This window comes from Corynebacterium sp. MSK073, from assembly GCF_030232085.1.
GTDB lineage: Bacteria > Actinomycetota > Actinomycetes > Mycobacteriales > Mycobacteriaceae > Corynebacterium.
Map to the genome: position 1 here is coordinate 56816 of NZ_JASPIY010000007.1, position 55551 is coordinate 112366.

The 55551-nt window shown below is 60.1% G+C and carries 54 protein-coding genes (1 of these 54 running past the window's edge); 31 read left to right on the plus strand and 23 right to left on the minus strand.

From position 1 onward, the window contains the following. From purH to QP970_RS06220, 3 genes are all read left to right on the plus strand, one after another. Nucleotides 1–706 carry the 3' portion of a bifunctional phosphoribosylaminoimidazolecarboxamide formyltransferase/IMP cyclohydrolase gene (gene purH, locus QP970_RS06210; RefSeq protein ID WP_239269197.1) on the plus strand. The gene continues 827 nt to the left of window position 1, outside the view, so the window shows 706 of its 1533 coding nt (coding positions 828–1533); the start codon falls outside the window, past its left edge; the stop codon is at nucleotides 704–706. Between the two features lie 31 nt (nucleotides 707–737). After that, the gene (locus QP970_RS06215; protein ID WP_239269196.1) at nucleotides 738–1736 is read left to right on the plus strand and encodes a hypothetical protein; all 999 of its coding nucleotides are present in this window, start codon (nucleotides 738–740) and stop codon (nucleotides 1734–1736) included. Between the two features lie 167 nt (nucleotides 1737–1903). Then, nucleotides 1904–2383: a hypothetical protein gene (locus tag QP970_RS06220; protein WP_284869785.1), complete on the plus strand. Its 480-nt coding sequence runs from the start codon at nucleotides 1904–1906 to the stop codon at nucleotides 2381–2383. A 37-nt stretch (nucleotides 2384–2420) separates the two neighbouring features. On the opposite strand, the gene QP970_RS06225 is transcribed toward QP970_RS06220, so the two are convergent. The 6 genes from QP970_RS06225 to rpmB all read right to left on the minus strand — a co-directional run bounded on the left by QP970_RS06225 (nucleotide 2421) and on the right by rpmB (nucleotide 5348). Continuing rightward, nucleotides 2421–3140 carry a TetR/AcrR family transcriptional regulator gene (locus QP970_RS06225; protein ID WP_239269194.1) on the minus strand — a complete coding sequence of 240 codons (720 nt, stop codon included), beginning with the start codon at nucleotides 3138–3140 and terminating at the stop codon, nucleotides 2421–2423. 111 nt (nucleotides 3141–3251) lie between these two features. Further along, nucleotides 3252–4034: a putative nucleotidyltransferase substrate binding domain-containing protein gene (locus QP970_RS06230; protein ID WP_239269193.1), complete on the minus strand. Its 783-nt coding sequence runs from the start codon at nucleotides 4032–4034 to the stop codon at nucleotides 3252–3254. Nucleotides 4035–4365: 331 nt separating this feature from the next. Next, entirely contained in the window at nucleotides 4366–4620 is a 255-nt protein-coding gene (rpsR, locus tag QP970_RS06235; RefSeq protein ID WP_005279904.1) for a 30S ribosomal protein S18, read from the minus strand. Nucleotides 4621–4635: 15 nt separating this feature from the next. Continuing rightward, on the minus strand, nucleotides 4636–4941 hold the full coding sequence (gene rpsN / locus QP970_RS06240) for a 30S ribosomal protein S14 (RefSeq protein WP_005279906.1): 306 nt from the start codon (nucleotides 4939–4941) through the stop codon (nucleotides 4636–4638). 3 nt (nucleotides 4942–4944) lie between these two features. Beyond that, nucleotides 4945–5109, minus strand: coding sequence for a 50S ribosomal protein L33 (gene rpmG / locus QP970_RS06245; protein WP_023025964.1), 165 nt, complete (start codon nucleotides 5107–5109; stop codon nucleotides 4945–4947). Between the two features lie 2 nt (nucleotides 5110–5111). Further along, nucleotides 5112–5348, minus strand: coding sequence for a 50S ribosomal protein L28 (gene rpmB, locus QP970_RS06250; protein WP_005279911.1), 237 nt, complete (start codon nucleotides 5346–5348; stop codon nucleotides 5112–5114). Between the two features lie 513 nt (nucleotides 5349–5861). Here rpmB and QP970_RS06255 point away from each other — a divergent pair. The 5 genes from QP970_RS06255 to QP970_RS06275 all read left to right on the plus strand — a co-directional run bounded on the left by QP970_RS06255 (nucleotide 5862) and on the right by QP970_RS06275 (nucleotide 9191). Next, the gene (locus QP970_RS06255; protein WP_005279912.1) at nucleotides 5862–6131 is read left to right on the plus strand and encodes a type B 50S ribosomal protein L31; all 270 of its coding nucleotides are present in this window, start codon (nucleotides 5862–5864) and stop codon (nucleotides 6129–6131) included. Nucleotides 6132–6146: 15 nt separating this feature from the next. After that, nucleotides 6147–6320, plus strand: coding sequence for a 50S ribosomal protein L32 (gene rpmF, locus QP970_RS06260; protein WP_005279913.1), 174 nt, complete (start codon nucleotides 6147–6149; stop codon nucleotides 6318–6320). Nucleotides 6321–6779: 459 nt separating this feature from the next. Further along, on the plus strand, nucleotides 6780–8261 hold the full coding sequence (locus QP970_RS06265) for a S1C family serine protease (RefSeq protein WP_239269192.1): 1482 nt from the start codon (nucleotides 6780–6782) through the stop codon (nucleotides 8259–8261). 60 nt (nucleotides 8262–8321) lie between these two features. After that, nucleotides 8322–8930, plus strand: coding sequence for a MogA/MoaB family molybdenum cofactor biosynthesis protein (locus QP970_RS06270; RefSeq protein ID WP_239269191.1), 609 nt, complete (start codon nucleotides 8322–8324; stop codon nucleotides 8928–8930). 27 nt (nucleotides 8931–8957) lie between these two features. Next, a complete protein-coding gene (locus QP970_RS06275; protein ID WP_239269190.1) occupies nucleotides 8958–9191 on the plus strand; it encodes a hypothetical protein in 234 nt (77 codons plus the stop codon). 110 nt (nucleotides 9192–9301) lie between these two features. Here the strand turns inward: QP970_RS06275 and mscL are convergent, their stop codons facing one another. After that, the gene (mscL, locus tag QP970_RS06280) at nucleotides 9302–9799 is read right to left on the minus strand and encodes a large-conductance mechanosensitive channel protein MscL (RefSeq protein WP_239269189.1); all 498 of its coding nucleotides are present in this window, start codon (nucleotides 9797–9799) and stop codon (nucleotides 9302–9304) included. A gap of 242 nt (nucleotides 9800–10041) precedes the next feature. On the opposite strand from mscL, the gene dcuC reads away from it, so the two are divergent. Both dcuC and QP970_RS06290 read left to right on the plus strand, forming a co-directional pair. Continuing rightward, nucleotides 10042–11409, plus strand: a complete 1368-nt coding sequence (gene dcuC, locus QP970_RS06285) for a C4-dicarboxylate transporter DcuC (RefSeq protein ID WP_239269188.1) — start codon at nucleotides 10042–10044, stop codon at nucleotides 11407–11409. A 48-nt stretch (nucleotides 11410–11457) separates the two neighbouring features. Continuing rightward, entirely contained in the window at nucleotides 11458–12789 is a 1332-nt protein-coding gene (locus tag QP970_RS06290; protein ID WP_239269187.1) for a lyase family protein, read from the plus strand. 33 nt (nucleotides 12790–12822) lie between these two features. Here QP970_RS06290 and QP970_RS06295 read toward each other — a convergent pair whose 3' ends face one another. Together QP970_RS06295 and QP970_RS06300 are read right to left on the minus strand one after the other, a co-directional pair. Further along, nucleotides 12823–13548: an SAF domain-containing protein gene (locus QP970_RS06295; protein ID WP_239269186.1), complete on the minus strand. Its 726-nt coding sequence runs from the start codon at nucleotides 13546–13548 to the stop codon at nucleotides 12823–12825. A gap of 39 nt (nucleotides 13549–13587) precedes the next feature. Continuing rightward, nucleotides 13588–14169, minus strand: a complete 582-nt coding sequence (locus QP970_RS06300) for a 5-formyltetrahydrofolate cyclo-ligase (protein ID WP_239275449.1) — start codon at nucleotides 14167–14169, stop codon at nucleotides 13588–13590. A gap of 68 nt (nucleotides 14170–14237) precedes the next feature. Here QP970_RS06300 and QP970_RS06305 point away from each other — a divergent pair, with 68 nt between their 5' ends. The 4 genes from QP970_RS06305 to sepX all read left to right on the plus strand — a co-directional run bounded on the left by QP970_RS06305 (nucleotide 14238) and on the right by sepX (nucleotide 18879). Next, nucleotides 14238–15164: a UTP--glucose-1-phosphate uridylyltransferase gene (locus QP970_RS06305; RefSeq protein ID WP_239269184.1), complete on the plus strand. Its 927-nt coding sequence runs from the start codon at nucleotides 14238–14240 to the stop codon at nucleotides 15162–15164. A 73-nt stretch (nucleotides 15165–15237) separates the two neighbouring features. Beyond that, nucleotides 15238–16572: a molybdotransferase-like divisome protein Glp gene (glp, locus tag QP970_RS06310; protein ID WP_239269183.1), complete on the plus strand. Its 1335-nt coding sequence runs from the start codon at nucleotides 15238–15240 to the stop codon at nucleotides 16570–16572. After that, the gene (locus tag QP970_RS06315) at nucleotides 16572–17282 is read left to right on the plus strand and encodes a GNAT family N-acetyltransferase (RefSeq protein WP_239269182.1); all 711 of its coding nucleotides are present in this window, start codon (nucleotides 16572–16574) and stop codon (nucleotides 17280–17282) included. Before glp ends, QP970_RS06315 begins: the two co-directional genes overlap by 1 nt. 157 nt (nucleotides 17283–17439) lie before the next feature. Then, nucleotides 17440–18879 (plus strand): divisome protein SepX/GlpR, encoded by a 1440-nt coding sequence (gene sepX, locus QP970_RS06320; protein ID WP_370657790.1) that lies wholly within the window; start codon nucleotides 17440–17442, stop codon nucleotides 18877–18879. Here sepX and QP970_RS06325 read toward each other — a convergent pair whose 3' ends face one another. Continuing rightward, on the minus strand, nucleotides 18880–19539 hold the full coding sequence (locus QP970_RS06325) for a DNA-3-methyladenine glycosylase I (protein WP_239269180.1): 660 nt from the start codon (nucleotides 19537–19539) through the stop codon (nucleotides 18880–18882). It lies immediately after the preceding gene. Between the two features lie 171 nt (nucleotides 19540–19710). Here QP970_RS06325 and QP970_RS06330 point away from each other — a divergent pair, with 171 nt between their 5' ends. Next, nucleotides 19711–20124 (plus strand): DoxX family protein, encoded by a 414-nt coding sequence (locus QP970_RS06330; protein ID WP_239269179.1) that lies wholly within the window; start codon nucleotides 19711–19713, stop codon nucleotides 20122–20124. After that, nucleotides 20111–20812 (plus strand): zf-HC2 domain-containing protein, encoded by a 702-nt coding sequence (locus QP970_RS06335; RefSeq protein ID WP_239269178.1) that lies wholly within the window; start codon nucleotides 20111–20113, stop codon nucleotides 20810–20812. Before QP970_RS06330 ends, QP970_RS06335 begins: the two co-directional genes overlap by 14 nt. Before the next feature lie 20 nt (nucleotides 20813–20832). Here QP970_RS06335 and pmt read toward each other — a convergent pair whose 3' ends face one another. Further along, nucleotides 20833–22458, minus strand: a complete 1626-nt coding sequence (gene pmt / locus QP970_RS06340) for a protein O-mannosyltransferase (RefSeq protein ID WP_239269177.1) — start codon at nucleotides 22456–22458, stop codon at nucleotides 20833–20835. A gap of 24 nt (nucleotides 22459–22482) precedes the next feature. On the opposite strand from pmt, the gene rsmI reads away from it, so the two are divergent. The 3 genes from rsmI (at nucleotide 22483) to metG (ending at nucleotide 27437) form a co-directional block, all read left to right on the plus strand. After that, a complete protein-coding gene (gene rsmI, locus QP970_RS06345) occupies nucleotides 22483–23331 on the plus strand; it encodes a 16S rRNA (cytidine(1402)-2'-O)-methyltransferase (RefSeq protein ID WP_239269176.1) in 849 nt (282 codons plus the stop codon). A gap of 282 nt (nucleotides 23332–23613) precedes the next feature. Next, nucleotides 23614–25470, plus strand: coding sequence for a BCCT family transporter (locus QP970_RS06350; protein ID WP_284849635.1), 1857 nt, complete (start codon nucleotides 23614–23616; stop codon nucleotides 25468–25470). A 134-nt stretch (nucleotides 25471–25604) separates the two neighbouring features. Continuing rightward, nucleotides 25605–27437, plus strand: a complete 1833-nt coding sequence (metG, locus tag QP970_RS06355; RefSeq protein WP_023028548.1) for a methionine--tRNA ligase — start codon at nucleotides 25605–25607, stop codon at nucleotides 27435–27437. Between the two features lie 93 nt (nucleotides 27438–27530). Here the strand turns inward: metG and QP970_RS06360 are convergent, their stop codons facing one another. After that, on the minus strand, nucleotides 27531–28031 hold the full coding sequence (locus QP970_RS06360) for a GNAT family N-acetyltransferase (protein ID WP_239269175.1): 501 nt from the start codon (nucleotides 28029–28031) through the stop codon (nucleotides 27531–27533). Nucleotides 28032–28041: 10 nt separating this feature from the next. Next, nucleotides 28042–28536, minus strand: coding sequence for a GNAT family N-acetyltransferase (locus QP970_RS06365; RefSeq protein ID WP_239269174.1), 495 nt, complete (start codon nucleotides 28534–28536; stop codon nucleotides 28042–28044). Nucleotides 28537–28561: 25 nt separating this feature from the next. Here QP970_RS06365 and QP970_RS06370 point away from each other — a divergent pair, with 25 nt between their 5' ends. The 4 genes from QP970_RS06370 to QP970_RS06385 all read left to right on the plus strand — a co-directional run bounded on the left by QP970_RS06370 (nucleotide 28562) and on the right by QP970_RS06385 (nucleotide 32774). Then, nucleotides 28562–29401, plus strand: a complete 840-nt coding sequence (locus QP970_RS06370) for a TatD family hydrolase (RefSeq protein WP_239269173.1) — start codon at nucleotides 28562–28564, stop codon at nucleotides 29399–29401. Nucleotides 29402–29670: 269 nt separating this feature from the next. Then, a complete protein-coding gene (locus tag QP970_RS06375) occupies nucleotides 29671–30846 on the plus strand; it encodes a resuscitation-promoting factor (RefSeq protein WP_284771804.1) in 1176 nt (391 codons plus the stop codon). An 87-nt stretch (nucleotides 30847–30933) separates the two neighbouring features. Continuing rightward, the gene (rsmA, locus tag QP970_RS06380; protein WP_284869786.1) at nucleotides 30934–31794 is read left to right on the plus strand and encodes a 16S rRNA (adenine(1518)-N(6)/adenine(1519)-N(6))-dimethyltransferase RsmA; all 861 of its coding nucleotides are present in this window, start codon (nucleotides 30934–30936) and stop codon (nucleotides 31792–31794) included. After that, entirely contained in the window at nucleotides 31794–32774 is a 981-nt protein-coding gene (locus QP970_RS06385; RefSeq protein WP_239269170.1) for a 4-(cytidine 5'-diphospho)-2-C-methyl-D-erythritol kinase, read from the plus strand. The genes rsmA and QP970_RS06385 overlap by 1 nt, the downstream gene beginning before the upstream one ends. Before the next feature lie 51 nt (nucleotides 32775–32825). Here QP970_RS06385 and QP970_RS06390 read toward each other — a convergent pair whose 3' ends face one another. Next, nucleotides 32826–34157, minus strand: a complete 1332-nt coding sequence (locus tag QP970_RS06390; protein ID WP_239269169.1) for a hypothetical protein — start codon at nucleotides 34155–34157, stop codon at nucleotides 32826–32828. Between the two features lie 91 nt (nucleotides 34158–34248). On the opposite strand from QP970_RS06390, the gene QP970_RS06395 reads away from it, so the two are divergent. From QP970_RS06395 to QP970_RS06410, 4 genes are all read left to right on the plus strand, one after another. Beyond that, nucleotides 34249–36057, plus strand: a complete 1809-nt coding sequence (locus QP970_RS06395; RefSeq protein ID WP_284869787.1) for an ABC-F family ATP-binding cassette domain-containing protein — start codon at nucleotides 34249–34251, stop codon at nucleotides 36055–36057. Then, nucleotides 36024–37757 (plus strand): alpha/beta-hydrolase family protein, encoded by a 1734-nt coding sequence (locus QP970_RS06400; RefSeq protein ID WP_239269167.1) that lies wholly within the window; start codon nucleotides 36024–36026, stop codon nucleotides 37755–37757. Before QP970_RS06395 ends, QP970_RS06400 begins: the two co-directional genes overlap by 34 nt. Before the next feature lie 138 nt (nucleotides 37758–37895). Next, nucleotides 37896–38474 (plus strand): hypothetical protein, encoded by a 579-nt coding sequence (locus QP970_RS06405; RefSeq protein ID WP_239269166.1) that lies wholly within the window; start codon nucleotides 37896–37898, stop codon nucleotides 38472–38474. Nucleotides 38475–38574: 100 nt separating this feature from the next. Then, the gene (locus tag QP970_RS06410) at nucleotides 38575–38898 is read left to right on the plus strand and encodes a putative quinol monooxygenase (protein WP_239269165.1); all 324 of its coding nucleotides are present in this window, start codon (nucleotides 38575–38577) and stop codon (nucleotides 38896–38898) included. A 225-nt stretch (nucleotides 38899–39123) separates the two neighbouring features. Here the strand turns inward: QP970_RS06410 and QP970_RS06415 are convergent, their stop codons facing one another. Then, nucleotides 39124–42303, minus strand: a complete 3180-nt coding sequence (locus tag QP970_RS06415) for an acyltransferase family protein (protein ID WP_284869788.1) — start codon at nucleotides 42301–42303, stop codon at nucleotides 39124–39126. Between the two features lie 138 nt (nucleotides 42304–42441). Beyond that, nucleotides 42442–43239, minus strand: coding sequence for an HAD family hydrolase (locus QP970_RS06420; RefSeq protein WP_239269163.1), 798 nt, complete (start codon nucleotides 43237–43239; stop codon nucleotides 42442–42444). Between the two features lie 68 nt (nucleotides 43240–43307). Between QP970_RS06420 and QP970_RS06425 the strand changes: the two genes are divergently transcribed. Further along, nucleotides 43308–44342: a 3-hydroxyisobutyryl-CoA hydrolase gene (locus QP970_RS06425; RefSeq protein ID WP_239269162.1), complete on the plus strand. Its 1035-nt coding sequence runs from the start codon at nucleotides 43308–43310 to the stop codon at nucleotides 44340–44342. Here QP970_RS06425 and QP970_RS06430 read toward each other — a convergent pair. Genes QP970_RS06430 through QP970_RS06440 form a run of 3 tightly spaced genes read right to left on the minus strand, consistent with a single transcriptional unit; the run spans nucleotide 44332 to nucleotide 48509 of the window. After that, nucleotides 44332–45513, minus strand: a complete 1182-nt coding sequence (locus QP970_RS06430; RefSeq protein WP_239269161.1) for a DUF6882 domain-containing protein — start codon at nucleotides 45511–45513, stop codon at nucleotides 44332–44334. The two genes, QP970_RS06425 and QP970_RS06430, sit on opposite strands and share 11 nt — an antisense overlap. A gap of 25 nt (nucleotides 45514–45538) precedes the next feature. Beyond that, nucleotides 45539–46138 carry a TetR/AcrR family transcriptional regulator gene (locus QP970_RS06435; RefSeq protein WP_239269160.1) on the minus strand — a complete coding sequence of 200 codons (600 nt, stop codon included), beginning with the start codon at nucleotides 46136–46138 and terminating at the stop codon, nucleotides 45539–45541. Further along, nucleotides 46131–48509 carry an MMPL family transporter gene (locus tag QP970_RS06440; RefSeq protein WP_239269159.1) on the minus strand — a complete coding sequence of 793 codons (2379 nt, stop codon included), beginning with the start codon at nucleotides 48507–48509 and terminating at the stop codon, nucleotides 46131–46133. Before QP970_RS06440 ends, QP970_RS06435 begins: the two co-directional genes overlap by 8 nt. Before the next feature lie 184 nt (nucleotides 48510–48693). Between QP970_RS06440 and QP970_RS06445 the strand changes: the two genes are divergently transcribed. Next, on the plus strand, nucleotides 48694–49347 hold the full coding sequence (locus QP970_RS06445) for a hypothetical protein (protein ID WP_239269158.1): 654 nt from the start codon (nucleotides 48694–48696) through the stop codon (nucleotides 49345–49347). A 7-nt stretch (nucleotides 49348–49354) separates the two neighbouring features. On the opposite strand, the gene QP970_RS06450 is transcribed toward QP970_RS06445, so the two are convergent. Both QP970_RS06450 and QP970_RS06455 read right to left on the minus strand, forming a co-directional pair. Then, nucleotides 49355–49894, minus strand: coding sequence for a gamma carbonic anhydrase family protein (locus QP970_RS06450; RefSeq protein WP_239269157.1), 540 nt, complete (start codon nucleotides 49892–49894; stop codon nucleotides 49355–49357). After that, a complete protein-coding gene (locus tag QP970_RS06455) occupies nucleotides 49894–50298 on the minus strand; it encodes a hypothetical protein (protein WP_239269156.1) in 405 nt (134 codons plus the stop codon). The genes QP970_RS06450 and QP970_RS06455 overlap by 1 nt, the downstream gene beginning before the upstream one ends. 74 nt (nucleotides 50299–50372) lie before the next feature. Between QP970_RS06455 and QP970_RS06460 the strand changes: the two genes are divergently transcribed. Continuing rightward, the gene (locus QP970_RS06460; RefSeq protein ID WP_239269155.1) at nucleotides 50373–51242 is read left to right on the plus strand and encodes a patatin-like phospholipase family protein; all 870 of its coding nucleotides are present in this window, start codon (nucleotides 50373–50375) and stop codon (nucleotides 51240–51242) included. 153 nt (nucleotides 51243–51395) lie between these two features. Beyond that, nucleotides 51396–52958 (plus strand): aspartate-alanine antiporter-like transporter, encoded by a 1563-nt coding sequence (locus tag QP970_RS06465; protein ID WP_284869789.1) that lies wholly within the window; start codon nucleotides 51396–51398, stop codon nucleotides 52956–52958. Between the two features lie 16 nt (nucleotides 52959–52974). Here QP970_RS06465 and QP970_RS06470 read toward each other — a convergent pair whose 3' ends face one another. Together QP970_RS06470 and QP970_RS06475 are read right to left on the minus strand one after the other, a co-directional pair. Then, nucleotides 52975–54609 carry a peptide chain release factor 3 gene (locus tag QP970_RS06470; RefSeq protein ID WP_239269153.1) on the minus strand — a complete coding sequence of 545 codons (1635 nt, stop codon included), beginning with the start codon at nucleotides 54607–54609 and terminating at the stop codon, nucleotides 52975–52977. 24 nt (nucleotides 54610–54633) lie between these two features. Continuing rightward, a complete protein-coding gene (locus tag QP970_RS06475) occupies nucleotides 54634–55470 on the minus strand; it encodes an SDR family NAD(P)-dependent oxidoreductase (RefSeq protein WP_239269152.1) in 837 nt (278 codons plus the stop codon). Between the last annotated feature and the right edge of the window lie 81 nt (nucleotides 55471–55551).

The following is a 55551-nucleotide window of genomic DNA, read 5'->3' on the forward strand; positions in this document are numbered from 1 at the left end:
CGAGTCCATCGCTGCGGCCCACCGCGCGGCGCACGCCTGCGACCTGATGTCCGCATTCGGCGGGGTTATTGCCGTCAACCGCGAGGTCAGCGTAGAGATGGCCGAGCAGGTCAAGGGCATTTTCACCGAGGTTATCGTCGCACCCGCCTATGAAGATAAGGCGCTGGAGATTCTGCAGTCCAAGAAGAACCTGCGCGTTCTTTTGGCCGAGCCAGAGGAACAAGGCGAGGAGCGCAAGTACATCTCCGGCGGTGTGCTGCGCCAAGAGCCGGATACTTACCAGGCCGAGGGTGATAAGCCCGAAAACTGGACCCTGGCAGCGGGCGAGGCCCTGAGCGACGAGGACTTGGCCCAGCTCGAATTCGCCTGGCGCACGGTGCGCGCGGTCAAGTCCAATGCCATTTTGCTGGCTAAGGACAACGCGACCGTCGGCGTGGGCATGGGCCAAGTTAACCGCGTGGATTCCGCCAAGCTTGCGGTCGAGCGCGCCAATACGCTTGCTGATGCCACCAACCGCACCCAAGGCTCCTTCGCCGCCTCCGATGCCTTCTTCCCCTTCGCCGACGGCTTGCAAGTGCTTCTCGATGCCGGCGTCAAAGCCGTTGTCCAGCCCGGCGGCTCCATCCGCGATGAAGAAGTTATCGAGGCAGCTAAGGCCGCTGGTGTTACGATGTATCTCACCGGAACGCGCCACTTCGCGCACTAGCGATAGCGCCTGACACCTAAGGATTCTGATCATGCTCGCACCAACCCACACCGCACCGAGGCGTACCGCCCCGAGGCGCATGGCGCTCGGCGGCCTAGTTATGGCCGGGGCGCTGTGCCTTAGCGCGTGCGGGCAGGGCGAGCAGGAGACGGAATCAGAGCCGGACATCGCCAAGCAGGAAACGTCGCGCTCTACGGAGAGCGCAGCGGATAGGGCGGATAGCCCTCGCGATGCCGCAGAGAAGGCCGAGGCTACGCCGGCCGATGCCCAGCCAGATGCCCCAGCCGATGCCAATGCTGGAGCCGGAGCTGGTGACGGTGAGTTGGCGTCGGCCGGCGACCTGCAGCGCGAACTCGACCGCATCGCCGCCAACTACGGGAATGTAGGCATCGCGGTATCGGATGGCAACACCACCGTTGCCGCCGGGCGCACCGCGCCCGAAACCGCCTGGTCCACCTCCAAGGTGCCGGTGCTCATCGCCGCCCATCGCGCAGGGCTTATCGGCCCGGATGTGGTGACATCTGCGATTACCTATTCCAATAATGAAGCGGCGCAATCCGCCTGGGACGCACTCGGCGGCGGCGCACAAGCCGCCCAGGCCGCGCAACAGGTATTAGCTGAGGCCGGCGATACCACCACCCAGGTACAAAGCCAGGTCACCCGCCCGGAATTTAGCGCCTTCGGGCAAACGCAGTGGAGCGTGGGCGACCAAGCCGCGTTCATGGCGAAGCTGCGCTGCGTCAACGGTGCCGAGCCCATCCTCACCGCGATGTCTACTCCCGACCCCGCCCAAAGCTATGGCCTGCGCAACCTAGAGGGTGCCGCCCTTAAAGGTGGCTGGGGCCCAGATACCGCGGGCGGCTATGATGTGCGGCAGATGGGTCTTGCCACCATCGGCGGCCGAGAGGTGGCGGTAGCGCTCATCGCCTCGGCCCCCGATGGTCAATACGCCTCCGCCCAACCAATACTTTCGGGCATGGCGCTCGATCTTTCCAAGGCCGATATTGCCTGGCCCACCCCAGCTTGTTAGCCCCACTTCCGGCTTATGAGAAAGGACTTATCATGCCGCACTTTCAATTAACTTTTCGTGTGCGTTGGGGATTGCACCTCGGCGTAGTAGCGACCGCGGGCATCGTTTTAAGCGCCTGTAGCAGTAGCACGGATGGGAATCAGCCCGACTTTTCCGGCGATGGCGGTATGACCACCGTCGAAAGCACGACGGAGACTTCCACCGAAGAAACCTCGACGGCAACAAAGTCCCCGGAAACCCAAGACAAAGAACCACCCGTGGTCACGGTGACCGAGACCGAACAAGAACAGGCACAGCCGCCGAAGACCACTAATGGCGGCGGAGGCGACTTCATCGACGGCCTGGGTGAATACGGCTGGACCGATATTAATACCTACGCCGATTGTCACCGTTTTGAGCGCGTCGTCTTCGCCGGTAAAGGCCCAGACGGGAGGGCCATTGTCTGCGAAAACACGGGAGGAACGCTGACCTACCGGTCCACCATCTTCGGCGGCGAATTTACCGGATCCATCATTGGCCAAGACGGCGGTAACTACTACGTGGATGCCTCGCCCTCGACCATCGTTGTAACCCCCAGCGGGATTAGCGTGCGCGAGGGCGGCGGGTTGGCCGCAACGGCGGACTTTACCGATTCCTGGCAACGTTAACCACTGGTTAGTGGTTAACGATTCCACAAGGAAGTGGTTAGCGAGACTTTTTCTTCTTGCGGTCTGCAGCAGCCGCCGCAGCCGCAGAGATCGAGTCATTGCGGTTCTTTAGTAACTCCAGCGTCATGGCTTCCGCGTTCTCGGGGACGGTGGCGCCGAGGACTGCAAGGGCGGCATCGGCAAGCATGGCAGCGGTCTCCGGAACCGACTGGGCCGCTGCATAGGGAGGCGTGCCATCATTGGGGCGCATCTCGATGACAGATAGTGCGATGTGGAAAGGCAATTCGATACGCGGGTCCGCGTCTCCCACAATGGCAGCGGCGGTGGTACGGAAGTGGCTCTGCAGCCGTTCGCGAGAGCTGTGGTACTCCGAAAACTCCGGCGAATTGGCCACCGGCAACTGGTACAACCGGCCGACGTTCCAACCACTGGTGAGCAAAAGGCGCGATTCCGCGGCGACCAAGGACCACAGGCGCTGCTCCGGCTCGGCATCAGAATCCACCAGCTCATCGGCTAGCTCCAGCGAAGGCTCAATGGTGGAATTAAGCAGCGCGAGGAAAATCTCCGTCTTGGAGGGAAAGTGGTAGTACAGCGATGCCTGACGTATGCCCACCGCGTCCGCGATTTGGTGAGTCGACGTTGTGGCAAAGCCCTGGGTGGTAAATAACTCTGAGGAGGCGTCCAAAATCTCTTCCCGGGCGCTATTGCCTCTGCGGCGGGGGCTATGTTTACGCGGCCTACCGACGTTTCCTGACATGCGGCGGACGCCTCCTTTCTCTCAGCAGAAAATGCTTTTACTCAACAACTCTACAGCCCTGTAGCCCGCTGGCGCGGACCGCATGCGTGGCAGAAGAACTTTGTGGCGATTCTAATTCGCGCCATCCGCGGTGCGTCGGGAGATGGACTCGAAGGTCGCAGACACCATGCGGCAGGCCGTTCCGTAGGCCGTGCGCTCCAGCGGTGGCAGGTCTTGCAGAATGGATTCGCGGCCGTGCACATTATCGAACCAGCGCCGCATTTCTACCGAATAGCCCGTGCGCCATGCAAGGTCCAAGGTCTCTGTGTCCTCTGTTGTGAGCATCCCGCGCTCTTGGCCAATGGCGAGGCGATCGACCGTGGGGCGCGGTCCCGGTGCCGCCCAGCGCGCAATCGCGGCGATGGGGGATAACAGCATGGACTTGATATCCACGGCCGCGCTGCGATCGGGCAAACCGCCAACGCGCTGCAGAAGCGGCGGGCGCTGGGCCAAGGCCTCCTCCAATAAGGCCTGCTCGCCGCCGCGGCCTAAAGGCAGGCCGGCATCGACGCGCGCTGCCATGGAATCGGCTGCTTGATGTACCTCTAGCCCGACATCGCGAAAAACGGACTCCAAATCGCCGTCTTCTCCCATCCACTCGATGGACATGCTGGGCAGCTGATCACCGCGCGCGGCCGCGCCGGTTAACCGGATATCCGCGTCCACGCCCGGTGCGCGCACGATATCTGTCAGCAGCCGCGAAAACCAATTGGCTAATTCAATCTCATCGTCCTGGTGTGCTACCGCATTGCGCAAGACATCTTGTGCCTCCGCCAATAAGCCGCGAGCGGTTGCCCGGGACTGGCAATGGGGAGCAAGCTCCGAAAGATCGAGAAGGGATTGATGCAGGGCCATACAGTCACTGCCTTTCACTCATTGCAAAGCGGTGCGCATCTAAAAGTTGTGCGGCGCAGGATTGCTATAAATGTAACACTTATGCAATAGCACAGTAGCGCTTGGGGGAGCGTGCGGCGGGTGCGTCGCGTCCGGGACTGGAGGCGTGCGTGGAGGAGCTGTGCGGGTGGTGTTGCCGCGAGGTGGAGCGCGCTTGCGGTGTAGCGCTCGAAAAGACCCCAAAACGACTTTCGCCGCCTCACCTCGAAAGGTAGGCGGCGAAAGTTTATGGTTCTTTTACCGTGTCACACTTGCCAGCGGCAAAAGTGCGCTGTTGATACCCAGCTACTGTTTAGCGGGTGGTGAACGGCAGGAGAGCCATTTCGCGTGCGTTCTTGACTGCGGTAGCAACCTGACGCTGCTGCTGCGGGGTCAAGCCGGTGACGCGACGGGAACGGATCTTGTGGCGATCCGAGATGAATAGACGCAGAGTCTTGGTGTCCTTGTAGTCCACCTTCTCAATGCCCTCAGCCTTCAAAGGGTTCTTCTTCGGGCGACGGCTCTGCTCCATACGGAACTTCTTTTGGTTATTGCGCTTATTAGCCATTGTGCAATTACCCCTTTACCAGCTGGACTTGCGAACGCCCGGCAGCTCACCACGGTGAGCCATGCCGCGCATACGGACACGGGACAGGCCGAACTTGCGGAGGTAACCGCGCGGACGGCCATCGGCTGCGTCGCGGTTACGAACGCGGGCTGGGGAAGCGTCACGGGGCTGGCGGTTCAGCTCGAACTGAGCCTCCAAACGCTCCTCATCCGGGGTGTTCGGGTTCTTGATGATCTTCTTGAGCTCAGCGCGACGCTCCGCGTAGCGGGCGACGATTTCCTTGCGCTGCTCGTTCTTAGCGATCTTGGACTTCTTAGCCATGAATTATCGCTCCTCGCGGAATTCGACGTGCTTGCGGGCGATCGGATCGAACTTCTTCAGGGAGATGCGATCCGGGTTATTGCGCTTGTTCTTACGGGTCACGTAGGTGTAACCGGTGCCCGCAGTGGACTTCAGCTTGATGATTGGGCGAATATCGTTACGTGCCATACTTAAATCTTCTCCCCACGTGCGCGGATCTTGGCAACAACGGACTCGATGCCGTCGCGGTCAATGATCTTCATACCCTTGGTGGAAACATTCAGAGTAATGGTACGGCCCTCAGAGGGCAGGTAGTAGCGACGACGCTGCACGTTGGGGTTCCAACGGCGCGAAGTGCGGCGGTGCGAGTGCGAGACCTGCTTGCCGAATTCCGGCTTGCGGCCCGTTACCTGGCAAATAGCCGACATGGGTCTTCTTTCTCCTAGCCGCCCACATCGTGGCTATAAACGACTACGTGCCGACTGCCGTGTGAGGGTGGCAGTGCTCAAAAAGTGAGGTGTGAGCAGGTGCGGCATCGTCGTCAAAAACCAGTAGACGGGGCGTAATACGTATATTTTGACAACAGCAAGAGCAAATCTTACAGCCTTACTCACGATATACCTAATCGCTGCCGCGATAGCCTAGCGCATAAAGCCGTCGTCTTTGCGTCGATAATCAAGCAGCACTGCCTAACGCATTGGGGAAGTTCGAAAGCTTACTATAACGAGTGGGGCGTAGATGTGCGCCTGTGGCGACTGTGGTTGCCGCAGGTGAGCAATTTCGTATATATGACGGTGGAATGTAGGATAATTCAGGTTATCGGTCGGCGCGCTTAGTGCCGCCGGGCGAGCTGTAACTGTACATCCCAACTCGGGCACGATCCGTACCGTCATTATTCAGTGTGCGGAACCGACCCGTAGTCCAACCCTGAGGGAATATCTATGAAGAAAGACATCCACCCGGATTATCACCCAGTGGTCTTCCGCGATGCTGGTACCGGTCACTCCTTTTTGACCAAGTCCACCGCTACCTCTTCTCGCACCGTTGAGTGGGAAGACGGCAACGAGTACCCGCTCATCGTCGTTGACGTTACTGCTGAGTCCCACCCGTTCTGGACTGGTGCACAGCGCGTTATGGATACCGCTGGCCGTGTCGAGCGCTTCAACCAGCGCTTCGGTGCCATGGCTCGCCGCAAGAAGAAGAACGCGTAAGGAGAAGAAGAGAAAATGGCAACTCCTAAGTTTAAGAAGTCCCGTGCGAACACCCACGCACGTCGTTCCCAGTGGAAGGCTGACAACGTCGCCCTCCAGGAAGTCACCATCGATGGTCAGACCGTGCGCATCCCGCGCCGTCTGGTCAAGGCCGCTAAGCTCGGCCTGGTTGACGTAGAGCAGTTCTAAGCCTGCTTTCAATCCCACCCCCTCCCGGTTGCTTATTAGCGACTGCGAGGGGGTTGTGATGTTTTAGGCCCGGGAAAGGGATATTAAAAAGCGCCTTCCGGCCTGGGCGGCGCCAAGCGATGGGGGAGACTTGGGCTGTGCCAGTGCTGTCTACTCTTCGGGTCTTAAAGACCAAGGAAATCCACTTCAAGTTAAGGCCAGGCTAATCCTAAAATTAATATAAAAGCGCACTAACCCGATGGTGGATCAGTTTTTCTCTGCGATTGTGCTCGTGGCGGTTCGCGCCCCAGCATGAAAGGTGCGTAGTGCGGCGATTGTGAAGGCGTGTACGAGCGTGAAGGGGGTGATGTGTGCGGCGAGTTTGGGCAGCTTATTGTCTACAGTAACTTCACAGGAACTTCTAGTACGTTGGCAGAGTAGTTTAAGTTGTGACTAAGCGAAGCGAGGCATAGTGTTCCTATGAACATGAGGAATGATGACAACCGCGGCAATAATGGTCAGTCGCACGGTGTCCCGCAGGAACCCTACGGCATGAACAATGGGCAGGCGCCGTATAACCAGCCGCGCGGTGGGCAGCAGAATTCTGGATCCGCATATTCCAACGGAACCTATTCCCAGGGCTGGAACCAGCCGCGCATCAACGAGCAGGATGCACAAGCTTCCGCATACGGGCAGCACACCCCGCCCAGCAATCGCCTCTTTGGTGGCGCTCAGCCGAGTGCTACCCGGGGGCAGGATGAAACATCCAGCTTCTCTAGTCAGCAGGGCGATGATTCCCAGCAAGGGCCTGTGAACAACCAACCCGGCCAGCCGCCCGTGCCTGGGGTAACGCCTTTGCCGCCGCAGCCTAAGGAGAAAAAGAAGATCGGACTTGGCGCCGCGACCGCAATCGCAGCGGTAGCGGCAATTGCAGCAGGCTCCATTACCGGTGTGGTCGTGGGTAAGAACCAGTCCAGCAGCGGTACGTCCGTGGTTAACGAGGCTCTTCACAGCCAACCGGCCGCCAATAGCATGGGTAAGGAACCAGAGGAAGGTTCGGTGGAAGCGGTTTCCTCCAAGGTTTTGCCGGCCGTGGTATCCATTCAGACCGCTACTCGGACCTCGGCTGCGGAAGGCTCTGGCTCGATCATTTCTCCCGATGGTTACGTGTTGACCAACCACCACGTCATCGCCGGTGCGGAACAGGGTGGCATCATGCAGGTGACCTTGAACGATGGTAGCAAGCACGAAGCCGATCTCGTGGCTTCCGATGCCAATACGGATGTCGCCGTCATCAAGATCAAGGACGTGCAAGACCTGCCGCACCTCCAATTCGGCGACTCGGATGCGGTAGCGGTTGGCCAAGAGGTAGTCGCCGTCGGTTCGCCGCTTGGACTCAATGCCACGGTGACTTCTGGCATCGTATCCGCAAAGAACCGTCCGGTGCGTGCGTCCCAGGAGGGTGGCGAGTCTTCGCTTATCGATGCCATCCAGACTGACGCCGCCGTTAACCCCGGCAATTCCGGCGGTCCTTTGGTGGATATGGACGGCAATATCGTTGGTATGAACTCGATGATTGCCTCGTTGTCTGATAAAGCCACGGGCGAGGGCGGCTCTATCGGCCTCGGGTTTGCCATCCCTTCCAACTTTGCTAAGCGGATGGCGGATGAGCTCATCAATAAAGGACAGGTAACTCACCCCACCTTGGGGGTTAAGGTCTTGGCGCGCGATGACGGAAATGGCGCGCGCATTGCCGAGGTCGAGCCGGGGAGCCCGGCGGAACAAGCAGGTTTGAAGCAGGGAGATATCGTCACCCGCGTCAATGACCGGCTGATTGAAAACGCCGATGCGCTTATCGCTGCCGCGCGTTCCCAAGACTTCGGTGCGACCGTCACCTTGGAAGTATCCGATGGAAATTCGGATGATACTCGTCAGGTAGAGGTAACCCTGACGGGCGAGTAGATTAAAACGCAGCCCGCGCCGTGTCCGCATTGCGCCCCGACGTTTCTTTGAAGGAGAAAAATGGCAGACTCCCAGCAAGACTTGACCGACTCCACTAGGTTGGAGAATTCGGCTTCCACAGACGCTTTGCGGGATGTGGCGGAGCCGGATGACGCCTACCTCTTGGCCAGCGAGAAGGAGGACCGGGTGGCGGCGCCGCGCCGCGCGCTCGTCGTGATCGTCACGGATCACCCCGGCGAAAATTCAGATAGCACCGCCAAACTGGTTACTGAGCTTTTGGCAGAGGCGAATTTCCGCATCGATGGTTCGGTGGTCGTGCGTTCGAAGAAATCCAAGATCCGGCAAGCCATCGAAACTGGCGTCGTCGGCGGTGTGGATCTCGTGCTCACCGTCGGAGGAACCGGAGTAGGCCCGCGCGATAAGACCCCGGAAGCTACTACTGGGGTCATCGACAAGATGGTGCCGGGCGTGGCCCAGGCCTTGCGCTCTTCTGGTCAGGCTTGCGGCGCGGTCGATGCGTGTGCATCCCGCGGCATTTCGGGCGTTTCTGGTTCCACCGTCGTGGTCAACCTCGCACCATCGCGCGCTGCCGTGCGCGACGGCATGGCCACGTTGACCCCGCTGGTCCACCACCTTGTGGATCAATTGCAAGAATCCAGCGTGCAATAACGCGAAGGAAAGGGGGGAGATACTGCCATGACCTCTCAACCACGCCGCCAGCGCAGGCGTGTATTCAGGCAGTCAGATGCGCCGGAATATGACCGCAGCGCGGATCGCCCGGTAGAGCAGGAATTAGCTAGTGGAGAAGGTGCCGATGCACAGCGCATCGTCACTCTCGATGATGCCGCGGCAGAAGGCGACGGAGCTCAAGCAGCCGAGCGCGGCGAAGAGTTTTACCGCGAGAACCAGCCGCCGCACCACGGCGGGTAGCCCGCGCATCCTATTCGCGAGCTTGGAAATGCTAATGCAGTCTTAACAAAAGCCCGTGTCCTCCCTCATTGCGAAGGTGGGCACGGGCTCAGCTGTGTCTTTAGCAAGGATTAGTCGTCGTGGCGGCTGTGCTTGCCCTCAGAAGCAGTGGAGTTATCGGTGTTCTCGGCTGCAGTAGCATCCCTAAGCGCCTTATCTGCGGTGGTGACAGCATCAGCGTTCTGCGCCTGCAGAAGATCGCGGATTTCTGCCAAGAGTTCTTCCGAGGTTGGTGCCGGGGCCTCTGGGTCCACACCCTGGCGGCGCTTAGCAGCTTCAGTGAGCTTGTTCAGCGGCATGACAATGAGGAAGTAGACCACTGCGGCGATGATCAGGAAGTTAATCGCGGCGGTAATGACGGCGCCAAAGTCTACGAGGGTGGACTTATTATCGGTGATTTGGAAGCCCAAGCCATCGACCTCGGCGGAGCCGAGGGAGTTAATGATCGGCTGGATGATGGAATCCGTCACGGAAGTGACGATCGCCGTGAATGCGGAACCGATGATGACTGCGGTGGCAAGTTCGACCACGTTGCCGCGCATAATGAAGTCTTTAAAGCCCTTAAGCATGGGAGAAGACGAACCTTTCTGGGGGTAGGTAAGGATGGGTGTGAACCATGAGCAAGCAGGGAGTTTAGTTCAAGCTAAAAGTATTGACAACTCGGAGGGGCGGAGGCGGCACTAATGTTGCCTTGTTAACTAATGCACACCGGTTGCGATATAGGTATTCAGTGTTAGTGTGATAGTAGAATGTAAAAATATTGTTTGTAAAAATAACAGTATTCTAATGCGTGGGCAGAAGGGATCCCAGCATGAATATCGCACTCGCTCTATTTGCCTTGGCAGTTACCATTGGTGCAGGCTACTTCCTTGTTAAAGGTCATAAGCCAGTCATTATTTTATTGCTTGCCGGGTTTATTCTCATTGCAGTTTCCACTGCGGCCAAAGCTGGCTACGGAGTTTTAGATGAGGAAGACTCCACCGGCTCCCGGTGGTTGGACATCATCGGCATATTCGAACAAGTTGCTGGTAGCCAATTAACAGGCGTCGGCCTCATTATTATGGCGGCCGGTGGCTTCTCAGCATATATGAATAAGATCGGCGCCTCGCAGGCACTGGTTGAGGTGCTAGCCGCTCCAATCGCAAAGTTCAAGCACCCCTACATCACGCTAATTCTCACGTATTTCCTCGGCGTGGTGCTTTTTATGTTTATCCCCAGCGCTGCCGGGCTCGCTATTTTGCTTCTAGTGCTATTGCTGCCAGTGTTGAAGGCAGTAGGGGTTAGCCCCGCCGCAGCAGGCGCGGTCATCGTGTCAGCCTCCGCGTTGCCAATGGGGCCGGCATCGGGAACTTCGGTGCTGTCGGCGCGAACCATTGATTTATCCCCAGTCGTCTACTTCGTCCAGTATCAGCTGATCGTGGCCATTCCCACTGCCATTGCAATTGCGATAACTCACTACTTCGTGCAGCAGCATTACGATAAGCGGGAGTTGGAAGAGTACAAGGAAACCGACACCATGGGCGATGGTTCTGGTGAGGCTGGCCCGAAGTGGTACGGGGTATTTCTCGCACTGCCCATTATCTTGTTGGTGATCTTTAGCCCCTTGGTTAATGACAGCATCGAGCTAACCACGGTTGGAGCATTCGTAATCGTCTGGCTCATAGCCTTGCTGTGCGAAATCATTCGCCACCGTTCTTTTTCCACCGCGACCGAACAAGCCACATCCTTTTTTACGGGCATGGGAAAGATGTTCGGTGGCATCGTCGCATTGATTATCGCGGCACAAATCTTTGCCACCGGTTTAACGGCCACAGGCGCCATTTCCATGCTGATCGATGGAGGACAGCAACTCGGTGCAGGCGCAATCGTCATCACCCTCCTATTCACCTTGATTGTGGGTTTGGTGACGTTCCTGACCGGTTCCGGTGTCGGCGCATTTTCTTCCTTTGCCAGCTTGGTGCCAGATGTCAGCCGCGGACTCGGCGCTTCGGCAGCGGCAGTGATTACCCCAATGGAATTTGCCAGCGGCTTGTTTCGCGCGGTGTCTCCGGTCTCCGGAGTAATCATTTCCGTTGCTGGTGGCGTGGGAATTTCTACCACCGAGCTTATTCGCCGCACGCTGCTTCCAATGGGAGTTGGCTTCGTCGTGATGATCGTATCCAGCCTGGTCTTGCTCTAAGCACGTTCTGGGATTACAACCTAAACCTCTAAGAAGAAGGAATTTATCATGGGAATCGGCGCACTGAACTCGTCTTTTCAGAAGAAGGGCCATGTCACAGCGGACATGGAAGCCCACTGGGAAGAAGCACAACTTATCCGGAAAATTTTCGCTGTTGAAGCGGCAATGGCGCGGACGCAGGGACACATGGGAATTATCCCGCAGGAGGCTGCCGAGGCGATCTCAGATAATGCAGTCGCCAGTGATGAGCTGATAGAAAAGGCCCAAAGCGGCGGGGTTGGCAATCCTTCGGTTGCTGTCCTCGATGCATTGCGGGACGCGATTCCGGAAGACCAGCGTGGTTGGGTCCATTTCGGGGCGACCACTCAAGATATTTTGGATACCGCGCGGGCCCTGCAGATCAAAGCAGCTACCGACCTGATACTGGAACGCCTGAACGCCGTTATCGCTGCTACCGCCAACCTCGCTCACGAGCACGCCCGAACGTTAATGGTCGCGCGTACCAATGGACAGTATGCACTGCCGACGACACTGGGTACACGCTTTGCGCGGTGGAACGCGGAGCTGCGCCGGAGCCGGGAACGCTTGGAAGCGATGCGAGAGCGCACGGAACAGATTCAATTTACCGGTGCTGTAGGCACGCTGGCGTCCTTTGGAGAACAAGGACCTGAGTTAAGTCGGCGCCTTGCCAAAGAATTGGAACTGGTTTATCAACCGGTTTCCTGGCATGCGAGCTCGGATACGATGACAGAGCTTGCGTCGACCGTGGCTACCTTGGGGCAAAGTTTGGCCAAGATTGCAGAGGATCTCTTTGCTATGCAGCAATCCGATCTGGTCGAGGCCCGCGAGGACATGGATGCGCATACCTCTGGATCGTCTACCATGCCGCAAAAACTCAATCCCTTTGCCACAATGAAAATTTCCGTGGGAGCCAGCATGGCTTGTGGCATGGCGGCAAACATGCTGACGCAAGCACCGGCCACCTTTGAACGCGACCACCGCCAATCCGAGATCCACCGCAACCTGATTCCACAAATCTTTGTTGCCGTCGATGGAGCGTTGGAAAAGCTGGACCAGCTCTTTCCTCGTTTGCGTTTTGATGCCCAGGCATTAGAGGACAACGTAAAAAGCGCGGGTGTTTCGTTGATGACTGAGGGAATCATGATGGAGCTGGCACCGCATATTGGTCACAGCGCCGCACACGATGTTCTTCAGGAATTCGCCCGAGACAATAGAGAGAACGGCACCTGCCTGGAAGAGTTTTGCGCAGCCCACCCGAAGCTCGCGGGCCTTACGGAAAAGCTGGACCTTGAGTCCCTGACAAATCCAGCTAATTACATCGGCCAAGCTGTTGAAATCGCGGAATCGGCGCAGGAATAAATACCACCAGTACGCAAAAGGTTCAGGCGGTCGTTAAGTAGCAGAATCTGCCTCATTAACGGCATGGGGTTGAGCGCGATCGCCGACGATAACCACGGTCAGCGGTTGGTTTAAAGAGGCGGCGGCCACGTCATTGGCGTGTTCATTAGGCAGTGCGAGCAAGACGGTGGCAGAAGAAATCTCGCCCTCTGCGGTAGTGGTGGATACGACCCGGGCGCCGGAGGCAATGACGCGGGCGGTAACGGGTTCTGAATTGGTGGCATCGCTTGCCGTGACGATATCGACGGTATCGCCGTGGTGCAGGTGGGGGATGATGTCTGGATCGGCAAGTTTGACTGGGATCATGCGGCCGGAGCCGCCTCCCTTAGAATCGGCAGATCCCGAGTTCGCGACGAGGCTAGACACCAATTCTTGGCCGAGGAGCCGCTGGCTGGTGACGACCTCGCCCTTGCCCGCGGCGGCGGTGATGATGCGGCCGGCGAGATCGGAGGGGGCATCGGCAAGCGCGCTGCTAGGAATGGAGGAAGAAGGCAGGCGCTCGAGCGAGACATCGGCGGCGGAAAGCTCCGCGCCGGCGGGTAAATCGCGGCTAAAGACCAGTACCTGCGGCAGTTCCTTCGCGCGAGAGACTGCGGAGGCCAGCGCGGCGATTAGCAGTGCCAACGCGATGGCGCGGCGCACGAGCACGCCGCGGCGGTGGCCAGGGGTGCGCAGGGTGCGGAAGAACTGTGAGATTCGCGGGGACGGGGAATAAGCCATGCACAATTAGACTGCGCTACCGCCTGTGTGGTTCCCCATTTAAGAAGGAAAGCGGTGGATTCCTGCGGCGGTAACCACGGCCTCAACGCGGCGATCGTGGGCCGCGGCTGGAATGGAGTCGAGGAATTCAGTGGGATAGACCATGGCGAGTACCGCGGGGTGGTTGCGCGGCACCAGGGAAAGCGCGCGGTCGTAGTATCCGCCGCCCTTACCCAAGCGGTTTCCGGCGGCATCGATGGCCATGGCGGGAGCCAAAATCAGATCGCAACCGCACAGCACGCGGCTATCAAAGCGCGGGCCGGCGGGTTCGGAAATGCCCAGCTGGCCAGGCTGCATGCTGTGCGCGCCCTTGTATTCTGCCCAGTTTAAAACGCCGTTGTCGCAGGTGATAGGCAATAATACGCGGTCGACGCGGCGGGAAAGCCAGGGGATGAAGTCCGCCCCGCCAGGCTCCGTGCCCAACGGCCAATAGGCGGCAACGCTCGAAATGCCGGCAAGCTCAGGTTCTAGCTGCTCGCGCAGGGCAGCGGACCATTCCGTGCGCTTCTCGGCGGTGAGGCCGCGGCGCGCGCGAAGCAGGCGGGTGCGCAGTTGCTCTTTGATATCGCTGGAAGAAGGCATAAATAAATAATAGCGTCCGTGGCGTAGCGCTACACAGGAAAATAGTGCGCCGTTGTACCCTAAGATTCATGGCTAATGAACGCGAAGATTCCGCCACCGGAATCACCACGGTTGTAGTTCCAGCGGCTGGCATGGGCACCCGCTTTCTGCCCGCCACGAAAACCGTCCCCAAAGAATTGCTGCCCGTTGTGGATACTCCCGGCATCGAATTGATTGCTGAGGAGGCAGCCTCTGTGGGCGCGCGCAGGCTTGCGGTCATTACCGCACCCGAAAAACAAGAAGTAATGCGCCATTTTGCGGAATTTCCGGATCTGGTAGAAACCCTAGATTCCCGCGGCAAGGATGAGCAGGTAGCTAAGGTCAACCGCGCCCACCAGCTCATTGAGCCCATCGCGGTGGAGCAAGAAAAGCCCTTGGGCTTGGGCCACGCCGTGGGGCTGGCGGAAGAAGTCTTGGCAGATGACGAGGACTCCTTTGCCGTCATGCTGCCGGATGACATCGTGTTGCCGGCCACCGTCATGGCGGATATGGCGCGCGTTCGCGCCGAGCTCGGCGGTAGCGTGCTGTGTGCCTTTGCGGTGCCGCAGGAGCAGACGTTTAACTACGGCGTATTCGACGTAGAAGATACTGACGTGCCGGGCGTGAAAAAGGTTATCGGCATGGTAGAAAAGCCGGACCCGGAGGACGCGCCGTCCAACCTGGTGGCTACCGGGCGCTACCTGTTGGACCGGAAGATCTTTGATGCGCTGCGCCGGATCGAACCGGGCAAGGGTGGCGAATTGCAGCTGACCGATGCCATCGAGCTGCTCATTGAGGAAGGCGAGCCCGTCCACGTGGTGGTCCACGAGGGCAAGCGCCACGATTTGGGTAACCCCGGTGGCTATATCCCGGCCAACGTGGACTTTGGTCTGCGCGATGAAAAATACGGCCCAGCGCTGTATAAAGCTATTAAACAAATTATGTCCGATTTCGAGGCGGAGCAAGGCCTGAACTAACTATCTTGCCGTGCGCACGTGCGTTGAGGGCAGCAAGGTAAAAGGGCAAGAAGAAAGGGCGGGCAGAGACCGTATGCGTTCAGTTGATGACCAGTTGGCGCTGGTTACTGATGCGGCGACGACCCCGGAGCCGGTGCGGATGAGCATTTCTAATGCGCTGGGGTTAATGTGCGCCGAGCAGGTGCAGGCCTATCAGCCTCTACCGGGCTTTCCCCAGGCAGCCATCGATGGGTACGCAGTTCGCGCGGTTGATATCGGCGGCGAGCGAGGGCTGAAGGTGCGCCGCCCGAAGAATCAGGACCAGGAAAGCAGCGAAGGGGAGGGGTCTGCCGAGCAGGCCGAGGACGCCGCCGCGCAGCCCGCCCAACCCGAGGTCGAGCGTTCCTTGCCCGTCGTCGGTGAGGTTCCGGCCGGTTCGAAGCAGCCGCTGCGCCTGCAGCCCAAGCAGGCCGTGCGGGTCTATACGGGCGCGCCCTTGCCCACGCTTGCCGATGCCGTCCTGCCCCTCGAGTGGACCGACCGCGGCCGCAAGCGCATCACGGCGCACCGGACGGTGCGCTCGGGCGATTTCGTCCGCCGCGTGGGCGACGATATCCAGCCCGGCGATGTCGCCGTATCCTCTGGCACCGTCCTTGGCCCGGCGCAGATTGGCCTGCTGGCCGCCGTGGGGCGCTCCAAGGTGCTGGTTTATCCGCAGCCCCGCGTGACCATCGTGTCCTTCGGTCGCGAGCTCGTCGATGTGGACAAGGAACCGGGCCTGGGCCAAGTCTTTGACGTGAACTCCTACTCCTTGGCCGCCGCCGCAAAAGAAGCGGGGGCGGACGTGGTCCGCGTGGGCATTGCCGAAGGCGAACCCCGCCGCATCCGGGAAGTGCTAGAAACCCACATCACGCGCAGCGAGGCGCTCGTCATCACCGGTGCCGTTGGTGGTGCCGGTGCCGAACAGATCCGGGAGATCCTGGCAGAAATCGGCGATATCGATACTTCCCGCGTGGCCATGCACCCAGGATCCGTGCAAGGCTTTGGGCTGGTAGGAGATGAGCGCATCCCTACGTTCCTCCTTCCCTCGAACCCGGTATCGTCGCTGGTTATTTTCGAAATTTACATTCGCCCCTTGATTCGCCTGGCCCTGGGCAAGCGCAATGCCCACCGCCGGGTGGTCCGGGCCCGCGCACTGAACCACATTGATTCCCGCCCAGGGCGCCGTGGTTTCATCCGTGCCCGCTTGATGCGCGATGCCGAAACCGCCGATTACCTGGTCGAGGGTCTTGGAGGTGCGACCGGCGCGCCAGCCCACCTTCTGGCAGGACTCTCTGAGGCCAATGCAATGATTCGAGTGCCAGAGGAAGTCACCGAGATCCGCCCGGGCGATGTTGTTGACGTCTTATTCCTCACCCAGCGCAGCTAATGCTTGACCCCTTCGGTACCGCCGCAGCCAAGCTGCGCCATCCAGTCACCGGGCCGACCGATGATCTGCACCCCGGTTGGCCGGAGGCGACGCCGACGGTGCAGCTTCCTCCCTCGGGGGCGCTGCCGTCTGGTGGGCGGTTGCGGCTGCGCCCCTTGCTGCGCTCGGATGGTCCCGAGTGGCGGCGCCAGCGCATTGAGGACGAAGCTTTGCTCCGGCCGGTGGAGCCGACCCAAGCGACCACTTGGGCAGAGGCCCACAGCTCGCAGGCCTGGTGGAATTACCTCATTTTTCTGCGCAACTCCGCGCGCGATGCGCAGGTGATCCCCCTGGCTATCGAGCTCGAGGGAAAGTTTGCCGGCCAGGTAACGCTCGGCAATATTCAACACGGCAGTATTCGAGATTGTTGGATCGGCTATTGGGTTTATTCCGCTGTGCAGGGCGCTGGCGTTGCCACCGCGGCCACCGCCCTGGGCGTGGATCACGCCTTTGGGCGGGTAGGCCTGCACCGAGTGACCGCCACTTACCTGGAACAAAACCCCGCCTCCGGGCGCGTGCTAGGTGCCAACGGCTTTCGCTCCGAGGGGTATTTGCGCCGCAACCTGCATATAGATGGCGCCTGGCGGGATCACCATTTCGTGGCCTTAGTCAAGGAAGACTTCTCATCCACGGCGGTTGAGCGGCTGCACCAAGCTAGGCGTTTGGTGTGAAAATCATCCCTAAATCCAAGTAATGCTTTCTCAATTTTCACATAAGTAACAACATTGTAATTTACAGCTTCTGTGGCCCCTAAAGTGCGGTTTTGGTGATTAGAGTGGAGTAATCATCTGCACCCCAAGGGAAGGTCCTTAAGTCGTGTCCACAGCTGTGCCAGTTATTGCAATCATCGTGGTGTGGCTCTTCGTGCTCGCGCCGTGGCTATTGGGCAGGAGCAATCGCCCGATGAGCCATACCGGCGAGGCCTTTGAGGATACCCGCGTGCTCTTTTCCGGCGATTCCGGCAATGTCGCCGGCCGCCGCCGCCCGCGCTTGCGGGCCGATGATGTCCACCGCAGCGGCTCGGATGAAGACCACGACTACGAGGTTGTATCCGCTGCCGCTGAGGACCCGGACAGCGAGGCAGACGTCGATGACGTGCTGATCGATGACGAAGCAGAGGACCGCGCTTCCCGAGCGCAGTCGCGGACCATTGCTGGCGCGGCCCGCCGCGCCCGAGCGCAACCCTTTGGCGTAGGTGGCCGTGCATACCGCTCCGCCGACGAGGACGAGGCTGACGCGCGCGACGAGCAGGTCACCCAGGCAGAGGGGCAGGCAGAGACCATCGAGGGTGAAGTCATTGAGGAATCCGCGGCTCCGGCCGCTGCCGCTGAATCAAATGGTTCCACCGCTGACGCCGATGGCGCGCGCACGGCCACCGCTTCCGATGATGCGGATGCGGACGCAGACGATGCCGATGATGTCTTGCTCGAAGATGATGAGCGCGTTGGCGAAGAAGGTGGTGCAAAGCGCAAGCGCCGCCGCAGGAATGTGGCTGCCGATTCCACCGAGTCCTTCACCGCGCCGGCGACCGAAGACATTGCCGAGGACGCGTACGACTACGACGAGACCTATACTTCCCCGGTAGACCTGATGTACCCAGGTGCGGTCGATCCCGCCCCAGTTATCGATGCCGAAGAAACGGACACCGCAGAGACCGATTCGGAAGAGGCAGACAACGACGGTGCAGCCGAGGAATCGGCCGGAGCCGATGAGTACGGTGCCCAGGGCTCCGAGGACGCGGCGCTGAATACAGACCTTTCTGAGGACGAGGTAGCTTTTGCTCAGCGCCGCCTTGGCCGCGGTGGATGGGACCCAGTGGCGGATAAGGAGAAGTCCGCTACGCGCTACCAGCGCCGCCAGCGCACGCTCATTGGCCTAGCCATCGCCGTGGTCCTCACCGTGGCCTTGGGGATTGTGGCCGGTGGATGGACCTGGTGGCTGGCAGGCATCGTCGGTGTCCTGACCGGCACCTATTTGGTGGCGCTGCGCGCGCAAGTCCGCCAAGAACAAGCACTGTTGCGCCGCCGGGTAAAGCACCTGCGCCGGGCGCGGTTGGGCGTTCACAATACCGATGATGAGGCGCTAAAGATCCCCCGCAACCTGCGCCGGCCGGGTGCGGTCGTCGTCGAAATCGACGATGAAAGCCCCGACTTTGAGCACCTTCCCTTAAGCTACAGCGATGATGAAGACGGTGACTTTGATGGCCCGCACGCCGGGCCCGATGGGGTAGGGCGCCGCGATGACCTGGCCGCTCGCCGCGCGGGTTAATTAGACAGCTTCTCCCTCGCTTCCGGGGAGTTTTTCGGTTTCTTCCGGCCATACGCCGGAGGTAGCCCGGCGGTGGGAGCCCAAGAGGTGGGTATCGACCATGCCGATGGCCTCCATGAGGGCAAAGCAGGTCACCGGCCCTACGAACTTAAAACCGGCCTTCTTCAATTCACGCGACATGGCCTGCGACTCGGGGCTCTTCTTCGGGATATCCTCCATAACCTCGGGGTAGGTATTTTCTGCAGGCTGAAAGCTCCAAATGAAATCCGCTAGGCCGCCGTTTTCGCGCAGTTTAATGGTGGCCTTCGCGTTATTGATGGTGGCGCGGATCTTGGTCTCGTTGCGGATAATGGAGGCATCGGCAAGCAAGTGCTCCACCTCGGCCTCGCCGAATTCCGCAACCTTGTCCGGATCAAAGTGGCAAAAGGCCTCGCGGAAGGCGGGGCGCTTTTTTAATACCACGGCCCAGGACAGCCCAGACTGGAAGGACTCCAAGCTCAAGCGCTCAAATAGCCCGTCCTCGTCCCTAATGGGAAGGCCCCATTCGGTGTCGTAATAATCCGTTAGCAGCGACGACGTCACGGCCCACGGCGTGCGGGCTACCCCGTGCGCGTCATAGGCCAGCGGGGTGCGTTCTTCGGTAGTGGTTTCAGTGTCCATGGGAGGTTCTCCTGTTGGTATGTAGTGCCTATTTTCCTTGTCTTTCCCATTGAAGCAGCGATTGCGGATGAGGCGCAGCGCGTACCTCGCTAGATGGTGAAATTGCGAGCTCAGCGGGTGGAGCGGTGGCGTCTTCGCGTTGGGGTAGGCATTCGATGTAGTCTATTGACCATGAATAGACCTGCCGTTCGCGATGCCGCATTGCTGCTTTTTCGGTTGGTTCTCGGACTCATTTTTATCGCGCACGGCGTGGACAAGATGTTCATGGACGGAATGGATGAGACGGTAGGGCAGTTTTCCGCCCTCGGCATCCCGCAGCCACAGATTGCCGGTTATGCCGCCGCAATCGGGGAAATGGTAGGTGGCGCCTTCCTCGTCATCGGTTTGTTGACCACTTTTGCCGCGGCGGCGCTGGCCGTGGATATGGTGGGCGCGCTGTACTTCGTGCACTGGGGCAATGGCCTTTTTGCTGGCGACGGCGGCATCGAGTACCCCTTGGTGCTGTGCATGTCCCTGCTGATGATCGTCATTTTTGGTTCTGGCCGGGCGAGCTTGGATAGGGCGTTAAGCAATGTTGACGCATAGCCAAGTACAAGCGGCGATTTCCGCCCAACTGGATGGGGAAGACGCGGAGCTTTCCGCCGATGTCATCGACGCCCACCTAGAACACTGCGCGGAGTGCCGGGCCTTTCGCGATAAGGCAGCGGCGCTATCGCGCTCCTTAAGCTTCGTGGAACCGGCGGACTCCGGCATGGCGCCACCGACCGATCTGTCAGAGGTGATCCTCGCAGGTGTAGAACCGGAGTGGAAGCGGGCCTCGAGCGCCAGGCAGGCCAACCTCACGGTGGCGCGCATCGCCTTGGTGGCCATGGGGCTTGTCTTTGCGGTGTGGGCCATCGTGCAGGTGGTACGCGCCTCCGGCCTAGTGCCCATGGGCGCAGAGGGCTCGGTGCTGGATCCGGCAGCCGACCCGGAGCGCGCCAACCTGCTGATGGAGGGCGCGGCCGTGCGCTTTGGCATGGCGTGCGGACTGCTGTGGAGCGCGTGGCGCCCAGCCTCTGTGACCGGGCTGTTCCCGGTATCCGCCACGATGTTTGCGTTTCTTTTTGGCTTTGGCGTGCGCGATATTGCGCTGGGTACCGTCACCATGGAGCAGGTCTATTTGCTCATCGCTACCGCGCTATCGACCATGAGCCTGGGCTGGGCGTGGGCGGCCGAGAAGGGCTACCTGGTGCGCGCGTGGTGGAAATCCCTGAACGCGCAGCCGCACTAAGGCGAACGAGGTTCTGCGAGCTATTTCCAGCTGGGCAACCACATCATGGATTGGTACCACGATTCCGGGATGATGAAGCCGTACAAGATGGGCGCGAAGTAGAAGAACATCGCGACCACCAGCGCGAGGTAGCAGGCGGCGGCAAATGTTCCCCGCCGCATCGGCCCGCCAGCGATGCGCGTTATCCACTGCCACTTGATGGGCTTACCGCGCCCGACCATTTGGCCCAGTATGAGGGCAAGCAGCACGATGACAAAGGGGATAAACGCGGTGGCATAAAAGAAGTACATCTGCCGGTCAAAGGCCGCGAGCCACGGCAGGAATCCGGCCGCGAAGCCCACGAGGGGAATGAGGAAGGCGCGGTTGCGGCGGATGATAAGCGACCACATCCCCCAAAGTACCGCGGGGACCACCAGCCACCAGATCGCCGGGGTGCCAAAGAGGTAGAGCATCTTGCGGCATTCGCCACCGCCGCTGCATTCCAGGTCCGTGCTGGAGTAGTACAGAATGGGCCGGGCCCCGGCCAGCCATGCCCACGGCTTGGAATCCCACGGGTGGTGGTGGCCACCGGAAGAGGTCAAGCTGGCGTGAAAATCCAATACGGATAAGTGGTAATAAAACCAGCCGGCCACAGATTCTGGTAAGTGCATGAGCCAGGAGTCTTCCCCGATGGTCCCATCCACCTTGGCGTGCCGGTAGACCGCGGTTTCTGAGGCGAACCATGCGCGCCAGCTCCACACATAAATCATTACTGGGACGGCAACTAGGGAGGCTAGTGCCGCGGGAGTATCGCGAATGAGCGTGCCCACAATATAGCGGCGAACGCCGTACTTGCGGCGCAATGCGAGGTCACTAAAGACACAGAGCAGGCCGAAGAACATGATGTAGTACAGCCCGGACCACTTCACGGCGAGCGACAGTCCTAAGAAGACGCCGGCGGTAAAGCGCCACCACCGGAAGCCAAAACGCGGCCCGAAGGGGGAGGTGCCCATCCCGTCGCTCAGCAGGGCGTTGTGCAGACGCTCGCGCATTTGTTGATGATCGCGGGCCAGTGCCCAGGCTGCGGCGACGATGAAAAAGACCTGGAAGATATCCAGCATGCCAAACTTCGCGGAGACCAAGAGGACGCCATCGCAGACGGCCAAAATGCCGGCAAAGGTGGCCACCTGCCAGGAAAAGGACAGCCGGCGAGCCAGAGCCATGGTCATCAGGACGGTGGCGACGCCGAAGAGAGCCGTCATCAAGCGCCAGCCCAGCGGGGTATAACCAAAGACCCATTCTGAAATGGCAATGATCTGTTTGCCCAGCGGCGGGTGAACCACGAGCCCAAAGCCTGGGTTGGTCTCGATGCCGCCGATGAATAAGTTATCCCAGCTTTTGACCATGTCCCAGGCTTGGGGGACATAGTGCTTTTCATCGAAGACGGGCGTGCCTTGGGATACCGGCGCGGTAAGCCCCACAAACCGGGTAATCAGCGCGAGAACGGCGATGATGCCGGTGCTAATCCAATCGGCCTTGCCCCACGTATAGGTACGCGGTGCCGGCGGGATCACGCGGTTATGCGGGGTGCGCGGTGAGCTAGCGGGGGCAGCGGTAGCAATAGTCACGAAGAAGAGTTTAGGCCACGAGCCTTCGCGCGGGCGCATAGGAGAATGTGGAATGCTAGAGGCATGTCAGCTTTAGGTCTGGAACCACTTCCGCGCGGCGTTATCCTCGCCGCCACGCCCTTGGGGAATGTCGCTGATGCCTCTGCGCGCCTGATGCAGGCATTGGCGCATGCGGATGTCATCGCCGCCGAAGATACCCGCCGCGTGCGCAACCTGGCGCAGGCCCTGGGCATCGAAATTTCCGGCTCTGTGGTGTCCAACTTCGACCACAATGAGCAGGCGCGTGCGCAGCAGCTTATCGATGCCGCCCAGCACGGCACCGTCCTCGTGGTCACCGATGCCGGCATGCCAATCATCTCCGATCCCGGTCTGTCACTGGTGGCCGCGGCCGCCGAGCGCGATATCCCCGTGACGTGTTTTCCGGGTCCTTCGGCGGTGCCCACGGCGCTTGCCTTGTCTGGCTTGGGCGTGGGCCACTTCCTCTTCGATGCATTCCCGCCGCGCAAGCCCGGCCCGCGAAAGGCGTGGCTGGAATCGCTGCGCAATGAAAAGCGCGCCATCGTATTTTTTGAATCTCCCCACCGCATCGCCGATACGCTTGCCGATGCCGCCCAGGTCCTCGGCGCCGATCGCCCCGCCGCGGTATGCCGCGAGCTGACCAAGACGTACGAGGAGGTGCGCCGCGGTTGCCTAGCAGAGCTGGCCGAATGGGCAAGCGAGGGCGTGAAGGGCGAGATTACCGTGGTGATCGAAGGCGGAACCGGCGCTGCTGTGACCGCCGCAGACCTGGTCCCGCAAGCCTTGGAGCTTGCCGGGGCCGGCATGCGCTTGAAAGACGCGTGCAAGCAGGCTGCCAAGGGGACTGGGGTGTCCAATCGGGAGCTTTATGATGCCGCGTTGGATGCCCGCTGAGCGCCCGCTAATTGAGCTCTTGTTGAGCCGTCCTCAGGTCATTTCTATGTAGCGTATAAAACGTCACAATTACTCGTGCTAACTGGTGGTTTCACGCTTCTATATATGTTATCGAATCGTTATCTTTCCCGGGCGTGTGGCGCCTAAAACCTGTCTACGTGGGGATATGCAGCCTATAAGCATGTAGGAAGTCTTAAGGAAATGCTCAAAAATGTATGTAAGCTGGGGTTTTGATAGCAAAACGGTTTGAAAAATTGGGGTCGCGCCACCAGTCTAGAGAGCATGACTAATACTGAAAATAACGGCGCTGGTGTGCCCGAAGAGGGGAAGGGGCCCGGCGAAGCGCCGGCTGGGACCACTTCTGCTGCTTCGAGTGAACAGCCGATTGAGGATTATCAAACGGTAGAAGAGGCACTGGACGAGCAAACGGCGACGAGCCAGATCCAGGACATGCTCAACTCTGAGGGGTTCCACCCCGAAGAGTATGATGATCCGGAAATCGAAATCGCCGCAGACCGCGATAATATCCCGATTGACTGGACCATCATGGGGATTGCGGGTGTGCTCGTTGCCGCCATCGTTATCTGGGGCCTGGCCGCACCGGATAACTTCGCGGACTTTTCTTCCGCGGCCCTGACGTGGGTCGTCGATAAGTTCGGTTGGGCCTACGTGCTCTTCGGCACTGTCTTCGTGGCCTTCGTTATCTTCATCGCGTTCTCTAAGTTCGGCTCCATTAGGTTGGGCCACATCAATGAGGAACCGGAGTTTTCCACGCCTTCGTGGATCGCCATGATGTTCGCTGCCGGTATGGGCATCGGCCTGATGTTCTACGGTGCTTCCGAGCCGCTGGCGAACTACCGCGACGGTACGCCTGGCCAAGGAACGGAAAACGTGGGCTCGTCCATGGCCTATGCCATGTTCCACTGGACGCTGCACCCCTGGGCTGTCTACGCCATTGTTGGTTTGGCCATCGCGTACTCGACCTACCGCATCGGTCGCAAGCAGCTGTTGAGCCAGGCCTTCGTGCCGCTCATCGGCGAGCGCCGCGCCAACGGCGGATTGGGCAAGTTCATTGACATCCTGTCCATCTTCGCCACTGTCTTCGGCACCGCCTGCTCCCTGGGGCTTGGCGCGCTGCAGATTCAGGCCGGCCTGGAAGCCTCCGGCATCATCGATAACCCAACCCAGTCTGTGGTTATCGGTATTGTGTTGGTCCTGACCTTGGCCTTCTTGCTGTCCGCGCTCTCCGGTGTGGGCAAGGGCATTCAGTACGTGTCCAATGCCAACATGGTCTTGGCTGCGGTGCTGGCTATCTTCGTCTTCATCTTGGGCCCAACCGTGACCATCCTGAACCAGATTCCAGGATCCATCGGTAATTACTTCAACTACTTCACCGAGATGATCGGCCGTACCGCCGAGTCCGAAAACGGCACCGCCGGCGAGTGGCTGTCTAGCTACACCATCTTCTACTGGGCATGGTGGGTCTCCTGGTCCCCATTCGTGGGCATGTTCTTGGCACGCATTTCCCGCGGCCGTTCCGTCCGCGAGTTCTGCTTGGGCGTCCTGCTCATCCCAGCGGGCGTTTCCACCCTGTGGTTCGCCATCTTCGGTGGCACCGCAATCCACATGGAGCAAAACGGCGAATCCATCACCGGCGAATCCGCCGAAGTAGAGCTGTTTAACCTCCTGCACAACCTGCCCGGTGGCTTCATTGCCGGCGTCGTCGCCGTCATCTTGCTGTCCACCTTCTTCATTACCTCCGCAGACTCCGCTTCCACGGTGATGGGTTCGATGACCCAGAATGGTGCCGCAACCGCGAAGCCGTGGCTATCCGCCCTGTGGGGTGCCCTGACCGCAGCCGTTGGTTTGACCCTGCTCTTGGTCAATGAGGACGCACTGTCCAACCTGCAGAATGTCACCATCGTGGCGGCGCTGCCGTTCTTGTTCATCGTCATTGGCCTGATGTTCGCCATTTACAAGGACTTGAGCCAGGACATCATTTACCTCGAGTACCGCGAGGCGCAGCAGTTCCAGCGCAAGATGGCCCGCGAGCGCCGCTTGCACCGCGACTACCAGCGCACGCAGGTGCTCAAGAAGCGCCGCAACGAGCGTTTGAAGAACCCGATGAAGCGCAAGTAGATAGACCATCTACCGCCTTCGGTAGCAGCGCCCGCCGCTTTCCCATACTTGGGAGGGAGGCGGGCGCTTTTCGGTGGTAGAGGTAATGTGCCCTCAACGTGTGTTCGTGCAGGTGCTTCGATAAACTGGACTCCATGACTGAGTCTTTAGTAGTAAATGTTGCCTGGCCATACGCCAATGGCCCGCGCCACATCGGTCACGTGGCTGGTTTTGGCGTTCCCTCTGACGTATTCGCCCGGTTCCAGCGAATGCGTGGCCGCAACGTACTCATGGTCTCCGGCACGGATGAGCACGGCACCCCGTTGCTGGTCCAGGCCGATAAGGAAGGCGTATCCGTCCGCGAACTCGCGGACCGCTATAACCGCCAGATTGTCAACGATCTGGCCAACCTCGGCTTGTCGTACGACCTTTTTACCCGCACCACCACCCGCAACCACTACTCGGTGGTGCAGGAGCTGTTCAAGGGGCTCAATGAGAACGGCTACATGCTGAAAGAGACCACCAAGGGGGCAATTTCTCCATCCACCGGCCGCACGCTGCCGGACCGCTATATCGAGGGCACGTGCCCCATCTGCGGCGCGGATGGCGCCCGCGGTGACCAGTGCGATAACTGCGGCAACCAGCTGGATCCGGTAGACCTCATTGACCCGGTATCCAAGATCAACGGCGAAACCCCGCAGTTCGTAGAGACTGAGCACTTCCTGCTGGATCTGCCATCGCTTAAGGACGAGCTGCAAAAGTGGCTTTCTACCCGCGAAGATTGGCGCCCGAACGTGCTGAAGTTCTCCCTCAACCTGCTGGAGGATATGCGCCCGCGCACCATGACCCGCGATATCGACTGGGGCATTCCCATTCCGGTGGATGGCTGGCAGGACAATAACGCGAAGAAGCTGTACGTGTGGTTCGATGCCGTCGTGGGCTACTTGTCCGCCTCCATCGAGTGGGCGCACCGCACCGGCCAGCCGGAGGCGTGGAAGGAATTCTGGCAGGACCCAGAAACCCGCCACTACTACTTCCAGGGCAAGGACAATATCACCTTCCACTCGCAGATCTGGCCGGCGGAATTGTTGGGCTATGCGGGCAAGGGCTCGAAGGGCGGCGAGCTGCACCAGTACGGCGAGCTGGACCTGCCCACGGAAATCGTGTCCTCGGAATACTTGACGATGTCCGGCTCCAAGTTCTCCTCGTCCAAGGGCGTGGTGATCTACGTTAAGGACTTCCTGGCGGAGTTTGGCCCGGATCCGCTGCGTTACTTCATCGCCGTGGCTGGCCCGGAAAACAACGACGCGGACTTTACGTGGGATGAATTCGTGCGCCGCGTCAATAATGAGCTGGCCAATGGCTGGGGCAACCTGGTCAACCGCACCGTGTCCATGGCGCACAAGAACTTCGGCGAGGTTCCGGTTCCGGCGGCCCTGGAGGAGCGCGACGAGGCCATCTTGCAGCTGGCGGAGGAGACCTTTACCACCGCCGGTAACCTGCTGGAGCAATCCAAGTTCAAACAGGCCATCGTCTCCATCATGCACGTGGTGGGCGAGGCGAATGCATATATTGCCTCCCAAGAGCCGTGGAAGCTGGCCAAGGATGAAACCCAGCGCGAGCGCCTGGCCACCGTTTTGTGGACCGCCCTGCAAGTCGTGTCTGACTGCAACGTCATGCTCACCCCGTTCCTGCCGTTTACCGCGCAGAAGGTGCACGAGACCTTGGGCCGCACCGGCGAATGGGCCGCGCAGCCTGAGGTGCGCGAGGTTAAGGACGATATCCCGGTTGAGCTCGTGGGTGCGGGCCTTCCGCCAGAAAACCACGAATATCCGGTGATTATGGGTGACTACACCCAGCAGCAGGCCAAGTGGGAGCGCATCCAGGTGGCACCGGGTACGACCTTGGCAAAGCCGAAGCCGCTTATTTCCAAGCTGGATCCAGAGCTCGGCGAGACCGGCCCGGAATGGGCGCCGGTGATGAACTAGCTCGGTAACCCCAGCGTAGATACGAAGGCGCGGTGGCCAATCCCTATGAAAAAGGGGAGGCCACCGCGCTTTTGCTATGCCTAAAAGTTCTGCCTAGTGCTGGAAATCGCGCTGCAGGTGAACCAGGCCTAGGCGTACGCCGTGCTTGGTGTGGATATTGGGCATGCGGCCGGTTTCTTTAAACCCAAACTTCTTGTGCAGCGCGATGGAACCGGCATTGGTATCGACGATGTAGGTAATCATGGTCTCGATATAGGGATCGTCGGCGGCGATGTCCATGAGGGCATCGAGAAGCTCAGAGCCCACGCCCTTGCCCTGGGCTGAGGGGGAGATGTACACGGAATCTTCGACGGTGCCGTAGTAGATGGCGGGCGTGACGAATTGAAAGTAGGCGGCCCAGCCGATGATTTCATCATCGTCTACGGCGACAAGCACAGGCGAGCCCGCCTTGGACATGTCCTTCAGCCAATCCTCGCGGTCTGCAACCTCTTCTTGCCAGGTAATGAGGTTATTGGCCGGTTTAGCGGCGGAGGCGGCGTTGTAGATGGCGGAAATGGAAAGGGCATCGGCAAGCTCAGCGGGGCGAATATGCATTAAAAGTCCTTTACACCAGAAGTTCTAAGTGAGTGAGGCTAAGCCAGTGATCGAATTTGTAGGTTACCTCTTTGAGAGTTCCCACGTTTTCAAACCCGAACTTTTCATGCAACTTTAATGATGCCGTATTAGTGGACACGATTAGGGCGAGCAGCGAATGTACCTTGTCATCCGCCCGGGCGCGGTCTACCAGCTCGCGCATAAGGGCGGTGCCCACGCCTTGGCCCTGGGCATTGGGGGAAAGGTAAATCGTGGTTTCATAGCAGCCCTGCCAGATGCGGGGATCGTGGTAGGGGTGATAGAGCGCCCAGCCCAAGTATTCGCCCTCGTCGGTTTCGGCAACGAGGAAGGGACAGTCCAGTTCCTGGATGTGGCGCAGGTGTTCTTCGCGTTCAGCCACGGTGACTGGGGTGGAGTTAAAGATGACATCGGTGTGCTCGATGGCCCAGTTGAGGGTATCGGTCATGGCGGGGACATCGCTCAGGTCCGCTGGTCTGATCAACATAGCTGCCAATATTACAATTGCGGGTATGTCTAAAAAGAAGCCACGTCCTACTCCCATTCCGGCCCCAGGGCTCAGCGGCCTCAGCGATGCACATACCCACCTTTTCTCGCATAAAGATACCGATGAGGTGCTGGTCAACCGCGCCCGCGCTGCTGGGGTATCCCGCCTGGTGACGGTTGGCGATGACCGCCGCGAGTCCGAGGCGGCCCTTGCGACCGCGCATGCTTTTCCCAACGTGTATGCCGCCTGCGCCATCCACCCGGTGCGGGCGAATGAACTAGACGCGCCCACCAAAGCCGCGTTGGAGGAGATGGTGGCGGATCCGCGGTGCGTGGCGGTGGGGGAGACCGGCATGGACGCCTATTGGGTCCACCACGAACCGGAGACCACCGCGAGCTTGGTCCAGCAGGAAGAATCCCTACGCTGGCATATCGATCTGGCGGTGCGCACCGGCAAGACGCTCATGATCCATAACCGCGAGGCGGATCAAGACTTGCTGCGCATTCTTGCCGATGCCCCCACGCCTGAGACCGTCATGCTCCACTGCTTCTCCTCACCGTTGCGGGTGGCGGAAGAAGCATTAGAGCGCGGCTACGTTTTGTCCTTTGCTGGCAACGTCACCTTCAAGCGGAATGCGGAACTACGCCAGGCGGCCGCGCTGGCCCCGGCGGGGCAATTGCTGGTGGAAACCGATGCGCCGTTTATGACTCCAGAGCCGTTCCGCGGGCAGCGCAATGAGCCGTCCCTCATCGGGCACACCTATGACTGCATTGCACGGGCCCGCCACCAAACCACTCAGGCATTGGCGGCGGAGGTCAATGAGACTTTTGACCGTGTGTATGGAATTAGCATGACAGGACAGTGAGGATTGTCACAAAATTAAATCCGCTGGTCGCTGGTGGTATGGGTGCTGGATGTGACAACTGTTTTCGCCCGTTATAACTGTGGCGCACCGCTTCTCGACTTTCCCTACTCGTTATCGTATTGTTATTGATTGTTCGTTGAGGCTTTACGCCTCTACCTTCCCGCCGCGCCGGTTCACAGTGGAGCAGCGCGGCATCGCCGCTGGTTTTCCTTAGCCAGCGGCAACAATTGTGATACTGGATAGACAGCACCACCGGAGATTAACTACACATGGCACCTCACCACATTAAGCGCATCAATAATTCACGTTCCCTGCCCCTGCGCCTGGCAACGGGTGGCGTCTTGAGCACCCTCGCCGTCGGCGGTGTCGTGGCGATTGCCGCGCAGAAAGACTTGGTCGTAGAAGTCAACGGCGACAAGGTAGAGCTGGCCACCTTTGCCGAGGACGTGGACGGCGCCCTGCAGGCCGCCGGCGTCCAGGTGGGCGAAGAAGATATCGTCTCGCCCGCACCATCTGAGTCCGTGGCCGATGGTGATGAAATCTCCGTGCGCACCGCCAAGCCGGTCGCCGTGTCCATCGATGGTGAACAGCAGCAGCTTTCTACCACCGATCTCACCGTGTCTGATTTGCTCAATAACCTGCAGGGAGTAAACCCGGGAGCCGCCGTGAAGTCTGGCGAGGATGACGTGGATAAAGATGCGCAGCTCAAAGACGGCATGGATCTAGAGGTCGTTTCCCCCAAGATCATCAAGATCAACGATGGTGGCAAGAATACCTACACCAAGATTGCCGCCAAGACCGTGGGCGATGTCCTCAAGGAGCGCGGTATTAAGCTCGATGAGGATGACCGCGTCTTCCCAGCCAAGGAAGAAAAGGTCACCGAGGGCATGTCTATCAAGGTAGAACGCATCGACATTCAGACCGAGGATGTCACTGAGGAATTCGACGCCGAGCCGCATTTCGTGGATGACCCCGAACTGGAAGCCGGCGCCGAAGAGGTGCGCGAACAGGGCGAAAAGGGCAAGCGCGAGATCACCCGCAAGGTAACCCTGAAGAATGGCAAGAAGGAATCCGAAGAGGTCATCAAGGACGAGGTCGTTGTAGGGCCAAAGCCTGCGACCATCGCCCGCGGCACCAAGCAGGCGGAGCCGGAGCCGCAAGGCGGTAACTCGGGTGCGTCAGCCCCCGCCGTGGCCGATGGCTCCGTATGGGATTCCATCGCGCAGTGCGAGTCCACCGGTAACTGGTCCATCAATACCGGAAATGGTTTCTCCGGCGGCCTGCAATTCACGCCTTCCACGTGGGCTGGCTTTGGGGGCACCGAATACGCGCCCGAGGCATGGCAGGCCACCCGCGAGCAGCAGATCGCCGTGGCACAGAAGGTACAGGCTTCCCAGGGCTGGGGCGCATGGCCTGCATGTACCTCTAAGTTGGGGCTGCGCTAAAAGCACGCACAGCACCGCGCACTCTGCACCCCGCGTCATTACGGCGCGGGGTGCGATTTTCTGCATTCTTCTACTAGGTTAGAAAACATGACTGATTCCCCGGGCGCCGCGCTTTTAGGCCCAGTAGAAATCCGAGCTTTAGCGGAGAAACTGGATATCACGCCCACCAAGAAGTTGGGGCAGAATTTTCTCCACGACCCCAATACCATCCGCCGCATCATCGCGGCGGCGGACCTGGAACCCATAGACCGCGTCGTGGAGGTCGGCCCTGGGTTGGGGTCGCTGACCCTCGGGTTGGTGGAGACCGTTGAGGATCTCACCGCGGTGGAGATTGATCCGCGCCTGGCGGCGCAGCTGCCGGAAACGGTGGGCGAGCGAGCGGCGGACTACGCTAAGCGCCTGCGCGTGGTGGAAAAGGACGCGCTGCGCGTGACCAGCGAAGATGTCGCGGCACCTACGGCGCTGGTGGCCAACCTGCCCTATAACGTGGCGGTGCCGGTGCTCCTGCACTTTTTGGAAACCTTTCCCTCCATTCGCCGCGTGCTCGTCATGGTGCAGCTGGAGGTGGCGCAGCGCCTCGCTGCGGAGCCCGGCAGCAAGATCTACGGCGTGCCTTCTGTGAAGGCCGGCTTTTATGGCGCGGTGAGCCAAGCGGGGACCATTGGTAAGAATGTCTTTTGGCCCGCGCCCAATATCGCCTCCGGCTTGGTGCGCATCGATGTCTTCGATACCCCGCCTTGGCCGGTTGACGATGCCGCGCGCGCTGCGGTCTGGCCGCTTGTCGATGCCGCCTTTGCCCAACGCCGCAAGACCCTCCGCGCCGCGCTATCGGGCCACTATGGCTCCGGCGCGGCCGCCGAGGAGGCCTTGCGCGCGGCCGGAATCGATCCGAAGCAGCGCGGGGAAAAGCTCGCTGTTGCAGACTTTGTACGATTGGCAGGACTATAGTGAGCGCACCACACGGAAACGAGCCGATTACCTATACCGCGCATGCGCATGCCAAGGTCAATGTGCACCTTGGCGTGGCGGAACCGCGGGAGGATGGCTTTCACGAGCTGGTCACGGTCTTTCAGTCTTTGAGCCTGCACGATACGGTAACGCTGACTGATTTAGGCAATGCCGAAGTGGATAAGCCCCGCGTGCAGTACCTCAAGGTATCCGGTCCGCACGCGGCGGGCGTGCCCGAGGACGATACGAACCTGGCTTGGGCTGCGGTAGACCGCATCATGCAGCACCTGTATGTCACCCGCGGCGGCATCAAGATTCCAGAGGTGGGCCTTGAGATTCACAAGGCGATTCCCACCGCCGGCGGCATGGCCGGCGGTTCCGCGGATGCCGCGGCGGCGCTGCGCCTTGCGGAGCGCTGCTACGGCCGTTATTACGGGATTGATTCGGTAGGAGATCACATTCTGAATGCCTTGGGCGCCGCCCTCGGCTCCGATGTGCCGTTTACCTTGCTGGGCGGCACAGCGCTTGGTACTGGGCGCGGGGAGCAGTTGACCTCCATGATGACCAGGGGCACCTATCACTGGGCGCTGATCGCTTCTGACCGTGGGCTCTCAACACCAAGTGTGTTCAGCAAACTCGATGAATTGCGTGATGCAGGGCGGGTAACCGCGCCGGCGCTTGATACGACGGAGATTTCCCAGGCGCTTATCTCCGGCGATGCCCACCGCGTGGCGGCGCACCTGCACAACGACCTGCAGCCCGCCGCGCTATCCCTGCGCCCAGATCTCCGCAAGACCTTGGAGGCAGGCATGGATGCGGGTGCGCTCAATGGCATCGTCTCCGGCAGCGGGCCCACCTGCGCCTTCTTATGTGCTTCGAAGGAAGATGCGGAGGAAGTCGCAGCGCAGGTCAGCATAGAAATACCGGGCACCAAGGGCGTTGTAGCCCAGGGCCCGGCTGCGGGTGCGGAAGTGCTCTAGCTTAGGGCGAGTAGGGGCATCGCCAAGCACGAGCACTAGAGTGCTGGATTTTTAGAGCACGGCCATTTCGGTGGGCTCAAAGTCCAGCTCGTAGCGGTCGGTTTCCTTACCGCGCAAGAGGTCGATGACGACGAGCTCCTTCTTCTGCGCATCCGTGATGTAGGCATATCCATTGGCGGCCTTCAGGATCGGGCCCGGCTGCTGCCATTCCTCGTTTTCCTTCCACTTGGAAATCGCGTCGATCTGCTTGGTGATTTCGCCGGAGTCTGGGTCGATGACATTGAGCTTGCCATCGGTGGTCAGCACCAGGGCCTCGCCCATTGGGCCGCGCGCCAGCGAGCGGAACCAGTAGGAACCGTTCAAGTCCACCTTCTTGGCGGAGTAGTCCTCGGTATTGATCAGGGTCACGGAGGTGGGGTGCTCGGACTCGGCGTCCTTGTCGGTCTTATTATCGGCCAGGATGACGTTCGATTCCTCAGAACCCGCGGCGTTTCCGGAGCGCTGGTAGCCATCGGCACCGGCGTAATCGGAGACGTCCACCTTGTGGAACTTGGAGCCGTCAAAGACTACGGGGCCGTCTTCGCAGCCAAAGAAGAGCTTTCCATTTCCAGCGGCTGCTTCGCCGTGGACGCCGGGGCACTTGGTGGTCTCATCCAAGACCTTGCCGTCCTTGTCCAGGTGCTGGATGGTGTGGCGCTCGTCCTCGGTACCCTTGGTGATGACCACGGAGCCATCCTCAAGCGGGACGGCCACGCCGTGGTGCGCCTCGCCCGTCTTGACGGTGTTGACGGGCTTGGCGTCCTTGGAGCCGATGTCCTCGGTCTTATAAATCTTGGCTACGCCATCGCCATCAGAAAATAGGGCGGTAAAACCATCGTGGTGGACTACGTGGCCAGCGTGGGGCGCCTTAATCTTGTCATCGCCCAGCTTCGGATCCGCGGTGTAGTAGTGGTTGTGGTCACCGTGGGCCTTGGTGATGAGGCCGGTGTCGTAGGTGAGGAAGTTATCGCCCTTGGTTACCATGACGTGGCGGTCGTTGCCGGCGTCATTGAGGCGAAGGAAGGCATTCATCTCTTCTTCATCGAGGACGTCTCCAGATTTGGCATCGTAGGTGGTCAGACCATCAGCGTGGGAGAAGACGATGCGCGTGGGAAGCTGGGCTACCTCGGTCTGTCCTTCTTCTGCCTCCATGCCGTCGTGGGAGTGGCCCTCGTGATCGTGGTCATGGTCATGATCGTGGTCATGGTCATGTTCGTGGCTTTCCGCGGTGGTGGATTCGCTGGTGTTTTGGGCGTCGGTGTCTTCTTCCGGCGCCGAGCAGGAAGCGATGGTGAGCGCTGAGGCAGAGAGGATAGTGCAGAGGGTAAGTGTGTGCTTCTTCATACACACGCAGAGTATTGCAAGTGAAATTCGGTAGCAACATGTTTGGGAATGCGGGGGTGGCGGTAGGGAGGTATTAAGATGAGTCCCTGTTATGGCAAACCTGATTAACCTCGAGCAAGTCACCAAGTCTTATGGCTTAAAAAGCCTCCTTGATGGGGTATCCCTCGGCGTGCAAACCGGGGATCGCATCGGCATCGTGGGCGTTAACGGCGGCGGTAAGACCACCCTGCTGGAAGTGCTCACCGGCATCGAGCCGCCGGATTCCGGCCGCGTTTCCCACACCTCGGATCTGCGCATGGCCGTGGTGACGCAGCGCTTTGATCTGCCCGAAGAGCTCACCATCGCTCAGGCGATCATTGAGCCCCTCGAGCTCGAGACCTACGAATGGGCCTCCAATGCCAAGGTGCGCGATGTGCTCGGTGGCCTCGGCATCGTGGACCTAGGGCTGGATACTCCCGTGAGCTCCCTGTCCGGTGGCGAGCGCCGCCGCGTGAACCTCGCGGCCGCGTTGGTGCAGGATTTAGATCTGGTGGTGCTCGATGAGCCCACGAACCACCTTGACGTGGAAGGCGTCCAGTGGCTGGCGGATCACCTGCTCAAGCGCAACCTCGCCGTCATCGTGGTCACCCACGATCGCTGGTTCCTCGATACCATCGCCACCTGGACGTGGGAGGTGCACGACGGCACGGTCGATGCATATGAGGGCGGATACAACGACTGGACGTTTGCCCGCGCCGAGCGCGCCCGCCAGGCCGATGCGATGGAACAGCGCCGCAAAAACTTAGCCCGCAAGGAATTGGCGTGGTTGCGCCGCGGGGCACCGGCGCGTACCTCAAAACCGCGCTACCGGATTGAGGCTGCGGAAGCGCTTATTTCTGATGTCCCCGAGCCGCGCAACAAAGTCGAGCTCATGTCCTTTTCCAAGCAGCGTCAGGGCCGGGTGGTCATCGAGCTAGAAGATGCCACGGTGAAGTCCCCGGATGGCCGCACCTTGGTCGATCACCTCACCTGGCGCCTGGCCCCAGGCGAGCGCATCGGCCTCGTGGGTGTTAATGGCTCCGGAAAGACCACGCTGCTGCGCACACTGGCTGGCGAATACGAGCTTGCGGCCGGAAAGCGCATCGAGGGCCAAACCGTGCGCTTGGGCTGGCTGCGCCAGGAACTCGATGACTTGGATCCGCAGCGCCGGCTTCTCGATGCCGTCGAGGATGTTGCCACCTACGTGCAGCTAGGCAAAAAGGAGCTCAGCGCCTCTCAGCTGGCCGAGCGCCTCGGCTTTTCCGCCAAGCGCCAGCGCACCCCGGTCGGTGATCTTTCCGGTGGCGAGCGCCGCCGCCTCCAGCTCACCCGCGTGCTCATGGCAGAACCCAATGTTTTACTCCTCGATGAGCCCACCAACGACCTGGACATCGATACGCTCCAGGAACTGGAATCCCTGCTCGATTCGTGGCCGGGTACCCTGGTGGTCATTTCGCACGATCGCTACCTGATCGAGCGCATTGCGGATAATACGTATGCGCTGTTTGGGGATGGCAACCTGACGAACCTTCCCGGTGGCATCGACGAGTATCTGCGCAAGCGCGAAGAAATTGAGGTCGGCAAGAACACAGGGGTTATAAACCTGGGAGAAAAGAAGACGGGCGCGCCGGCGCCGAAGCCGGAAAAGAAGCTTTCTTCCCAGCAAGAGCGCGAAATCACCAAGAAGATGAACGCGCTTGAGCGGAAGATGCAGAAGCTGGAAAAATCCGCCGCGCAGATCAATGAGAAATTGGCCGCGGCGGCAGAAGAAGTCGATACCGAAGCGATGACTCGCCTCGATACGGAATTAAAGGACAATCGCAGCACCTATGAGGATTTGGAGATGGAATGGCTGGAGTTAGGGGAGAAGCTCGAGCAGTAGAAGCTCGCATCGCCGATATTGTCCGCCACCTCGATCCGTGGGGCATTATCGGCGCCGCCATTCTGTCTACGCTGGGCCTTACTCCGTCCATTTTGCCCCGCGATTGGCCCTATCAAGGCCTGATTTCGGGCCTTGCCGCCGGGTTCGGCTACGTGGTGGGCATCGGCGTGAAGCTGGTGTGGTACCGCTTCGTCGTGAGCAAATGGGCGGATAAGTATCCCTGGCTTGCCGCCTCCGCATGGGAGCCAAAGCACTACCGGTTGCTCGCGCGCATCGCCACAGGTGCGTTCATAGCCTGGCTGGTCGGTTTCGTCATTATCGCCGTGCGCTGGCAGCACGAGCTCGCGAGCGTATATTCCGTGCCCGCGCCGTCCATGTCTAGCTACCTGCTGGTGGTGCCCCTGGCGCTGGCGGTATTTACCGTCTTCCTGCTCATCCTGCGCTCCATTATCTTTCTGGTGCGCTGGTTAGCGCGGCGCTTCCCGCAGCGGTTCCGCTCCACGTACCGCCGCCTCGGGGCAGTACTTATCATTGCGGTTATCGCTATCTACACCGTTGAAAACATCATTCCCGGTGCCATCGTGGGCTTGGGCGATAGGGTATTTACCGCCCAGAACGCCGACCCCGATCCGGACACTCAGCGCCCCACCCTGAGTGAGCGCTCCGGATCGCCTACTTCCGATGTCGACTGGAACGGCGTCGGCCTGCAAGGCTCCCGGTTTCTCAGCTCCGGCGCGCATAAGGCCGAGCTAGAACAGGTGACCGGGAAACCTGCCAAAGAACCCATCCGTGCCTACGCCGGCCTGGGTAACCGCGACTCTAATGAAGGGCGGGCGCAGCTGCTTATCGATGAACTCGAGCGCACCCACGCCCAAGACCGCAAGGCCCTCCTGTTGACCATGCCTACCGGCACCGGCTGGGTATCGTCCTATTCCGCGCAAGCCTTCGAACTACTCTATGGAGGGGATACCGCCATTGCCGCAGCACAGTATTCCGCCATGCCGTCTGTATTCCACTTCCTTGGCGGCGGCGGCCAAGTAGAGCGCGCCGGGGAAGAGTTCATCAACCCCATCGTGGACTGGTGGAATTCACTGCCAGAAGATGACCGACCCAAGCTCTACCTCTACGGCGAGTCCTTAGGCACAACCGGCATCGAGGCAGCCTTTTCCGGCGTGCGCGATATTGCCAATTCCGTCGATGGCATCTTATTGACTGGCCCGCCGCACTTTAACCAGTTGCGCTCGCAGTTTGTGGAGCGCCGCGATCCCGGGTCCACGGAAATCTCGCCGGTCTACGCCGGTGGCCTCGTGGTTCGCTTTGCCAACGAGGTGGACCAAGTCCGCCGCTGGGGACGCGTTCCGGAAGAGGAGTGGGGCAGGACCCGCATGCTGTATATTCAGCATCCTTCCGATCCAGTGAGCTGGTGGTCGCCCGAATTGGCTTTCAAAGAGCCGGATTGGATGAAAGAAGATACCCCCTATTCCCGTGAACGCGTGATGCAGTGGATGCCTATTATTACCTACCTGCAAGTTGCCGCGGATCTACCCGGAGCCAAGGATGTTCCCGATGGTGTGGGCCATAATTACGGGAACTCTGTCCTCGATGGCTTTGCGGCCATCGCCGGGCCCGATGTTGCCCGCTCCATTGATTCGGAGGAGCTGCAGCGGCAATTCGATGAACTCGATGTAGGTATTTATTAGGCCTCCTGGAGGCTTCTTCACTACCGCGAGGTAGCCGAGAACTCACCGAGCGCCGTTTCTATAACAAAGCCATATCGAAGTGCGGTGGAACCGGCGATATGCTTTCGCCCTCTGAAAAGTTATGACAGGCTGAAAATTATGAAGCCGATTCGAAGCGCCACCGCAGCAGTCCTGACCACCGTACTCGCCCTGTCTGGCACCACGGCAGTGGCTTCTGCGGAGCTTAACGCGGTCCCGCAGGTTCAGCAGGTGTCTACCCTTGCTGAAAAGTACAACGTTACTTTGCCCAGCTTTCTAAAGGCCGCACCCGAAGCTGAACCAGAAGTAGCAGCGGAAGAAGCGCCTACGGCTGAAGCCGCACCGGAGCCTGAGGCCTTCGAAGCCCCGCAGGTTGCCGCTGACTTGCAGGTAGCCACCGCTGATCACCTAGCCCAGGCTGGCCACCACCCGGATGAGACCGCAAGCGCTATCGCGCAGGAATGGGCAAACCAGGGTGCAAATGGTGAGCTAAAGTACTACGGCGATGTGGCAAGCGGCGTGACCCACACTGAAGAAGGGCAGGGCAACGTCTACCGTCTGTCCGAAGAGCAAGCCCAAGAGCGCCTCAACTGGTTCAACCGAGGCCTCGAAGTAACCCCCGGACCCGAGTACGGTTATGGCGTCGCTACCGCCTTTGATGGCGAGTTCATCTACATCGCGGAGTACTTCCTCAACTAGTTCTTAGCTTCCGCGGAACCTGCCCCCGATTCTTCCGAGGTCCGCGCGCATGGCAGAGCAGCCATGACGTAGTGGACACATCATTGGTAGAATCGGGGGCATGATTTTGATTAACGTACAGTTCCGCGTAAAGCCTGAATACGCCGATACCTTCCTTGATGAGATCAACTGGTACACCGAGGCTTGCAACGCCGAGTCTGGCTGCATCGACTTCAAGTGGTACCGCGATCCGGAAGATTCTCAGCGCTTCCTGCTGCTCGAGTCCTACGCTGATGGTAAGGACGTAGAGCACGTTCAGGGCGAGCACTTCAAGCGCGCCTGCGACGAATTCCCCAAGTACCTCGTAGAGACCCCAGACATCATCAACGTCCACATCGATGGACGCACCGGTTGGGACAAGATGGGCGAGTTCGCCGTCGATTAATCTCGCTGCCTAATACTAAAGACCGCACTCATGTGAACTATGGGTGCGGTCTTCATTTATGCGTTCACCTACGAGTCAGAACTTTTAACCCCGCTCTTCACGGTCACGGGCGGGGAACCCGCCCGGTGAGATCGAACCACCCCGCGAGCGCGAAGGGCGGGCGAGGAAGGGGCCAGGGTAGGAAGCCGGCGCACATGCGCTAACTGCCTACCGCCGCGCTCTCTGTTAAGCCTGGCATTGTGAGGACACGCTTTTGTCGTATTTGGAATATTGCTTCAGAGCGTCGTAGAAGGCGTCGGAATAGCCGGTGGCGCCTTCGGGAAGCGGGTGGACGCCATCGGAGTAGAGCATGTCCGGATTATTTTCGGCGTAGCCACACCAGTCAGCGATATAGGCATTGTCGTATTCCTTGGCGGCGTCGATGACGTCCTGCTGGGACTGCGCCATCCACTCGCGGTCACCGTAGGGAACCACCATTACCACGGTATGGTCTTTGCCGATGATGTCCATGGCCTGGCTGATTTGATTTGGCTGGGCGGCGCCGTTGGTACCGAATCCCAAGAATACGGTATCGCGCAACGTACCGGCATCCTTCATTTGCTGAAGGATTTGGATACCCACCGTGTAGTGGCGGGATTCCTGGGCATCGATATAAATGCCAGGGAACCGTTGGCTGAGGGCATCACTAGCCGCCAGCATCACCGAATCACCGATCGCGGTAATGTCCGTTCCCTTCGGGATGGGGCGGGTCTTGGCGTCATCCTTTTCCTTCGCCCCGTCTTTATCGTCTTCAGTCGATGCTGTCGACGGAGCGGATACCTCCGGTGGAGGTGGGTTATTGCTTTCGTTTTGCTGCTGGAGCTGGTTGAGTTGCTGCTCCAACTCGGTCTTGTCGCTGGAATTGACCACGCCGTAGACAACACCAACCAGAGAGGCGACAACCAAGAATGGGACCACTGGCCACATGGCCTTGCCAAAGCCATCCTTGAGTTCGCTGAAGCTCGGGCGCGAGGCCCAGTAGCTCTTCCACGTCTTCTTGTATCCGCCGCGGCGGAAAGGGTTCTCGATGAATTGATAAGAGATCTCTGAGAGGATCAGGGAGATGGGGATGGCGATCAAGCCTAGAATCCAGGAGTCCTCAGAGTTCTGATTGCCGTGGAATAGCGCCTCCAAGATCATGATGACCGGCCAGTGCCAGAGGTACAGCGAGAAGGAACGCTGACCGAACCATCGCATGACCTTGGTCCTAAACAGCGGCGTCATCGGGCCATACTCGTGGATGACGCCCCACACCATGAGGGCACCAAGGATGCTGGTAAGGAAAAGGCCGCCGCGGTAGGTAAATTCGGCGTCGTCAGGCATGAGGAATAGCTGCGCAACGTAGCCGATAAGCGCCAAGAAGCCAATGATGCCGGCGGCGCGGGTTTCTACCTTGCCGGTGGTGGCCCAGGAATCCGCGTTGGGATCGGACTTCGTAGAGGTCATTAACAAGGAGAGGACTGCACCGGTCAACAGGCCGAATGCGTGGGTATCCGTGCCGTAGTACACGCGGGTGGGGTCTTCGCCTGGGGTGAAGATAAACCACATGGCCGCGAAAGAGGCAAGCCCCAGCACGCTGGAGACCACGACTGGAAGGCGGCGCGGCTGGCGCGATGAGATGCGGAAAATACCCAGCATGAGCAGCGGCCAAATGAGGTAGAACTGCTCTTCTACGGCGAGTGACCAGTAGTGGGCGAATACCTGGATCTCGTTATCAGCAAAATAGGATTGCGAGGTGGCAATCTGCGTCCAGTTATTGACAAAGAACAGGGTGCCGAAGAATTGCTGACGCAGGCCGACGGCCAAATCTCCGCCAACCCACGCAACGATTGCCGTACAGAAAACGAGCACGGTGACGGCAGCCGGCAGGATGCGCCTAAAGCGTCGGACCCAAAAGTCCTTCAGGCTAATCGTCCCGGATGTGCGGTATTCGCGCACGAGGAGCGATGTAATAAGGAAGCCAGAGAGGACAAAGAACATGTCCACGCCCAAGTAGCCGCCGGGTAGGGCGTCACCGAAAAAGTGGTATAAGACCACAGCGACAACGGCTAGGCCGCGCAGGCCATCAAGGCCCTTGACTTGGCGTAGCCGCGCGTGCCGCTTCTTGCGCACGTTTTTATCCTCTGGCGGTATTGCGAGTACTTCAGAGTCGTTTTGTTGATTCTGCAAGGCATATTTCGATTTATTGGCGCCCTGCTTGCCCTGCGAAGATGACTTCTCTGCAAAGTGATCGGCTGCAGGCTGTTGTTCTCGCGCGTTCTCTTCGGCAGGAATGCGCTGGGGCTGAGAAGCCCCCATAGCGGCGGCCTTTTGCCCAGCAGGAATCCCTGATTTTTGTTCTTGCGCAGAGGCAGACTTTTGCGCAGGCTTGCGCTGCTCTGCTTTCTGACGCCCGGCTCCGGATGCCTGCTGCTCCGGTTGGCGCTGTTCCTGCTGACGCTGCTCCTGCTCACGCTGAACAGGTTGTTGCTGCCCAGATGTTCGTTGCTCTGGCTTACACTGCTCCGGCTTGCGCGGCTGGGCTTTGCTTTGCTCAGGCTTGTGTTGTTCGGGCTTGCGCTGCTCTGGCCTTTGGGCAGGCCACGACTGCTGGGCAGGAAATTCCGCGGTTCCCTGCGCGGAGTTCTTAGTATTGTCGGAAGGCTTCGCGGAGCCGGTGCCGGTGGGCCGATCGGTTTCGGTGGACCGAGTAGCGCCAGAAGTCCGGGTGGAGTCGGAGGATTTCGCAGAGCCGGTGGACCGGTTGGCGTCGGAAGGCCGAGGAGTGCCAGCGGAGTTATTGGAGCGGGAAGAATTCTTGGAACCGGCGGGAGTGGACGTTCGAGAGGCGCCAGAGGTCCCGGACGCGCGGGAAGTACCGGCGGGGCTGGCGGGAAATTCCTTCGTTTCGGCGGCTGATTGCTGCGGTTTCTGTGGATTCTTGGGCGTGGCCGGCTTTACCTGCTGGTGTGGCTTTGCTCCGGTCTTCTTCTGGGCAGAATTATTCTGCTTGTCTTGGGCAGAGCCTTTGGCCGCAGCGGATTTGGGGGTCTGTGCGCCCTGGTTTCGGGAAGGCTTTTTGTCTTGAGGCGTGGGGTTACCCACCTGGCGGGATTGGCGAGCGAACCCACGGGTAGGATCCGTGGGCTGTGTCTGCGAGGATTTAGTGCCGTCCTGTGCGTTCGAGGTGGGCGGCTGGTGTTCCGTGCGCCCCTCGTGATTATTGCGGGCATGTGGATCCGGCCCCGTAGGGATACCGGATTCAGGCGTGGAAGCCCCAGTGGAGGAATCACCTGTAGGCCCATCTGATTGCCGCGTCGTGGGCGGCGTGGCCTCATTACGCTCGGAATCTTTCTTCCCCAGCAGCGAGCGCAGAAAACGATTCACATGAACTCCCATTGCACTACGAAAATGTACTAATCGGCCAATTTTAGACCGCGAGCAGCGCCATTACTCAAAGTAGAGAGCACGGCGTGGCGCGGGAAATTGGCAATATCTTACGGATAGATGCTGAAAGAAAAGAGTCTAATCCTGTTTGCTGGCAAAAAGCTGATTAAGCACTGTCAGCACCCCATACTCGGTATTGGGTGGGGCGATGGTATCTGCGATGGCCTTGAGTTTAGGGTGCGCATTGTCCATGGCAATGGCGGTTCCAGCGGCCTGGAGTAGTTCGAAATCGTTGAGGAAGTCTCCAAACGCTGCGGTGCGAGATTGGGGGATACCTAGCAGCGACGCCATGGTTTCTAGCGCCACGCCCTTATTGACCCCGGCCGCCATCACATCGAGCCACACCGCCCCAGATACCGCAATATTATGTTCGGGCACAGCCTCGCGCAGCGGATCGTGGAGGTGTTTCTCGCTACCATCGGCGCAGAAGGCCGCGATTTTGATGATCTCCTCATCGAGCAGATCGTGCAGGTCATCCACCCAGCTGATGGATTTATAGTATTTGGAGATCTCGGCGGAGGCTTGGCCGTCGATGCCCCTTTCCACAAACGCCGTAGCCGGCGTGCACAGCACCACGGTGTGGGGTTGGGTTACCGCGTCGAGCGCTGCCACCGCAGCGCGGACGGCCGATGACGGCAGGGGAGTTGTGCTCAGCAGCTCGTTATTGTGCACGACCACGGAGCCATTTTCTGCAATAAAGGTCTCTTCATGGGGAAACATCTGTTGCAGGGTGGCGATCTGGCGCCCAGATGCCGGAACGAGGGTGACGCCAAGCTCGGTTGCGCGCTGGCTGGTCGCCGTGAATCCTGGCGGCAAGTCGCCGTTTCCATCGAGCAGGGTGCCGTCCATGTCTAGGGCGATAAGCTGTGGAAGCAAAATTAAGACCTATCTGTGAAGTCGCAAACGGTAGCTAGGTATATGAGTTGTGTGTCACAATAGAGGATATGACTAATGATGCACCTATCGTGTCCTCAATCCGCAACCATACCGGAGTCATTGAGCTCAACCGCCCAAAGGCTCTCAACTCCCTGAGCCCAGAAATGATCGATCTCATCGCCGCTGCCTTGGATAAGTGGCGTGCCGATGACGAGGTAGAGCAGGTCCTTTTGACCTCTACCAACCCCAAGGCCTATTGCGCGGGCGGCGATGTCCGCTTGGCCCGCGATGGCATCGTCGACGGCAACTACGACGAGGTGGATGACTTCTTTGCCTCGGAATACACCCTCAACGGGGATATTGCGGAATACCCCAAGCCGGTCATCGCGCTGGTCGATGGCATCGCTATGGGCGGCGGGCTTGGCGTATCCGCGCACGGCTCGCACTGCGTGGTCACGGACAAGACCTTCGCCTCCATGCCCGAGATGAATATTGGCTACGTCACGGATGTGGGTATGGCCTATGCCTCCCAAAATGCCGTGGGTACGCGCGGCAAGGCCTCGCCAGAACTCGCGAAGTTCTGGGGCATTACCGGCTACCGCATGTACGCCGCAGACCTCGTATGGAGCGGGCTGGCCACTGACTACGTCAAAGACGGCGATGCGTTTGCTAACGACGTCATTGACAAAGGCATTGATGCCGCGCTGGAACAGCACTCCGTGCAGCCGGAAGACGAGGCCCCACTTGCAGAGCTCATCGAGGGAATCGAGGCTAGCTTCCGCCACGATTCCTGGCAGGACATCACCGCGGCCGCTAAGGAATACCCGGAACTAAAGGAGCTGGTAGAAAAGCTCATCGCGCAGGCCTGCCCAACCTCCATCGTGGCCGCGCTGGAGCTCTACCGGGCAGAGGCGCAGTGCTCGAGCATTCGCGATGCCCTCGAGCTGGAAAAGAAACTCGGCGCTTATATGTATCGCCGCGATGACTTTTCCGATGGCGTGCGCGCGGTATTGGTGGATAAATCCAATGACGCGGCATTTAACCCCGCAAGCGTCGCGGAGGTGGATGTAGACGCTATCCGCGACGTATTAGCTAAAGGTTAATCCCACGGAAGGAGGCGTAGGCCGATCGGGCCTGCGCCTCGTTGATCTCTCGGGGCGGGGTCGCCGCGAGCGTTGCTTCCGTGGCCGCTGACGTGGGCTGCGGCAGATGCAGCGCCTCGGAATCGAGGAGGGCGAGGCCGACGCGGCCATCGGCAAGCGTGGTGCCCACCAGCGTCCACATGCCCAGGATGGGCAGGGCTAGCTGCGGTACCTGCCGGGCGCGCGCGTAGTCCAGCGGCAGCGCGGGCCGGATCAACGCCGGTACCCGGTGATCGATGCCGAAGCGGTACAGGTTGGCTGCCGAGTGCGCGGCCGCGGTGTCCTTGACCGCGGGATCGGCCCAGGACCACAGGAATTGATCCTCCGAAATGGTGGCGATGAGCACCGCCGTGGCCTCGTCTTTCCCGCCAGAGTGGCGGATCTTCGCCGTGGCACCGTCCAGATCGAGGTGCACCGTGGCCTCGGGGAAATTGCCCTGGAAGTACAGCTGGTGCTCCATGCCGTAATAAAAGGCATCCTCGATGATGCGAGTAGCCTTCATGCCCGGCTCGATGGCCGTGATTTGGGGTGCGCCCAGTGCGCTAGAAAAATGCAGCGTCGTTCCCTCGGAGAAATGCTCGGCGGTCTCCGTAGCAGCATCCGCGGCAGATTCCGCGACCGTAATGCCCAAGTGGTGGGCGAGTTCGTGCACCGCGCGCCGCTCATCAGTATCTGGCGAGCTGCGGCGAAGCCCCGCGGCAATGCTGGTGGGAAAGTCGAGCCGCGGATGGAAATCCACGGCGATGATCGCCTCATGATCGCCTTGCCGCGCCCGCAGCACCGGGGCATTGCCTGCCAGGAGGCGGGCGAGGGGGATAAACTTAGCCGGGTCATCCCCGCCCTGCGGCAGATCGGTTTCCGCCTGCATCGCCCACCGCCAGGTGGGCGAGCCGGCGCGATCGATGACGGCGATGCGCGTGCCCTGGAAGTCTTTGACGCCGGAGGATGAGCTGCAGCGGATCTCCACAGGCTGATTGTGGTTAAGGCGGCCCTCGGCATCCGTCGAGGGGGTGAGGAAATTAAATTCCACATCGGTGGTATCGCCCAGGCGGGCCCGGAAGGCGGCATCAAGGCCCGCCTGAATAAAGCAGGCATCGCGGGTGGCCTGGGCAAGCGAATTCGAAGTATCCATAATTGCTTACGAGGATACTGAAACCTCAGGCAAGGCCGCGCAGGGTGGCAAAGGCGTGGTGCACCAACTCATCGCGTTCCTGCTTGTTAGGGGGCTTGCCACCTTCGCAGCGCCTTTTCAGCTCTTGCTGGCAGGCATTGCCGGTGCTGCCGCACGCGTTCAAGATGACGGTGAGCTCGAAGGTCGAATATTCGGGGTAGCGCTCTTGAAAAGCAGCGATGATCCTGTGAGTGACGCTATCGAATTTCTTCTTTTCCTCAGCGGTGTGGCTGAGGTTTTCCATCGCCTCACCGATTTTGAACAGACTGTGCAGCGAGCGCAGCTCCATGTATTCGTTGTCGAGGGCATCAATGAGCGTTAATTCCAAGACCGAAGAGATGGGCTCGCCGGGAAAGGCGGTGGGAATATCCGCCGCGAATGCCTCGAGGACATCCGCGGTGTAGTGCAAGAGGGAATCGGCCACCGAGGAAAAATAATTGTGGAACGTGCGCGGGGAGACCCCGACGGCGCTGGTGATATTGGAGACCGTGACTGCCTCAGCGCCGCCGTCCAAGGCGAGGCGGGCCGCGGCATCGGACATGGCCTGGCGCGTTGCTCGCTTCTTGGATTCGCGCAAACTAGTCACGATGAACCTTTCCTACCTTGTCGTGCTGGAAGTGCAGGAGCGCCTCGCGTTCCTTGTGCAGGGCCTCGCCCTCGATATCCATATTAGGCACGATCTTATTCAACCACTTGGGGAACCACCACGCCTTGTCTCCTAGGAGGAACATGGTGGCGGGGATGACCATCATGCGGATAACGAAGGCATCGATAAGCACGCCCATAGCCAGGGCAAAGCCCATGGTCTTAATGAATGGCTCGTCCATCAGGATAAACGCCGCAAAGACCGAAATCATGATGAGCGCTGCTGCCGTGACCACGCGCGCGCCGTGCTTAAAGCCATTCGAGGTCGCGTTGGCGGCGGTCTTGCCGCTGACGTAACCCTCGCGCATGCGGGTGACCAAGAAGACCTGGTAGTCCATGGCCAGGCCAAAGGTCAGGCCGATGAGCATGATGGGCAGGAAGGACAGCAGCGGCTGCGGATCGTTGACGAGGCCGAACATGCCCTCTTGCCAGATTCCAACGGTGATTCCGAAGGTGGCGGCCACTGACAGCCCGTAGCCCGCGGCGGCAATGAGCGGAACCCAGATGGAGCGGAAGACCAGCATCAACACGATGAAGGCAAGGCCTAAGACGATGGCCACATAGGGAACAAGAACGCTATTGAGGCGCTCAGAAATATCGTCGAAGATCGGGGTGATGCCGGTAATGCCGTAGGAGCCGCCGTCCTTAGAAAACTCGCCCTGGTACTCGCGCAGGCGCTCCAAGGTCTCGGTGGTTTCCTCATCGGTTGCACCTGTCGTCGGCGTAATCATGATCTGGGCGGCATCACCGTTATCCGTGGTTTGGACGATTTGGGCGTTGTCCACGCCTTCGGTGTCGTTGAACTTGTGGAGCAGATCTTGGAAGGCCGGCATGCGGTCTTGCTCGGAGACGCCCTCCACGTTCACAAAGGCGATCATTGGGGCATTGCGGCCGGGGCCAAAGGCCTCTGCGGACATCTCGTAGGCCTCGCGCTGCGGGGTGCCAGGTTTGGCGGAGCCATCGGTGGGCATGGCCAGGCGCATATTCGCAAAGGGAATGGCGAGGATGGCAAGCACGATAACGCCCACGCCAAGGTGTAGCCACGGGTGGGCGCGCACGCGGCGGACCCAGCGCAGGCCCATGGTTGGCTTCTCGTCCTCGGGATCTGGAACCTTGGGGCCGGGCACGCGCCCGGCGAAGATCTTGGTGCCCAGCAGGCCCAGCACCGCGGGGATAAAGGTATTGGCCACTAGCACGGCGATGACCACGGTGCCCGCGGCGGCGATAGCCATGGTGGACAGGAATGGGATGCCGATAATGGTCAGGGCTGCCAGCGCGATGACCACGGTGGTACCGGCAAAGACGACGGAGCCGCCGGCGGTGCCCAGCGCCATGCCCATGGCGTGGGCGCGGGTGCCCTTCTCCATCTTCTTCAGCTCCTTGGCCAGTTCCTTGGGCGTCAGGTTATTCAGGCCGGAGGAGGTGATGAGTTCATTGCGGAAGCGGTTGACAATGAATAGGGCATAGTCGATGCCCACGGCCAGGCCGATCATGGAGGCCAGCGTCGGGGTCATATCGGAGACGGTATCGGTAAAGATGGTGGCCAGCTGCACGCCGAGGATGCCAATGCCCACGCCGATGACGGCGGAAATTAGCGGCATGCCGGCAGCTACGAAGGAGCCGAAGGTCACCAGCAGCACGATGGCGGCAACCACCATGCCGATGAGTTCGGCGCTGCCATTCATGCCGGCATCGGCCATCGCGAAGGCATTGCCCTGGTACTTAACGGAAAGGCCTTCGCCGTCGTGCTGGTGCAGGACATCCGTGACCGCAGCCATATCTTCATCATTGATGTCCATGACGTCCTTGGCATCGAAGGCGATGGTGACGGTGCCGGTGGTCTTATCCTCGCTCAGCGGGGACAGCTGCTGCAGGTTCTTCGCAACCTGCTCTTCGGGCATGCCCTGGGCCCGCATCTGCTCGCCCATCTGCTTTTCCATGCCGGCGGCGGTGAGGACCGGGCTGACCAGCTCATCCTCGTTCTTCAGCGCACCGGTGTCCTTGAGGTCCTGGAGCAGCTTGTCGATGTCCCCGGCAACGGCATCATCGCTCAGCTCCTTGCCCTCAGGGGCCTGGATGACCACGGTGCCCTCCGGGGCACTCATGGCATCGGTGTCTTGATCGAAGTGCTCCATCATCTCTTCTTGAGTGGTGGTGGAGTCCATCTCCGGCATGGCGAAGTTGGGGTTCGGGGTCTTGGCAAAGCCGGCGGTGAGGACGACCATTGCCACCAGGACGATGAGCCAGAAGGCGAGGAAGGGCCATACCGTGCGGTAGGACCAGCTTCCCAGCCGGTAGAGGAATCTGGACATGGGCGATCTCCTTTACGAGTGAGAGAGGTGGGCGCTGCTTCTAAAATCGTGCATAGTCTATGCAATCCTGCACATATGGCGCAAAATAAGGTGCAGATGGGCATAGTAGCTCTTTAGTGTGACCTATAACCCACGCGCGGCCAGAGAGCACAGGGTGGCGGGAAGGATAGGTAGACTATCGCGCATGATTCACGCGGTAAGTTTCGCCCTCTTGGATTCGGTCAATGCCTTGCTCATTGGCATCCTTGTGGCCATCGGCATCATGCTCCCGCGCGGGAAGTACCGCTGGATCGCAGGCCTGGTCATCCTGGGCGATTGGTTGGGAGTTCTTACCGCCGCTGCCGTGGTCATGTTCGTCCTGTTGGGCGTGCGCGAGCAGATCGCGGCCATCTTGGAGTCACCGATTGCCGGCGGCATCCTCATCATCGTCGGTATCGCCCTGGCCTTCGCCGCCTGGCATTCCCAAGGAAAACCCAATGCCTTGATCGGGCGCATGCTGCAGCCGCTGCGCACGCCCTCTTTCGTCACCGTGCTCATCGGCTTTGTGATGGGCGTGGTCCAATCGCTGACCTCCGTGCCGTTTTATTTCGGCCTTATGTTCTTGGCCACCGAGGATCTGTCGCTCGCCGCCCAATACGGCGGCCTGCTGTGGTACGCCACCCTGGCTCTTTCCCTGCCGGTGGTGTGCGGACTCTTTATTGCCGTGGTGCGCGCCCACCCAGACTCAGCTGCGGGCCGAGTCTTTGCGGCGGCGCGCGAAAACAGCACGCGGGTCGCGCTCATCAGCGGCTATGTCGTCGCCGCCTTCCTCATCATCATGGGTGTCGTGAACCTATAAGGATGCGCTAGTCAAAGTAAACATCATCCAGCGTCAGTTCGGTGCCGGATTGCTGCTTAGCTATGTCCACGTAGCGCGCGGCGTGCGGGATAAACGCCGCGGATTGCTCGGCGGAAAGCGCGCGGCGCACGGTAGCCGGGACGCCGGCGGCCAAGGAACGCGCCGGGATATCCGCGCCCTCGCGCACCACCGCGCCGGCGGCGATGAGCGAACCGGGCCCGATGGTGGAGTGAGACAGTAGGGTAGCGGACATGCCCACCAGGCTGCCAGCGCCCACATGGGTGCCGTGGAGCATGGCCATGTGGCCTACCGTGACATCGTCTTCAAGGACGCACGGCGCCGCCCGCTCCACGTGGACAACGCTATTGTCCTGAATATTGCACCGGCTGCCAATACGGATGGGGCCGACATCACCGCGCAGCACGCAGCCATAAAACACGGAAGAATCCGGGCCGATTTCCACGTCACCAATGATCGTGGCATTCGGCGCGATCCAGGCGCTGCGGTGGATGCGCGGGCGCTTGCCTTGAAAGGAATAGATGGGCATTATTCCACCACCACCGCGAGGCTGGGGGATAGCTCGTACTCGCTGGAAGCTGGGGCATCGGCAAGCGGAGCACCCGCAAGCTCGGCCTGGGAAAGCGCGCCCGCCAGCGTTGGCGTGATGGGGATGATCCAGCCGTGCTTGGGGTCTTTGACCGGCAGCACGTCCGTCTTCACGGCGGGGAAATGCGCCGTGGTGGTGGGGGAGATGAGGGTCGCGGACTCGCGCGAGGCGGCGAGCTCATCAAGGGCCCGCGCGCCCTGCCGGCCGGTGATAATGATGATGAGCTGGCCGGCGGTCCTAATATCCAGCCGGTCCACCTGCACGGTCGTCGCCGCGGAATCGGGCCGCGCCAACTGCGGCGCCCCATTCCCGGTGAGCTTGGCAAGAGCATCCAATAATCCCATAGCCCTTAAGTCTAGCCGCGCAGCCAGGTAGCGGGTTGACCGCTGTAACATCGCCGCGCGTACTATGGGAGACCATGATTGATGCCAGCAACACCGCCCTCGTGATCGAAGGCGGCGGGATGCGCAATTCCTATACCGCCGCCTGCATAGTCAAACTCATCCAGGAAAACGTCACCTTTGGATGGGTAGGCGGGGTCTCAGCTGGCGCCTCCCACACGGTCAATTACCTCTCGCACGATGCCAAGCGCGCGGAGGAATCCTTCACGGATTTTGTCAATAACCCCAGCTTCGGTGGCGTGGGCTCGCTGGTGCGCGGCAATGGCTATTTCAACGCGGAATATATCTATGAGCGCTCCGCGGATAAAGATATGCCGTTTGACTGGGACGCGTACCGCAAGCACCCAGCGGATATGGTGCTCGCCGCCGCGCGGGCCGATACCGGCGAATCCGTGTATTGGACCCGCGAGGACGTGAAGGAACCAGAGGACTTGTACGTGCGGGTGCGCGCCTCGTCCACGCTGCCGCTGCTTATGCCGATCCGCGTCATCGGTGGCTCACCCTATGTGGACGGTGCCCTGGGCTCATCCGGCGGCATTACCATCGAGCAGGCGGAAGAAGCCGGCTACGAGAAATTCCTCTTTATCGGCTCCAAGCCGCGCGGGTATGTCCGCCCTGAGGTTGCGCGCCCGGCGATCACCCGCCGCATCTTCCGCAAGTACCCCGCTATTGCCGATGCCCTCATTGGCCGCCCACCCATCTATAACGCGGCCAAGGACCGGCTCCTCGAGTTAGAGCGCCAGGGCAAGGCGCAGCTGTTTTTCCCAGAAGACATGCAGGTGGCCTCCACCGAACGCAACGTGGATAAGCTGCGCGCGAATTACCAGGCAGGCAAGGCACAAACCCATGCCGAGTGGCCAAAGTGGAAGGAATTCCTGCTGGACTAGCTCACCTCTGCACGGTGGTGTGAGATCGCCCTCCTGGTTCTTGGCGGCATCAGGAATAATAACCGTGTGCGCTGCACTAATGGCGGTATTCGGTGCAAAGCGCCAAGCATTATCAGCTAGCTAAATCGCGCCAAGCTCCTAAGATTGCACAGCGTGTTAGCGATTTTTGATGGCCATATTTGGCTGAGCATCTTCTTCATGATCGTGCTCGGCACGCTACTTGGCATGATTCCCTTTGGCCCGCTGCGCTTCGGCGCGGCGGGTACCCTTTTTGTCGGCTTAGCCTTCGGATCCTTTATTGATCTGGATGACAATATCCTCAGTTCCTTGCAGGAGCTGGGCTTGGGCCTCTTTATCTATATGCAGGGGCTCTCTGCCGGCGAGGCCTTCTTCAAGGGCTTTTCCACCCAGCTAAAACACATGCTGCTCGCCACGGTGGCGGTAATAGCCGCGGCGGCCGCAGCGCTGGGCATCGGCAGCCTCATGGGGCTATCGCCACTGGCGGTAACCGGCGTATTCTCTGGCGCGACGACGTCCACGGCATCGCTCGCCGTGGCCCAGCAGCAATCCGGCGAGGAACTGCCCGCCGTGGGATACTCCTTGGCTTACCCGGTCGGCGTGGCCGTGGCCATCCTCCTTGTGGCATTCGTCCTGCGGCATAGCTGGCCCGCACAGAACGACCAAGACCACTCGGCGGAGAAGATTTTCCGCTCGCGGATGATTAAGGTTACCCGCGATATTTCCTATGCTGAGCTGCGCGAGAAATTCGCGGATCATTTCATCATTGCCACCATCCGCCGCGGCCGCGATATCGACGTGCCAGGCGATAATCCGGAGCTGCACCGCGGTGATGTCCTGCGCGTACTGGTGACCAAGGCAAAGGCCAAGGAGCTTACCGATGCCCTGGGAAAGCGCCAGCCCCAAACCCCGTTTGTGGATAAGCGCCTGGTCAATGAGACCGTGGCCATCTCCAACGGGGATATCGAGGGCCGTAAGCTCAAGGAGCTCAACCTCTTTTCGCGCTACGGCGCGCGTATCGTGCGGGTGCGCCGCGGCGATGAGGAATTCCTTGCCACCAACGAGACTCACTTGGAATCTGGCGATGACCTAGAGATCGTGGTCAAGCATGACCGCCTGGGCGATGTCCGCGATTACTTTGGCGATTCCGTGACCGCATACTCGCAGCTTAACTGGGTAGCACTCGGCGGTGGGCTGACCATTGGCTACCTCATTTCGCTCATCGTCGTCCCGCTGCCCGGTGGCGCGTCCTTCGAGCTCGGTTTCGCGCTGGGCCCACTCATCACCGGCCTAGTCCTTGGCGCCCTGCACCGCACCAGCCGCATTCCGTGGCAGATTCCCTCCCCGATCAATACGGCATTCCAGCAGTGGGGCCTTGCCATCTTCTTGGCCTCGGTGGGCCTGTCCTCCGGAGAGGCCTTTGTCTCCACCGCCTTTTCCTGGATGGGACTAAAGTCCATGGTGCTGGCCGCGATCATCGCCGTTATCATCATCGGGATTTTCGCGGTGGCCAGCCGCTTTATGGGGCAATCCGAAACCCGCACCTCAGGCGGCATTTCCGGGCTTTTTGGCCAGCCTGCGGTGGTCAATTACGCCACGGGCGCCAGCTCGGATTCCCGCATCCTTACCGGCTATGCCTCCACCATTGTGGTGGCGCAGTTCATGAAGATCCTGGTCATCCCCGTCATGCTGCTCTGACGGGGCAGCCGCTCTATTAATCCGCGACCAACGTCTCCATGGTGAGCTCTGGGTGTTCCTTTTCAATGAAGGCGAGCTTCCATTTATCGCCAAAGAGGGCGATGAGCTCGCCGTCCTGGCGGGTGAAGATCTCCACGCCGCGCTGGCGGCCGAGCTCCGGTGCGGATTCGGCATCGGTGCGCCGCGCCACGGAGTAGGGGATGGGCTCGGTGACGGTTTCGACGTTGTACTCGAATTCCATGCGGGCCTGCATGACCTCGAACTGCATGGGGCCGACCGCAGCCATGACCGGGGAGGCATCGCCGCGCTCATCGTTGCGCAGGATCTGCACCACGCCCTCGGCCGAGAGCTGCTCCAAGCCCTTGCGGAAGGCCTTGTACTTGCCCAGCGATTTCGCGCGCAGGATGCGGAAGGCCTCCGGGGCGAATTGGGGCATGGGCTTAAACTGCACCTTTTTGCCGGAGTAGATGGTGTCGCCGGGCGCCAGCGCGCCCGCGTTGACGAGGCCAACGATATCGCCCGGGTAAGCGGTATCCACGGTATCGCGGGTGCGGCCAAAGACCGTCAGCGCATACTTGGTGGAAAAGCTGCGCCCGGATTGGGCGTGGTTGACCTGCATGCCGCGCTCGAATTCGCCGGAGACCACGCGCATAAACGCCAGGTTATCGCGGTGCTTTTGGTCCATGCCCGCCTGCACCTTGAAGACGACGCCGGAAAAGTCATCGGCGACCTCGCGCACCTCATCGATGGCGCTGGTGGCCGCTTCCACGGCCTTGGGATCGGATTCGCGGGAATGCGGGGCCGGGGCGATAGCGCACAGGGTATCCAGGATTTGGTGGACGCCGAAGTTCAACATGGCCGAGGCGAAGATGAGTGGGGAAGTCACGCACTGCTCAAAGAGCTCTTGATCGTGCAGGGCGCCATCGGCTGCAAGCAGCTCGGCTTCTTCCACCGTGGTTTCCCACACATCCTCTTCCTTTTCTTCTGCAGCCGCCGGATCGTAGTGTTCCTCCGGTGCGATGGTGGAACCACCAGCGGTGCGGATGAAGTGGATGTAATTATCGGCCTCGCCGTCGTCGTTGATGTGGGCTAGGCCGCGGAAATCGCCCGCGATGCCCACTGGCCAGTACAGCGGGGTGGGCTGCAGCTGGATTTCGTTCACGATCTCATCAACGAGCTCGAGCGGCTCGCGGCCCACGCGGTCCCACTTGTTGATCACCGTGACGATGGGCAGCCCGCGCGCCTTACAGACGCGGAAGAGCTTGAGGGTCTGTGGCTCGAGGCCCTTGGCGGCATCGATAAGCATCACTGCGGCATCTACCGCGGTAAGCACGCGGTAGGTATCCTCCGAAAAGTCCGCGTGACCTGGGGTATCAACCAGGTTGATCATATAAGGCTCGCCCTCGTGTCCCTCTGGGGCGTATTCAAACTGCAGCGCGGACGAGGCCACGGAGATACCGCGGTTTTTCTCCATGTCCATCCAGTCAGACACGGTGGACTTGCGGTTGCCCTTGCCGTGGACCGCGCCGGCCTCATTAATCACGTGCGCGTGCAGCGCCAGCGCCTCCGTCAGCGTGGACTTACCGGCATCCGGGTGGGCGATAACGGCGAACGTGCGGCGGCGCGAGGCCTCAAAAGCGACAGAACTCATGCGCCATAGTCTAGTGCTTGCGCGCTACCACTCCACATTGAGGCGGCGGCCCAGATCCTCAAAGACGCGGTGGGCCACGGAGGTGTTCTTCGCAATCGGGCGCTGCAGGCCCAGCGAACGCCTATTATTGTAATATTCCCCGGACTGGAAATGGATGCCCTCGGTGCCGGTGAGGAAGTAGGCCAAGTTCTCGCCGCCGGCCTCTGCGGTGCCAAAGGCTTTGCCGATGACCCCGGAGTACACCTTGCCCGTAAGCCCCTTGGAGGACTTGCCAAACTCGGTGGCTAAAACGCCCGGGTGAAAGGACACCGCGTTGATGCCGTGGGCATCGATAAACCTGGCGAGCAAGATATCCGCCAGCTTGGCATTGCCGTATGCGCGCTCTGGGCTGAAATGCTCCAGCGTATTGGGATCTGCCGGATCGAAATTCGAGATCAGCATATTAGCTAACGACGCCGTGTTGACCACGGTGGCGTTACTATCGCGCAGCTTTTCTTGCAGCAGCGACGTCAGCAGGAACGGCGCGACGACGTTGACTTGCCACGTGCGCTCGAAACCATCGGCGGTCATGGTGGGGCCATCGAAAATGCCGCCGCCATTATTGCCCAAGGCATCGATGCGCTCCAGTTGTTGCAGATCATCGGCCAGCTGGCGGACCTGGGCCAGCGATTCGAAATCGGCGAGGAAATACTGCCCGCCTACTTCCTGAGCAACGGCCTTGGTCTTGTCCGGATTGCGGCCGATGATGACGAGGTTATCCTGCGGGCGGGTGCGGTGAATTTGCCGGGCGGCCGCGGCACCAATGCCTGACGATGCCCCGGTAATCACGATGGTCCTAGCTGCGGAGTACGGCGAAGTCATAGGCCCGATTTTAGCCGCGGACGTGATATCCGTCCGCGACATTCGTTCGTGATATTTGTCCACTGGGGGCCGCCTAGCAGT

Excerpts from the sequence above, each read along its gene's own strand:
- QP970_RS06215 (WP_239269196.1), top strand. The coding sequence starts at position 738 with ATGCTCGCACCAACCCACACCGCACCGAGGCGTACCGCCCCGAGGCGC.
- QP970_RS06220 (WP_284869785.1), top strand. The coding sequence starts at position 1,904 with ATGACCACCGTCGAAAGCACGACGGAGACTTCCACCGAAGAAACCTCG.
- QP970_RS06225 (WP_239269194.1), bottom strand. The coding sequence starts at position 3,140 with ATGTCAGGAAACGTCGGTAGGCCGCGTAAACATAGCCCCCGCCGCAGA.
- QP970_RS06230 (WP_239269193.1), bottom strand. The coding sequence starts at position 4,034 with ATGGCCCTGCATCAATCCCTTCTCGATCTTTCGGAGCTTGCTCCCCAT.
- rpsR (WP_005279904.1), bottom strand. The coding sequence starts at position 4,620 with ATGGCTAATAAGCGCAATAACCAAAAGAAGTTCCGTATGGAGCAGAGC.
- rpsN (WP_005279906.1), bottom strand. The coding sequence starts at position 4,941 with ATGGCTAAGAAGTCCAAGATCGCTAAGAACGAGCAGCGCAAGGAAATC.
- rpmG (WP_023025964.1), bottom strand. The coding sequence starts at position 5,109 with ATGGCACGTAACGATATTCGCCCAATCATCAAGCTGAAGTCCACTGCG.
- rpmB (WP_005279911.1), bottom strand. The coding sequence starts at position 5,348 with ATGTCGGCTATTTGCCAGGTAACGGGCCGCAAGCCGGAATTCGGCAAG.
- QP970_RS06255 (WP_005279912.1), top strand. The coding sequence starts at position 5,862 with ATGAAGAAAGACATCCACCCGGATTATCACCCAGTGGTCTTCCGCGAT.
- rpmF (WP_005279913.1), top strand. The coding sequence starts at position 6,147 with ATGGCAACTCCTAAGTTTAAGAAGTCCCGTGCGAACACCCACGCACGT.
- QP970_RS06265 (WP_239269192.1), top strand. The coding sequence starts at position 6,780 with ATGAACATGAGGAATGATGACAACCGCGGCAATAATGGTCAGTCGCAC.
- QP970_RS06270 (WP_239269191.1), top strand. The coding sequence starts at position 8,322 with ATGGCAGACTCCCAGCAAGACTTGACCGACTCCACTAGGTTGGAGAAT.
- QP970_RS06275 (WP_239269190.1), top strand. The coding sequence starts at position 8,958 with ATGACCTCTCAACCACGCCGCCAGCGCAGGCGTGTATTCAGGCAGTCA.
- mscL (WP_239269189.1), bottom strand. The coding sequence starts at position 9,799 with ATGCTTAAGGGCTTTAAAGACTTCATTATGCGCGGCAACGTGGTCGAA.
- dcuC (WP_239269188.1), top strand. The coding sequence starts at position 10,042 with ATGAATATCGCACTCGCTCTATTTGCCTTGGCAGTTACCATTGGTGCA.
- QP970_RS06290 (WP_239269187.1), top strand. The coding sequence starts at position 11,458 with ATGGGAATCGGCGCACTGAACTCGTCTTTTCAGAAGAAGGGCCATGTC.
- QP970_RS06295 (WP_239269186.1), bottom strand. The coding sequence starts at position 13,548 with ATGGCTTATTCCCCGTCCCCGCGAATCTCACAGTTCTTCCGCACCCTG.
- QP970_RS06300 (WP_239275449.1), bottom strand. The coding sequence starts at position 14,169 with ATGCCTTCTTCCAGCGATATCAAAGAGCAACTGCGCACCCGCCTGCTT.
- QP970_RS06305 (WP_239269184.1), top strand. The coding sequence starts at position 14,238 with ATGGCTAATGAACGCGAAGATTCCGCCACCGGAATCACCACGGTTGTA.
- glp (WP_239269183.1), top strand. The coding sequence starts at position 15,238 with ATGCGTTCAGTTGATGACCAGTTGGCGCTGGTTACTGATGCGGCGACG.
- QP970_RS06315 (WP_239269182.1), top strand. The coding sequence starts at position 16,572 with ATGCTTGACCCCTTCGGTACCGCCGCAGCCAAGCTGCGCCATCCAGTC.
- QP970_RS06325 (WP_239269180.1), bottom strand. The coding sequence starts at position 19,539 with ATGGACACTGAAACCACTACCGAAGAACGCACCCCGCTGGCCTATGAC.
- QP970_RS06330 (WP_239269179.1), top strand. The coding sequence starts at position 19,711 with ATGAATAGACCTGCCGTTCGCGATGCCGCATTGCTGCTTTTTCGGTTG.
- QP970_RS06335 (WP_239269178.1), top strand. The coding sequence starts at position 20,111 with ATGTTGACGCATAGCCAAGTACAAGCGGCGATTTCCGCCCAACTGGAT.
- pmt (WP_239269177.1), bottom strand. The coding sequence starts at position 22,458 with ATGCGCCCGCGCGAAGGCTCGTGGCCTAAACTCTTCTTCGTGACTATT.
- rsmI (WP_239269176.1), top strand. The coding sequence starts at position 22,483 with ATGTCAGCTTTAGGTCTGGAACCACTTCCGCGCGGCGTTATCCTCGCC.
- QP970_RS06350 (WP_284849635.1), top strand. The coding sequence starts at position 23,614 with ATGACTAATACTGAAAATAACGGCGCTGGTGTGCCCGAAGAGGGGAAG.
- metG (WP_023028548.1), top strand. The coding sequence starts at position 25,605 with ATGACTGAGTCTTTAGTAGTAAATGTTGCCTGGCCATACGCCAATGGC.
- QP970_RS06360 (WP_239269175.1), bottom strand. The coding sequence starts at position 28,031 with ATGCATATTCGCCCCGCTGAGCTTGCCGATGCCCTTTCCATTTCCGCC.
- QP970_RS06365 (WP_239269174.1), bottom strand. The coding sequence starts at position 28,536 with ATGTTGATCAGACCAGCGGACCTGAGCGATGTCCCCGCCATGACCGAT.
- QP970_RS06370 (WP_239269173.1), top strand. The coding sequence starts at position 28,562 with ATGTCTAAAAAGAAGCCACGTCCTACTCCCATTCCGGCCCCAGGGCTC.
- QP970_RS06375 (WP_284771804.1), top strand. The coding sequence starts at position 29,671 with ATGGCACCTCACCACATTAAGCGCATCAATAATTCACGTTCCCTGCCC.
- rsmA (WP_284869786.1), top strand. The coding sequence starts at position 30,934 with ATGACTGATTCCCCGGGCGCCGCGCTTTTAGGCCCAGTAGAAATCCGA.
- QP970_RS06390 (WP_239269169.1), bottom strand. The coding sequence starts at position 34,157 with ATGAAGAAGCACACACTTACCCTCTGCACTATCCTCTCTGCCTCAGCG.
- QP970_RS06395 (WP_284869787.1), top strand. The coding sequence starts at position 34,249 with ATGGCAAACCTGATTAACCTCGAGCAAGTCACCAAGTCTTATGGCTTA.
- QP970_RS06400 (WP_239269167.1), top strand. The coding sequence starts at position 36,024 with ATGGCTGGAGTTAGGGGAGAAGCTCGAGCAGTAGAAGCTCGCATCGCC.
- QP970_RS06405 (WP_239269166.1), top strand. The coding sequence starts at position 37,896 with ATGAAGCCGATTCGAAGCGCCACCGCAGCAGTCCTGACCACCGTACTC.
- QP970_RS06410 (WP_239269165.1), top strand. The coding sequence starts at position 38,575 with ATGATTTTGATTAACGTACAGTTCCGCGTAAAGCCTGAATACGCCGAT.
- QP970_RS06425 (WP_239269162.1), top strand. The coding sequence starts at position 43,308 with ATGACTAATGATGCACCTATCGTGTCCTCAATCCGCAACCATACCGGA.
- QP970_RS06430 (WP_239269161.1), bottom strand. The coding sequence starts at position 45,513 with ATGGATACTTCGAATTCGCTTGCCCAGGCCACCCGCGATGCCTGCTTT.
- QP970_RS06440 (WP_239269159.1), bottom strand. The coding sequence starts at position 48,509 with ATGTCCAGATTCCTCTACCGGCTGGGAAGCTGGTCCTACCGCACGGTA.
- QP970_RS06445 (WP_239269158.1), top strand. The coding sequence starts at position 48,694 with ATGATTCACGCGGTAAGTTTCGCCCTCTTGGATTCGGTCAATGCCTTG.
- QP970_RS06450 (WP_239269157.1), bottom strand. The coding sequence starts at position 49,894 with ATGCCCATCTATTCCTTTCAAGGCAAGCGCCCGCGCATCCACCGCAGC.
- QP970_RS06455 (WP_239269156.1), bottom strand. The coding sequence starts at position 50,298 with ATGGGATTATTGGATGCTCTTGCCAAGCTCACCGGGAATGGGGCGCCG.
- QP970_RS06460 (WP_239269155.1), top strand. The coding sequence starts at position 50,373 with ATGATTGATGCCAGCAACACCGCCCTCGTGATCGAAGGCGGCGGGATG.
- QP970_RS06470 (WP_239269153.1), bottom strand. The coding sequence starts at position 54,609 with ATGAGTTCTGTCGCTTTTGAGGCCTCGCGCCGCCGCACGTTCGCCGTT.
- QP970_RS06475 (WP_239269152.1), bottom strand. The coding sequence starts at position 55,470 with ATGACTTCGCCGTACTCCGCAGCTAGGACCATCGTGATTACCGGGGCA.